This is a genomic window from Paenibacillus sp. FSL H7-0326, assembly GCF_001955535.1.
In the GTDB taxonomy this organism is placed as follows: domain Bacteria; phylum Bacillota; class Bacilli; order Paenibacillales; family Paenibacillaceae; genus Paenibacillus; species Paenibacillus shunpengii.
In genome coordinates, this window is the sequence record NZ_MPVN01000012.1 from 1 (window position 1) to 56713 (window position 56713).

Genomic DNA, 56713 nt, shown 5'->3' on the forward strand with positions numbered 1-56713 from the left:
ACCGGGATGGACGTACCGCTGGTGTACCAGTTGTTCCGCCAGGAGCACCGCTGGGTAGCTATGTACGGACGGGATAAGCGCTGAAAGCATCTAAGCGTGAAGCCCCCCTCAAGATGAGATTTCCCAATTAGTAAGACCCCTTGAAGACGACGAGGTAGATAGGCTGGGGGTGGAAGTGCAGCAATGCATGGAGCTGACCAGTACTAATCGGTCGAGGGCTTATCCAAAAAAAACCAAGAAAGTGAAGCGAATGCTTCGAAGGTGAATCCGAATACTTTCTCGGGGACCGGAATAAAACCGGGTAAACAAAGATTCTAACATCGCTCATTGTTTCGTATCTAGTTTTCAGGGAGTAAATTCCTTGTAAAGATTTTACGCTGCATGTCCTTTTTAAGGATTGATATTTTGCTGGTGATGATTCGCCGAAGATATCACAGCGCAAAAATCCTAACGCTATTGGTTTCATACTCACGAAGCGTGATGTACCGAAACCAACGCGGATCGCATTTGTTGCACAAATGCTTGTTTGGTGGCGATAGCGGAGGGGTTCCACACGTACCCATCCCGAACACGACCGTTAAGCCCTCCAGCGCCGATGGTACTTGGACCGCAGGGTCCTGGGAGAGTAGGACGTCGCCAAGCACACAAAAGACACTATCGATGAAATTCGATAGTGTCTTTTTTTACGTGCATAACCTCTCACATAAAACTCTTGAGATTGACATTTATCAATAGATCTGACACACTCTTGCTAGACTAGATCCTTTAATTCGCTTTTTTAAATACATATACACTAGAATTATGCTAACCTACTAAATGATAAAAATAGTGAGGTGGGACCATGAAGATTCGGCAATTAAATATGGAAGAGTTTGATGTAAGTACACAGTTATCTGAATATGCTTTTAGATATAAGCTGACTGCTGAAGAGAAGGAACAGCGGCGACAGCACTTCGTTCCCGAGCAGTACTGGGGCTTGTTTGATGAAGCTGAACTGCAAGCGAAGCTGACTCTATTGCCTTTGCAAGTATATATAAATGGCAAAGTATTTGATATGGGAGGCATTGCCGGGGTCGCCACTTGGCCGGAAAATCGTAGAAAGGGACATGTTGCTCAGTTGCTCAAGCATGCGCTGCAGGAAATGAAGAATCAGGGACAGACCTTATCGTTCTTACACCCTTTCTTGGTGCCATTTTACCGTAAATATGGCTGGGAGGTCTTTGCTGAGTACAAAAGGTATTTCATTCAAGCTCACCAGCTCCCGCCAAGAGTTGATTACGAAGGGAAAATTGTCCGTGATGTAACGGATATCGCTACACTTGATGGATTATATCAATCCTTCGCTAGTCGTTATAATGGCACGTTAGTCCGTGATGAAGTATGGTGGAAGCGCTCCGTGCTGAACGGAAATGGACACACAGCAGTTTACTACTCTTCTGAAGGAGAGCCGCAAGGCTATGTGCTTTACGAGAATAAAGACAAAGAGCTTATATGCGATGAATTTGTTTATCTGAATGAGAATGCACGCCGGGCGCTGCTGACTTATTTTGCAAACCATCCTAGTGAACAGTTTAAGATGAATATGGTACCTGTAGATGACGAGCTGCCCTTCTTGTTACCTGAGCCGAGAGTGAAGCAGGAGCTTGTTCCTTATTTTATGGCACGTATTGTCGATCTTAGTGCTTTTATTGCTCTATATCCGTTTGAAGTGAATCACAGCTTGGATCTGGTCATCCAAGTAGAGGATTCTGCCGCCTCCTGGAATACGGGATATTGGCACCTGACTGTAAGCGAGGATGGACAAGGTAATATAGAACCTCTTTCTTCTGATGATAAGTTAACTGCTGATATATCTGGTGACATTCAATCCATTACAGCGTTATTTATGGGCTACAAGCGGCCACGTGAACTTTATTTAATGGAACGATTAGCAGGTAATCCGCTTCGAGCAACAGAGCTGGATCGAGTGATTCCTGCCGGACGAACACTTTTTATGGACTTCTTCTAAATTTAACTTTGATGCTTCTTAGCCGAAGTATGACACTTGAAGATCGAACTCTCCTGAACAATGCAGGGGAGTTTTTTTCGTAAGACGCATATTTTAGGTCAAAATGAGAAAAATGAAAAAGGAACCCCTCTTGAGAATTCTACATAATGTGGTATAATGAATACAAAGTCAAAGAAAGTCAAAGTCAACAGAGATCAAACAGAGTAATGTATCAGGGGTAGCAGGACTTCTCATGGAGTTTTCTAGATGAATGAGATTCGCAATCCGTCCAAGATGGGTAATTTTAAGGATGGATAGTGACCCCAGTTGGGAAGCCTTTCCCTTAGATACAGATTAGCATTGTAATTTAATGTAATGAATTTAAGTTATTTAAGGGGCTAATATAGTGGGGGATGTAGAATGCGCAATATTTCTGATATTATCGAGCAATATCTGAAAAATATTTTGCAGGATAGCTCTGAGGGCATGATTGAGATCCAAAGAAACGATCTCGCAGATAAGTTCTCTTGTGTACCGTCTCAGATTAATTACGTCATCAGCACAAGGTTTACCCTTGAGAAAGGCTATCTGGTGGAAAGTAAGCGTGGCGGAGGCGGCTATATTCGCATTCAGCGTGTGGAGCTTCCTGCACAGTTTGCTCTAAATGGGCATTTTCATCAGCATATTGGAGATGAGATTAATCAGACGTCAGCAGAAGGGCTTATCTATCAGCTGGAAGAGGCCGGATTCCTCAACCGTAGAGAGGCCGCTTTGGTCAAAGCGGCTATATCGCGAGAAGTACTGCTTATTAAACTTCCCTATCGTGATCAGATTCGCGCTCGAATGCTCAAAGCAATGCTGATCTCGGTCTTGGGCAAATGAATAGGATTGTTCATATGATCAAGAATGTAAGGCAAAGGAGGTAAGCGGTCATGATGTGTCAACAATGTAATGAACGCCCGGCTACGCTCCATTTTACGAAGATTGTAAACGGAGAGAAGACGGAATTCCATATCTGTGAGAACTGTGCTAAGGAAAAAGGGGACCATATCTCAGGCATCTCTAATGGCTTTTCTATTCACGGGCTCTTGTCAGGACTTATGGATTTTGAGTCAGGTAAATATAAAACAGCGGGAGCACCCTCACCGGAGACGCTTCGCTGTGAGCAATGCGGAATGACATTTAGTCAGTTCAGTAAGCTGAACCGATTTGGTTGCAGTTCCTGCTATAATCATTTCTCAAACCGCTTGGATCCGCTGCTGAAGCGGGTGCATGGCAACACTACACATATCGGGAAAGTTCCGGTTCGCGCAGGTGAGAAAATTCATTTGAAACGCAGAGTGGATGAATTGAAGCGTGAAATGCAGGAGAAGATCAATCTGCAGGAATTCGAAGAGGCCGCTAAATTGCGTGACCAGATTCGTGAGCTTGAAAAAGAGATAGCACAGGAGTAAAGTTTGGTAATAGAGTAAGGAGGTGTGCACCATGTCGGATATCCGGTTTACCGAAAAACCACTTAGTGATTGGATGCGGAATACCGCTGCTGACTCAGAGATTGTCATCAGTAGCCGGGTAAGAGTCGCTCGTAATATACAGAGCTTTCCGTTTCCAATGCTGGCAACAGAAGAGCAGTCGAGAGAAGTACGTCGTAACATTATTGATGTTCTTGGATTTGAGGAGGTTCATAGGTTTGGTGAATTCCATGTACTGAATCTGAATGAACTGGATCAATTCGATAAAGAAGTTCTGGTGGAAAAACATTTGATCAGCCCTGATCTTGCGAACGAATCGAGAAACGGAGCTGTCATACTCAGTGAAGATGAATCCATCAGCATTATGGTGAATGAAGAGGATCACCTGCGTATTCAATGTTTATTCCCGGGTTTCCAGGTGCAGGAAGCATGGAAGAGAGCATCAGCAATTGATGATGTGTTCGAAGCCCATATTGATTACTCATTTGATGACCGAAGGGGCTATCTAACAAGCTGTCCTACCAATGTGGGTACAGGTCTCCGAGCTTCCGTAATGATGCATTTACCTGCTCTTGTCATGACGAAGCAAATTAGCCGAGTGCTTACTGCTGTATCTCAAGTAGGTCTCGCGGTTCGCGGAATTTACGGAGAAGGCAGTGAGGCGACAGGAAATCTGTTTCAAATATCGAATCAAATTACATTAGGACAGTCTGAAGCCGAAATTATTGAGAACTTATATAGTGTCGTGCTTCAAATTATTGGCCATGAGCGCAATGCACGCGAGAGACTGATGCGTGATTCGAAGCAGCGGATTATGGACCGGGTCATGCGCTCTTACGGGATTCTATCCCATGCGGTGATTATGGATTCCAAGGAAGCAGCGCAGCGCTTGTCAGATGTTCGTCTAGGCATTGATCTTGGCTTGATTGAAGAGCCTTCTATTGTGCAAATGAATGAACTGAATGTCATGACTCAGCCTGGATTTTTACAGAAAAAATTCGGTGAAGAAGTCTTGGATCCCAATGCGAGAGACATCTACCGTGCACAAATGATACGAGATGTTCTGAAGCATTAGCAACCTGCAAAAGTAATTCGATTCACCGTCATAGCCATACGTTATTTTATTGGATATTATAACAGTAATAACCTGACTGATTGCTGTTCTTGTATAAGTTAACAGGAGGATCGCAATCGGCTTGGGATGATACCGACGATTGTCGGCCAGAGCTGTCCTTGAGGCAATCTGGATAGAGATATAGGCAATTAAACTTGTGGAGGTGCAAGAACTATGATGTTTGGAAGATTTACAGAACGAGCGCAAAAAGTGCTGGCTTTAGCTCAAGAAGAAGCGGTTCGTTTAGGTCATAATAACATCGGTACCGAACATATTTTGCTCGGCCTGATTCGTGAAGGGGAAGGCATTGCTGCCAAAGCTCTGATCGGTCTGGGTCTAGGACTTGAGAAAATTCAAGATGAAGTAGAAACGCTTATTGGCCGCGGCCAAGAGCAGCCTACGAACATTGCATATACACCACGTGCCAAAAAAGTCATTGAACTTTCGATGGATGAAGCACGTAAACTGGGCCATACCTACGTTGGAACCGAACATATTCTGCTCGGCCTTATCCGTGAAGGTGAAGGGGTAGCAGCACGAGTGCTGAACAACCTGGGCATCAGCCTGAACAAAGCTCGTCAGCAAGTGCTCCAATTGCTTGGAAGCAGCGAAGCGGTGTCCAGTCACAATGGAGCCCAGGCTAACGTTAGCACACCAACACTGGACAGCCTTGCGCGTGACCTTACTTCCATTGCGAAGGAAGGCAACCTTGATCCGGTGATCGGCCGGAGTAAAGAGATCGAACGTGTTATTCAGGTGCTCAGCCGTCGTACGAAGAACAACCCGGTATTAATCGGTGAGCCAGGGGTAGGTAAAACAGCGATCGCTGAAGGCCTAGCTCAGAAGATTATCGCGAATGAAATTCCTGAAACGCTGCGTGACAAACGCGTAATGACTCTGGATATGGGCTCAGTCGTTGCAGGAACGAAATACCGTGGTGAATTTGAAGACAGACTGAAGAAGATTATGGATGAGATCCGCCAGGCAGGAAATATTATTCTCTTCATTGATGAGCTGCATACGCTTATTGGAGCAGGGGGAGCAGAAGGAGCTATTGACGCCTCTAACATTCTGAAGCCGGCTTTGGCTCGTGGAGAACTGCAATGTATTGGTGCGACTACGCTGGATGAGTATCGTAAATATATTGAAAAAGATGCTGCGCTTGAGCGTCGTTTCCAGCCGATTAATGTGGATCAGCCCTCCGTGGATGAAGCAATTCAAATCCTGCACGGCTTGAGAGATCGTTATGAAGCTCATCACCGTGTGAAAATTACGGATGAAGCGATTGAACAGGCAGTTAAATTGTCTGATCGTTACATCACAGACCGGTTCCTGCCGGACAAAGCGATCGACCTGATTGACGAAGCGGGCTCCAAAGTAAGGCTCAACTCTTATACAGTACCGCCTAATCTTAAGCAGCTTGAGAACAGACTTGATGATATCCGTAAAGAGAAGGATTCAGCTGTTCAGAGCCAGGAATTCGAGAAGGCTGCTGCCCTGCGAGATACAGAGCAGAAGATTCGCGAAGAGCTTGATGTAACGAAGAATCAGTGGAAGGAAAAACAAGGCCGCACGGACTCCGAGGTTACTCCTGAGGATATCGCACAGGTCGTAGCCAGCTGGACGGGTGTGCCTGTCAACAAGCTGAAGCAGGAAGAAACGGATCGACTGATGAATATGGAAGGAATTCTGCATGAGCGTGTTATCGGGCAGGATGAGGCCGTCAAAGCAGTCAGCCGTGCAATCCGCCGGGCACGTGCCGGTCTGAAAGACCCGAAACGTCCAATGGGCTCCTTTATCTTCCTGGGACCAACTGGGGTAGGTAAGACTGAGCTGGCTCGCGCACTTGCTGAATCAATGTTTGGCGATGAGAATGCCGTTATCCGGATTGATATGTCGGAATACATGGAGAAGCACTCCACATCCAGACTGGTTGGGGCGCCTCCGGGATATGTAGGCTATGAAGAAGGCGGACAGCTGACTGAAAAAGTACGCCGCAAGCCGTACTCTGTCGTTCTCCTGGATGAGATTGAAAAAGCCCATCCGGAAGTATTCAATATCCTGCTTCAAGTGCTGGAAGACGGACGACTGACGGATTCGAAGGGTCGTGTAGTCGACTTCCGCAACACGCTCATTATATTGACGTCGAACGTGGGTGCAGATGCGATTAAACGTAATTCTACACTGGGCTTTACAGCGGTTGTAGATGCTGGAGCGAATTACGACAACATGAAGGGTAAAGTGATGGATGAACTGAAGAAGAGCTTCCGTCCTGAATTCCTTAACCGGATTGATGAGATCATCGTGTTCCATTCCCTTGAGGAGAAACATATCGGTGAGATTGTTACCTTGATGGCGGAGGAGCTGCGTAAACGTCTGCGTGAGTATGATGTCGACTTCGAGCTGACCGATCAAGCGAAGGCATTCCTTGCCAAAGAAGGCTTTGATCCTGCTTACGGGGCAAGACCGCTTCGTAGAGCAATTCAGAAGCACATTGAAGACCGACTCTCTGAAGAGCTGCTCACGGGTAACGTGACGAAGGGTGATTCTCTTCTAATCGATGTGAATGATGGAGCTCTGGTTGTTACCAAAAAAGATAATGTATCAACAACAAGCTCATCTTAATTGTTGTAGATAAGCCTAACTGAATATACTGGAAAGGGTTCTTGTCGCGTGAGCGATAAGAACCCTTTTTTTAAGAAAAATGCATAATAGATACACATCAATTTCAGAGTGATGACTTGGAAAAAATACATCCTGTGTAAAGTTTGGCAATTAAGCTTTACGTCAAAATGCATTCAATGTTAAACTTTTATTAAATCCTTTTTTAGTAAATTCGGCATTTGCACTTAAAGACGATTTTAGTCGAATAGTGTAAAAATAAGGAGAAGTGAAGTGGCTAAAGTTAAAACGAAGTTTTACTGTACCGAATGCGGCTATGAAGCCCCTAAATGGTATGGTAAATGTCCAGGATGTCAGTCCTGGAACTCCATGGTGGAGGAAACCGAAAGTATTGTTAAGACACAAGGGAGAGGATCTTCCCTTTTTGATAGTAAAGAAAAGCCTCAGCCCATCATAAACATAGAGAGTGACCAGGAGCCCCGCATCCTGACGGGTATTAAAGAGCTGAATCGAGTGCTCGGCGGTGGAGTCGTTCCGGGCTCACTTGTTCTAGTCGGTGGAGATCCGGGCATCGGTAAATCCACATTGCTGCTGCAAACCTCTCATGCCATGACCACAGCAGGATTGCGAGTACTGTATATTTCCGGTGAGGAATCGGTAAGACAGACGAAGCTGCGTGCAGATCGGCTGGAAGCCTTGTCTCCTGAGCTGTATGTGCTCAGCGAAACCAACATGGAACGGATTGAGGAAGCCGTCAAACAGGTGGAGCCGCATTTTCTAGTTATTGACTCCATTCAAACGGTATATTTACCGGAAATTACGAGTGCGCCGGGCAGTGTGGCACAAGTTAGAGAATGTACTTCAAGATTTATGCGAATCGCTAAAGGACAGGGCATTGCGACCGTGCTTGTAGGGCATGTTACTAAGGAAGGTGCTATTGCAGGACCGCGAATGCTTGAGCATATGGTGGATTGCGTGCTTTATTTTGAAGGCGAGAGACATCATACGTACCGGCTGCTTCGTGCGGTGAAGAACCGTTTTGGCTCAACCAATGAAATGGGGATTTTTGAGATGGGTGAAATCGGGTTAACCGAGGTTGCCAATCCATCCGAGATGTTCTTGTCTGAACGACCGCTTCGGGTAGCAGGCTCCACTGTTGCTGCCAGCATGGAAGGGACCCGTCCAATGCTTGTTGAGCTTCAGGCGCTGGTATCCGCAACCCAGTTCCCTTCTCCAAGACGCATGGCTACCGGTGTAGATTACAATCGTATGGCCCTCATCATCGCCGTATTGGAAAAGCGCCAGGGTATGTTCTTACAGAACCAGGATGCTTATATAAACGTCGCCGGAGGGGTGAAGCTGGATGAGCCCGCTATTGATTTGGCGGTTGCTGTCAGTGTTGCATCCAGCTTCCGGGATATGCCGACCAAACCATATGATGTTGTATTTGGAGAGGTAGGCCTTACGGGTGAGGTTCGGGCTGTGTCTCGTGCGGAGCAGAGAGCCAAAGAAGCGCAGAAGCTTGGATTCAAACGGGTGATTATGCCAGAGAAGAGCCTAAAAGGCTGGAAGCACCCGAAGGGAATAGAACTTATCGGTGTAAACACCGTCGGAGATGCACTAGCGGTTGCTTTAGATTAGGGGGCATTGAAAGATGAAAGAATCGAGCCAATTGGATAAAATGAATAATCTCTTAAGATTGGTTTCGCCCGGAACGCCATTTAGAGAGGGACTCGAGAACGTGTTGCGTGCAAAAACGGGCGCGCTGATCGTCGTAGGCTACAGTCCCGAGGTAATGGAGGTTGTGGATGGCGGTTTTTCAATCAATTGTGATTTTTCTCCAAACTATCTATATGAGCTGGCAAAGATGGATGGAGCCATTATCTTAAGTGAGGATTTAAAACGGATTTTGTATGCAAATACGCAGTTGATTCCTGATTCCTCTATTTCGTCTTCAGAAACAGGAATTCGCCACAGAACTGCCGAAAGAGTTGCGAAGCAGACAGGCAAGCTCGTTGTATCGATATCGCAAAGACGTAATATAATTACGCTCTACCAAGGTACACTGCGGTATGCATTGAAGGAAATCGGCGTAATTCTGACCAAAGCAAATCAGGCGATCCAAACGCTTGAGAAATACAGGGCCGTGCTCAACCAATCTTTGACCAATCTCAGCGCGTCTGAATTTGAAGAGCTCGTGACCATACCTGAGGTTGTGAATGTCATTCAGCGTGTGGAAATGGTGCTTCGGATTAAGATGGAGATCAAGCGCTACATTAATGAGCTGGGTAATGAAGGACGGCTTATCTCCATGCAAATGGAGGAGCTTGTCAGTAATACGGAAGAAGAAGCGATGCTTCTGTATAAGGATTATGCCAAGGATGACAGCGATGAGAAGATCAAAGAGATCGTGAATGGGCTCAAACGTTCAACAGATGATGAACTGCTGGACACCCACCATATTGCTCGTTTGCTCGGATATCCCGCATCCGCTGCGACTTCTGAAGAATCAGTGGCTCCAAGAGGGTACCGTGTTCTCAGTAAGATCCCACGTCTGCCGAATGTAATCATTCATAATTTGGTGGAGCAGTTTGAACATTTGCCGCACGTCATTATGGCAACCATTGAAGAATTGGACGAAGTTGACGGTATCGGAGAAGTACGTGCGCGTACGATTAAGGATGGATTGAAGCGCCTGCAGGAGCAAATGTTCATTGACAGACAGATCTAAATAACTCAGAATGACATATGATTATTTTTATTGCCGCACATACGAGGTGACGTGATGATAACGAAATCAATTCCGAATTTATTTACCTTGGGTAATTTATCACTCGGAATGATTGCCATTTTGCTGGCCTCAGAAGATCAGTATACGCTAGCCGCTTTTATGGTGGTTATTGCTATGCTTCTGGATGGCTTGGATGGCCGGATTGCAAGGGCGCTGAATGCTCAGAGCGAATTTGGTAAAGAACTGGATTCACTATCTGACATTGTATCATTTGGTGCCGCCCCGGCTTATCTGATGTACACCGTTTCGTTTCAGGAAGCGCCAGTAAGTATTGCCTGGATCGTAACCAGCATATTTCCGATATGCGGTGCACTGAGGTTAGCCCGATTTAATGTTAAACCCGGGATTCCCGGTTATTTCACAGGACTGCCGATACCGGCGGCAGGTGGTGTACTTGCACTGCTGTCCTTATTTAACAAAGATATTTCTGCACCCTTTATGATGGTGGCTACACTGCTGTTATCCTATCTCATGATCAGTTCGCTGAAATATCCGAATTTCAAAAAAGTAGGCATTCCCAAAAAAGCAGTATGGATCGCTCCATTAGTCGTTTTGTTTTCGATTGCACTTGCATTTTTGTTCTCTGAGCAATTATCCATGTTTGTATTTATTCCTTTGGTGTTGTATGCCGTATACGGCATGTACCATAGTGTACAACGCTACATTCATCGCAGACGCAATCGGAACAAGAGCCAGGAAGACGAAACATCACATCGTTATTAGGGAAATATCGAGCCGAGATGCTCATTCAAATAAAAAAAGCATTTATTCTTTCGTATAACACGACGAGAATAAATGCTTTTTTTTGTGTACTGTTTCATTCATAGCAGCGAGGATCAATAGGGTGTAGAAGGCTGTGTATATTGGCAGAACTTATTAAGTATTTACTTACATTTGAATTTCGTTACGATAGGTTGAATATGCCTAGTGTGGAACACTTGTTGGCTTCATTCTCAAGGACGTCCTCGAGCTGAATATTGAGCAGATTGCAAAGCGCCGACATATAGAACAGATTGCGTCCAAGCTCTGAGCTGACAATCTCTTTACAATGATCGCACAGATCTCCATGTACATGCGTCTCTACAGAAGATCTAGCGTCCTCCAAGTTCCCGTTAGGTGTGTATGACTGCTTGGAAGCATGAAGTTCAATACATCCGCATTCCGTAATGGCTTTGGAAACTGCACGATTAACAGAAGCATCGGCTTGTCCTAACTTTGACAACACATCAATCAGACTACGGTGACGGAGCAACAATTCGGATACTTGGTCTTGAAAGGTTTGCAGGCTGGAAGTGCTCATTCCTTATATTCACCTCGGTGTGTTTTCAGTTGAATTTATTATATGCCACCCTACAAACCATTTTCAACCATGATTTACAGTTAGATACTTATCCCGGGACGTAGCATCAAATGTGCTTTAATCACCTTCATGTGAATGGAGAGGAGATTGTTGAGATATTTTTCCTTAAATATCCTGCCCTACAGGATTAGGACCTTCTGAATTGGTTCATACTGGATAAGGAAAAGGTCAAAGGAGGTGAAGGGACATGTGGAAAAAAGTCATTTTAACATTGACCGGACTCATGGGAGCATGGTCTGGTTATGCGTTATATCATTCAGTAGGAGTAACGGTCCCTTGGTTAAGTGAACTGGCAGACAGGCTGGGGACGACAACAGCACTTGCGTTATGGATGCTGACAGGGGTTGCCGTATTTACTTTACTATTCAGTTCACTTGGTTCTGTGGTGAATTTAAGGGTAGAAGAAGGAGTAACGAAGCTCGCTCGTGTTCCTATGAGTGAATTGGCAGCGGGGGCTTTGGGGCTGGGAATTGGATTATTGTTCGCTATACTTCTTTATCCGTCATTCAATTGGCTTGGTAAGCCAGGAGAGCTGCTTCAAGTGGCTATGATGCTTGTCTTCAGTTACATGGGACTTCGGGTGGGTCTTGCGAAGAAAGAGGACCTAGGAACGTTCTGGACTTCAGGACGTTGGAATAACGGTGCGATAAGTGAAGACAGACGGATTGAAGAGCATAAGATACTAGATACGAGCGTCATTATTGATGGCCGGATTGCGGACATCTGCAAGACAGGGTTCATCGAAGGGACCATCGTCATCCCTGAATTCGTACTGGAGGAGCTCCAGCATATTGCAGATTCCTCAGATCTGCTCAAGCGAAACCGCGGACGCCGCGGGCTTGACATCCTTAACAAGATTCAAAAGGAATTGGAGATTAAAGTACTGATCTATGAAGGCGATTTTGAAGAAATATCTGAGGTGGACAGCAAGCTGGTTAAGCTCGCCAAGGTACTTCAGGGCAAGGTCGTAACCAATGACTTTAATCTGAACAAAGTATGTGAGCTTCAAGGCGTATCGGTACTGAACATTAATGATTTAGCTAATGCAGTCAAGCCGGTTGTATTGCCAGGTGAGGAAATTATGGTCCAGATCATCAAGGACGGCAAGGAGCATGGTCAGGGCGTAGCCTACCTGGATGACGGCACCATGATTGTAGTCGAGGGCGGAAGAGAATATATCGGTACGATGATGGAGGTGCTTGTGACAAGCGTTCTCCAAACCTCTGCAGGACGAATGATTTTTGCCAAGCCGAAACTGTTGGAAAAAGCTCAATAAAGCGGTATGATGGAGATTGAGTGTTCCAATCGCTGAATGCGCTGAATGCTTAAGCAGATGAACAAGGCAGGGGTTTAAGAGCATGAACAATTCATGGGGAGCCGTCATTGTGGCAGCAGGCAAGGGTACGCGTATGGGTTACGCGGAGAGCAAGCAGTTTCTGCTGCTGCAGGACAAGCCCATCTTTATACATACGCTTGAGGTGTTCAGCCGTGTGTCACGAATCAAAGAGATGATTGTCGTTACCGGTGCTGCAGACGTTAAACGCTGTGAAGAGTGGATTCGTAGATATGGCCTTGAAGCTCAGGTTCGGGTAACTGCAGGAGGCTCTGAAAGGCAGGATTCTGTGTATGCAGGCTTGAAGCAGCTTACTTCTGATTATGTGCTTGTACATGATGGAGTCAGGCCTTTTGTGACGCCGGAGCTTATCGAGAACTGTATGGAAGCTGCGATGGAGCATGGGGCCGCTGTGCTTGCAGTACCTGTAAAGGACACGATCAAACAAGTAAATGAAGAGGGCATTATCATGTCCACGCCGGATCGGCGAAGTCTGTGGAGTATCCAAACACCACAGGCTTTTCGTCTGTCTGCACTGCTTGAGGCACATGAGCGGGCGAAGCAGGAGGCGTTTCTCGGCACAGATGACGCGATGCTGATTGAACGGCTTGGGAAGCAGGTAAAGGTCATAGAAGGCCGGTATACGAATATTAAAATCACGACGCCGGATGATCTGGATTATGCTGTATTTATGCAAAAAAGGGGAGAGTAGACTTATGATCCGTGTAGGACAAGGATTTGACGTTCATCAATTAGTGGAGGGCAGACCCTGTATCATTGGGGGAGTCACGATTCCCTATGAAAAAGGACTGCTGGGGCACTCCGATGCGGACGTGCTTCTGCATGCGATAAGTGATGCCATACTTGGTGCGCTGGGTCTTGGGGATATCGGCAAGCACTTTCCGGATACGGATCCGGTATTTAAAGACGCGGATAGTCTTAAGCTGCTGGAGCGAGTATGGGAGCTTGCTGTAGAGCGGGGCTATCAGCTGGGCAACGTGGATTCGACGATTATTGCTCAAAAGCCAAAGATGGCTCCCTATATTCCGCAAATGGCAGAGATCATTGCTAAGGCGCTTGGTGCAGAGCTCTCTCAAGTTAATGTAAAAGCGACGACTACAGAGCAGCTTGGCTTTGCGGGACGGGGTGAGGGCATTGCTGCGCAATCGGTTGTATGCCTGATCCAACCTGTGCTATCATCTTGAAATAATGAATCGGAGGGGATATTATGAGCACGGAGGTTCGCGTGCGTTATGCGCCGAGTCCGACAGGACATTTGCATATCGGAAATGCAAGAACGGCATTATTCAACTATTTATATGCGAGAAATCAAGGCGGGAAATTTATTATCCGCATTGAAGATACGGATACGAAGCGGAACATTGAAGGCGGAGAAGAGAGCCAGCTGACGTATTTGAAATGGCTCGGCATGGAATGGGATGAGAGTATTGATGTTGGGGGTGAATATGGCCCTTATCGTCAAACAGAGCGTCTCGATATCTATAAGAAATACTGGCAGGATTTGATTGACCGCGGCCTCGCTTATTTCTGTTACTGTACAGAGGAAGAGCTTGAAGCGGAGCGAGAGGAGCAGATGTCGCGCGGGGAAACACCTCGTTATTCCGGCAAGCACCGTGACCTGACGGAAGAGGAACGCAAGGCGTATGAAGCCGAAGGCCGCGTGCCAAGTGTCCGTTTCCGTGTGCCGGAAGAGAAAGTGTACACCTTTAATGATATGGTTAAAGGAACCATTTCCTTTAATTCCAAAGAAACCGGGGATTTCGTTATCGTCAAAAAAGACGGCATTCCAACGTACAATTTTGCTGTTGCCCTTGATGATCATTTGATGAAAATCACCCATGTTCTGCGTGGGGAGGATCATATCTCCAATACACCTCGCCAGCTGATGATTTATGAAGCTTTTGACTGGGAACCGCCGGTATTCGGTCATATGACCCTCATTGTTAATGAGAATCATAAGAAGCTCAGCAAGCGCGATGAATCGATTATTCAATTTATTGAGCAATACGACAAGCTCGGTTATTTGCCGGAAGCATTGTTTAACTATATTTCACTGCTCGGCTGGTCTCCGGAAGGGGAAGAGGAAATTTTCAGCAAGGACGAGCTGATCAAGATTTTTGATCCGTCAAGGCTGTCCAAGTCTCCTGCGGTATTTGATACGAATAAGCTGGCTCACCTTAATAACGCTTATATCAAGAATGCGGAGCCGAAGCGAATCGCGGATCTTGCGATTCCGCACTTGCAGCAAGCGGGACTGCTTCCAGATGAGCTTGATGCAGACAAGCAGGCATGGGCAGAAGAGCTGGTGGCGCTGTATCAGGAGCAGATGGTTGCAGCATCCGATATTGTGGAGCTCGCTTCCTTGTTCTTCAAGGATGAAGTGCAATTTGAAGGTGAAGCTGAATCGGTGCTGAAGGAAGAGCAGGTTCCAACGGTCCTCAAGGCTTTCGCTGAGAAAGTAGAGGCTTCCGCTGACTTTACGGCTTCCCATATGCAGGCTTTGATCAAAGAAGTGCAGAAAGAAACAGGCTTTAAGGGCAAACAGCTGTTCATGCCGATTCGTGTGGCACTGACAGGCCAAACCCATGGCCGGGACTTGAATGCAACCATTTATCTATTGGGCCGCGATAAGGTGTTAAGCCGATTGAAAGCCCAATTTTAAATTTGTACTGAGGCTGGTAAGGATAATCCTTGTCAGCCGAAGTTCTTTTCGCTAAGATATATAAAAAGCACTACATCAAGATAAGCAGGCTCTGTTTGTCCTAATGTGATTAAGCGTACCCGTATGGGGAAGAATGAATATACTGAACAGCTGTGAACAGGAGAAGTACACAGTCATGAACGTGGACCAGAGAAGATAACCGGGTAAGACTCTAACAAGTCTTCAAGGCTGGAAGTTATCTCACGCTCTGCTGATCGAAATGCGCCTGGGAGCTGCGCCTCCGAACCTGGACCTTTCCGCTTTTGCTGGAAAGCTACTTCGGGTAGGTAGCGACGTCTCGTCCTCGTTACGGACGTCCGAGATAGGATGCGTGCGTTATGCGAATCCTAAGCAGAGTGGAACCGCGATTTTTTTAGACGCCTCTGCAGCCGAATCTGGCTGCAGAGGCGTTTTTTGATTCCATAAGCTACTAAGCAGAATCAAGCTTAAGGAAGACGAACGGGCAAATGATGCGAAGAGGGGAACAGATATGTTTAAGAAATTGAAATCTGATATTCAGGCCGTCTTTGATAACGACCCGGCTGCTAGAAGTCGGTTTGAAGTGATCTTTACTTACTCCGGCTTACATGCCATCTGGGCCCATCGCTTGGCGCATCATTTTTACCGATGGGGATGGTACACTGTGGCCAGAATTATCTCTCAATTCAGCCGGTTTATGACGGGGATAGAGATTCACCCGGGGGCAACCATCGGGAATCGGCTCTTTATTGATCATGGTATGGGGGTCGTCATTGGGGAAACATGCGAAATTGGTGATGATGTGGTGATTTATCAAGGTGTGACCCTAGGCGGAACGGGTAAAGAGAAAGGAAAGAGACATCCTACCATTGGTAATAATGTGGTGATATCCTCAGGCTCCAAAGTGTTGGGATCCTTCAAAGTAGGGGATTACAGCAATATTGGAGCAAATTCCGTGGTACTAAGAGAGGTTCCGCCAAATAGTACGGTCGTTGGTATTCCAGGCCGGGTCGTTAAGCAGGATGGCCGGAGAGTGGATCGACTAAGCCAGCAGCTGCCCGATCCGGTTGTTGATTCCATGCGTGAGCTGCAGCAAGAGTTGATCACTTTGCGAGCGGAGCTGGATCAGCTTAGATCCGCTGCGAATGAAGAGGGCCGTAAAGAAGCGGTCATACGTGGTAACAAATCGTAAACGTGGTACAATATAATGATTGAAATGTATTGAAAGGAACGTGAATTATGGCGCTTCATATTTATAATACGCTCACAAGGAGCAAGGATGTATTTACTCCACAGGAGCCGGGAAAAGTGAAAATGTACGTGTGCGGACCGACAGTATACGACTATATCCATATCGGAAATGCACGGCCGATGATATTTTTCGACGTAGTTCGCAGCTACTTAGAGACGGTGGGTAATGATGTGAATTATGTCGTTAACTTCACGGATGTAGACGATAAATTGATAAGAAAAGCAGAGCAGACAGGACTCACAGTGCCGCAGGTTGCCGATCGTTTTATTAAAGCGTACTACGAAGACCTAGATGGACTGGGCATTCCAAGAGCAACCCATAATCCGAGAGTTACCGAGAATATGGATTTGATCATTGATTTTATTGATCAGCTGTTCAAGGAAGGAATTGCTTATGAGAATGGCGGGGATGTGTATTATCGCACACACAAATTCCCAGAGTATGGCAAGCTCTCTAAGCAAAATCTCGATGAGCTTCAGTTCGGCATCCGAATCGGTGTTGATGAACGCAAAGAAAATCCGCAGGATTTTGTTCTATGGAAAGCAGCAAAGCCCGGTGAAATTTATTGGGAAAGCCCTTGGGGTCCGGGACGTCCCGGCTGGCATATCGAGTGCTCGGCCATGGCGCGCAAGCTGCTCGGTGACACTCTGGATATTCATGGAGGCGGCCAAGATCTGCAGTTCCCGCATCATGAGTGTGAAGTGGCCCAATCTGAAGCACTAACAGGCAAGCCGCTGGCCAATTATTGGATGCATAACGGCTTCATTCGAATCGATAACGAGAAAATGTCGAAATCGTTGGGTAACGGTATTTTGGTAAAAGATCTGCGTAATCTCTATCGCCGTGAAGCCATTCGATACTTTATGCTGTCGACACATTATCGGAATCCACTCAATTTCAGTGAAGATATTATGCAGCAGGCCGAGAACAGTGTGGATCGGATTGCGATTGCGGTAAATAATGTGAAGCACCGTCTTGGAACGGTCACTCTGGACCAGCCTGTATCCGAGGAGCTGAAATCGAAGCTTTCCGAAATTCTGGCCAGCTTCCATGAGAAAATGCAGGATGATTTTAATACACCAGATGCTATTACGGCTGTGTTTGAATGGGTAAATGAGGTCAACAGCCTTCTTCAGGCTGAAGTGGCTAACCGTTCTGAGCTTGAGGCGGTACTGACAGCATTTGATGAGATGAACGGAGTGCTCCGTATATATACATCGGATGAAGATGGTCTGCATGAGGATGTAGAGAAACTGATTGCAGAGCGTAACGAGGCACGTAAAACGAAGAATTGGGCGCGCGCAGATGAAATTCGTGATGAATTGACGGCTATGGGCATTGTTATCGAAGATACAGCTCAAGGCATAAGATGGCGGCGCAAATGAGTGAACTAGATACTCATCTTAATGAACAAGGAGAGCGGGATTGGTTATTTCCTTACTCTCCTTCACGCAAGCCGGAGCTGATTCCGCCCATTGCGCTGGCCTATATCGGAGATGCGGTATACGAGGTAGCGGTAAGGCAATATTTGCTGTCGAAGCCCAACCTGCGTCCGCATCACCTTCATCAAAAGGCGACCAGTTTCGTGTCAGCTAAAGGACAAAGTCGAATATTGTCCCTAATCGAGTCGATGCTGGATGACAAGGAACAGGACGTTGTTAGACAAGGACGTAATGCCAAGTCGAGCGTGCCGAAAAATGCGGATGTACAGCAATACCGCCATGCGACAGCATTTGAATGTCTTGTCGGATATTTGTACTTAAGCAAAAAGGAAGCGCGGCTGCGCGAACTGATAGATCTGGGAATTACACAAATGCAGCAGGAGAACAACAACTAATCGAATTGAAGGCGTCAGCCAGGAGGATAAAGGAAATATGGAAGAAGAATGGATTGCCGGCAAGCACTCGGTTATCGAGGCGCTGCGTTCCGGAAGAACGTTAAACAAAGTGTGGATTGCCGACCAAGCCCAGAAGCACTTGACGATGCCAATTATTGCAGAAGCCAAAAAAGCGGGCGTCATCATACAGCAAGTGGATAAGCGTAAACTGGATCAGATGGTTCCCGGCATCCAGCATCAAGGAGTGGTCGCTCAGGCTGCACCTTACCAATACGCTGAAGTTGAGGATATCCTTGCTTCTGCACAGGAGAAGGGAGAACCTCCGTTTCTAGTACTGCTGGATGAGATTGAAGATCCCCACAACCTCGGCTCTATTTTGCGGACAGCGGATTGCACAGGTGCGCATGGTGTCATCGTGCCAAAGAGAAGGTCGGCGCAAGTGACAGCAACAGTATCCAAGACCTCTGCTGGAGCTGCTGAATATGTACCTGTGGCAAGAGTAAGCAATTTGGCGCAAACGATTGAGGAGCTGAAGGAAGCGGGAGTCTGGGTTGTAGGCACTGATGTAAGAGCTACGGAATCTGTCTTCGGCAATGGAGTGTTTACAGGGCCTGTTGCGATAGTGATTGGAAACGAAGGCAAGGGCATGGGCCGCCTGGTTCGAGAAAAATGCGACATTCTTCTCAAGCTTCCAATGGCAGGACAGATCAATTCATTGAACGCCTCGGTTGCAGCCGGTGTCGTCATGTACGAAGTGCTCCGATCCCGAAAGGCCTAGGGCTGGCGGGTCATGAAGGATCTCCGTGATGTGCTTCTCGTGGACGGCTACAACATGATCGGAGGGTGGAAGGAGCTATATACGCTAGCTCAGACGGACCTGGATGGAGCTCGGGACAAGCTTCTGGCGAAGCTTGCTGAATACCAGGGCTTCTCAGGCCGAAGAGTCATCGTCGTATTTGATGCGTACCGAGTTCCCGGCCTGGGCAAATCCTTTACGGAGAACAAAGTTCAGGTCTATTTCACAAAAGAAAAAGAAACGGCAGACGAGTGCATCGAGCGTCTTGTTGGCGAGCTCAGCTCCCGCAGACGTCAGATCTATGTGGCAACGAGCGATATGGTGGAGCAGCATGTCATTTTTGGACAAGGTGCACTCCGCCTGTCTGCACGCGAACTTCTGATTGAGCTGGAACAGAATGAGAAGGAAGTGGGTAAACGTATCAAAGAAGATTTTCAAAAAAAATCGACAAAAAATACAATAGATTCAAAGCTCACACCGGAAATGCGAAAATTGTTCGAGCAGTGGAGAAGAGATTGACAAATACCCTCAGAGTGTAAATAATTGGTATTATGTATCTCTTGACATTTATATCATTCTTTTCTTTTTTAGGCGGTGTGTGGTTGACGATGGAAGGTTCGATCATTTATACTGATGCTATTATTTTGATAGGTGACGGGGTTCCTTGCGTTGCAGCCGGAGGGATTGTTAGTGAGTGTTGACCTCAAAGATATCATGTTGTCCGAGTTTGATTACCTAAGCGATGAGGATATTGTCCAAGCGGTTCATAACAACGATAGTGATGCGCTGGAATACTTGATCAACAAGTATCGCAATTTTGTACGCGCCAAAGCAAGATCTTACTTTTTAATCGGTGCCGATAGGGAAGATATCATTCAAGAAGGAATGATCGGGCTTTACAAGGCGATACGTGATTTCAGAGGGGACAAGCTGGCTTCATTCAAGGCATTTGCAGAGTTATGTATAACCAGGCAGATTATTACAGCCATCAAGACTGCAACTCGTCAGAAGCATATTCCGCTGAATTCGTATGTTTCTTTGGACAAGCCGATCTATGATGAAGAGTCAGACCGTACGCTGCTGGATGTCATTTGTGGATCCCAGGTGAGTGACCCTGAAGAGCTTATAATTAATCAGGAAGAGTTTGTCGGCTTGGAAGACAAGATGTCCGAGATTTTAAGTGATCTGGAACGCAAAGTATTGATGCTATATTTAGACGGCAGATCCTATCAAGAAATAGCGGTTGATCTGGATCGTCATGTGAAGTCCATCGACAATGCACTGCAGAGAGTTAAGCGCAAACTTGAGAAATATCTTGAAGTACGAGATAATTAGAATAATACAACTTGAAGAAAGACTCGAATAAGAGTCTTTTTTTGCTTGCAGCAAAGACAGGACGTTTAAAAACAAAGGAATGTTTAATACTGTTTAATATTGGCGTTTCTATCATTCGTGTTCGTCCAATTTATCGGTTGCATAGGAGAGAGACGCTTTCTGAGAACAAAATGAGACCTGAAAGTTCGCCGACTACAGGTTATTTTAGCCAGTGAATAAGGCTTATTCTTGCATTGACATGAATATACCCTTGTGATAAAGTGTTTTAGGTAGGCCTAAATTCGCGCTTTTTTTTAGGATCAATTTAGAGACTTCTGATAATGCTTCGGATGTCTTCGGGAGGTGCACATCATGCGGGTAATTATTACTTTGGCTTGTACGAATTGCAAACAAAGAAATTACACAACGACAAAAAACAAGCGTAATCACCCTGACCGCATGGAGATGAAGAAATTTTGCAAGTTTTGTAACGAGCAGACTTCTCATCGCGAAACCAGATAGTTAATTTGGAGGTGTAGTCGGCGTGAAACGTAGTTTCAAGTCTCTGTTTTCCTTTTTCTCAGAAAGCTGGGCAGAGCTTAAAAAAGTTCGCTGGCCTAATCGTAAAGAGTTAACTAACTACACCCTGATTGTTCTGGGGACGGTTATAGTTATCACGCTTTATTTTTGGGTTCTTGACATCGGAATTTCCTATGTGATCGATGCGATAATTTAAGAAGGGTCCCAGGTGGCTTGATATGGAAAAAAGATGGTATGTCGTTCATACCTATTCAGGGTATGAGAACAAAGTCAAAGCCAATTTGGAAAAGCGCGTAGAGTCCATGGGCATGGAGGACAAGATATTCCGTGTTCTTGTTCCAATGGAAGAAGAAGTGGTGAATAAGGACGGTAAGAAAAAGACTGTCATGCGTAAGATTTACCCCGGATATGTCCTGGTCGAAATGATTCAAACGGATGATTCCTGGTATGTTGTTCGCAACACGCCTGGAGTAACTGGGTTTGTAGGATCGACAGGGTCAGGTTCAAAGCCGACACCATTGCTGCCAGATGAAGTTGAACAGATTCTGAAGCATATGGGTGTGGTAGAACCGAAACCGAAGATTGAATTCGACATTAAGGAATCTGTACGAATTAAGGTTGGTCCTTTTGCGAATTTTGTGGGCTCCGTGGAAGAAATATTGGCTGAGAAAAGTAAACTGAAAGTTCACGTCAACATGTTTGGACGGGAAACCCCGCTTGAGCTGGATTATACTCAAGTGGAGAAATTATAGAAGCTTTATCGAAGCTGAAATTGGTTTCTTGTGGGAGGGCTTATGAAGCTCGTCGACCACTATTGATGCAAGGAGGTGTCTTACATGGCCAAGAAGGTAATCAAAATGGTAAAACTGCAGATCCCTGCAGGGAAAGCGAATCCTGCGCCTCCGGTAGGTCCGGCATTGGGTCAAGCGGGTGTCAACATCATGGCATTCTGTAAAGAATTCAACGCTCGTACAGCCGATCAAGCAGGTTTGATCATTCCAGTTGAAATCACGGTGTTTGAAGATCGTTCTTTTACTTTCATCACCAAAACTCCACCGGCTGCAGTTCTGCTTAAAGTAGCTGCTAAACTTGAAAAAGGATCCGGTGAGCCGAACAAGAAAAAAGTCGCAACTGTTAAACGCGATACTGTTCGTCAAATCGCTGAGCAAAAAATGCCTGACCTGAACGCTGCGAACGTTGAGTCTGCAATGCGTATGGTAGAAGGTACTGCTCGCAGCATGGGTATCACCATCGAAGACTAATTGAAGTGTTCGTAACGCGGGCCTTATAAGCGCCCGCCATGTGGGAGGTATATCCGTTAAAACCACAAAGGAGGAATAGAAACATGGCTAAACATGGTAAGAAATATGTTGAAGCTGCTAAGCTGATTGACAGCGAAGCAAGCTACGAGCCTTTGGAAGCTGTAGAGCTTGTCAAAAAGGCAGCGACTGCTAAATTCGACGAAACGGTTGAAGCTGCAGTTCGTTTGGGCGTAGACCCACGTAAACAAGACCAAGCTGTGCGTGGTGTTGTTGTCTTGCCTCACGGTACAGGTAAAACACAACGCGTATTGGTATTTGCAAAAGGTGAAAAAGCGAAAGAGGCGGAAGCAGCTGGAGCAGACTTTGTTGGGGATCAAGATATGATCAACAAAATCCAACAAGGTTGGTTCGAGTTCGATGTCTGCGTAGCTACACCTGATATGATGAGTGAAGTAGGTAAATTGGGCCGTCTGCTCGGCGGTAAAGGCCTGATGCCTAACCCTAAAGCCGGAACGGTTACTTTCGATGTTTCCAAGGCTGTTCAAGAAATTAAAGCCGGTAAAATCGAGTATCGTCTGGATCGTGCAGGTCAAATTCACGCGCCAATCGGTAAAGTATCTTTCTCTGCTGAGCAGTTGAATGATAACCTTAAAGCACTGATTGATGCACTTAACCGTGCTAAACCAGCTGCTGCAAAAGGTGTTTACCTGAAAAACATCAGCCTGTCCTCAACAATGGGACCTGGTGCTCGTGTGAATACAGCTTCTTACAGATAATAAATACCAGTTGACTTTGGTCTGCTGAATCTGTTACTCTGTAAAAGTTGTTAAGTCATAAGTGACTGACCCTTAAATTCGAATATGCTTACCGTAGACAGTAGGTGCTTGTTATAAGCTTAATTTCCTACCGAGGTGTGATGATAGAACGTATCAATTGAGTTTCTATGCTCAATCTGACTTTATCAAGCCTTCGTGATTCTACGGAGGCTTTTCTTATTGGATAAATGAAGCTGATACATCGGATCAAGCCTCACCTATCTTACGGGAAACTTCCGCTTCTAGCGGTTAACGAAGATGCGAAGTGCCATGCGGTACTGAGCAAGGAATCTATCAGGAGGTGTACAATTTGGCAAACGCAAAAGTGATTCAAGCTAAACAAGAAGCGGTTGACGTGGTAACTGCGAAATTGCGTGAGAGCGCAACTACAGTAGTAGCTGACTACCGTGGTCTGAACGTTGCCCAAGTAACTGAGCTGCGTAAACAGCTTCGTGAAGCGGGTATCGAATTCCAAGTCCTGAAGAACACATTGCTTCGCCGTGCAACTGCAGCTGCAGAGCTGACTGAACTTGATGAAGTTCTGACAGGTCCTACTGCGATTGCATTCAGCGGTGAAGATGCTGTTGCTCCAGCTAAAATTTTGAACGACTTCGCTAAGAAGAACGATGCACTGAAATTGAAAGGTGCAGTAGTTGAAGGACGTGTTGTTGGTGTTGAAGAAGTTAAAGCACTGGCAGAACTTCCATCCCGCGAAGGACTTCTTTCCATGCTCCTCAGCGTGCTTCAAGCACCTGTACGCAACTTCGCCCTTGCGGTTAAAGCAGTCGGCGAACAAAAAGAAGAGCAAGGCGCTTAATTTTTTGAAATACCAGGCTATATAAAATACTAATTTAAATAATGGAGGTTCTACCATGAGTAAAGAGCAAATCTTGGAAGCAATTAAAGGTATGACTGTTTTGGAACTGAACGATCTTGTTAAAGCAATCGAAGAAGAATTCGGCGTAACTGCTGCAGCTCCTGTAGCTGTTATGGGCGGCGCTGTTGGCGGTGCTGAAGCTGCTGAGCAAACTGAGTTCGACGTAATCTTGGCATCTGCTGGTGCTTCCAAAATCAACGTAATCAAAGCGGTTCGCGAAATCACTGGTCTTGGCTTGAAAGAAGCTAAAGAACTCGTTGACAACGCTCCAAAACCACTGAAAGAAAAAGTAAGCAAAGAAGAAGCAGAAACAGTTAAAGCTAAACTTGAAGAAGTTGGCGCTTCTGTTGAAGTAAAATAATTGATTTCACTTAACTAGTGAATTGGAAACAAAACATACAAACCCCTTGATAGAGTCAAGGGGTTTGTTGTTATGAATGGCTGCAACTTTTGTAAGTGAAGGTGAATTGGAGGTATCCCATGTCAGATCATTATTATTCTAATAAGCCTGAAGCCGCTCACGATAGACAAACTCTTGAAACAGAGCTGAGAGGTTACAAGCTTAAACTAACCAGTGATGCAGGAGTATTTTCAAAGAACGGTGTGGATTATGGCAGCAGGGGTCTTATTGGAGCGATGGATCTTCAGGGAGCCAAGTCAGTTCTGGATGTAGGGTGCGGCTACGGTCCAATCGGGATTGTGGCAGCTAAGCTCCTGCCGGATGCAGTGGTTACGATGATTGATATCAATGAGCGTGCCGTAGAACTGGCAAGGCATAATGCAATTCAAAACCAGGTAAGTGCAAATACCGTTATTAAACAGAGTGACCGGCTGGAAGCAGTGAGAGAAGATAGGTTCGATGTCATCCTAACCAATCCTCCGATCCGGGCTGGTAAGGACGTTGTACATGCAATTTTTGAAGAAGCCTATGAGCAGCTGAACGAAGGTGGAACACTGTGGATTGTTATACAGAAGAAACAAGGGGCACCTTCTGCCAAAGCGAAGTTGGAATCGATGTTTAGTGTGGTTGAAGAAGTAACGAAGGACAAAGGGTATCGGATATTCAGGGCAAAGAAATAATGCGGGTATATTAGTATATACAAACTAAAAAAAATCGCAATAGGACTATTGACTTGGTATCGCCATTGTGGTATTCTTAATAAATGTCAGTATTAAGATGCCCTACTTAGCTTTAGTTTGTTAAAATGTCAATCTTTTTTTCGCTTGGATCGCATATTTGTGTGTGGATCCGCGTATAATATGTACATTTTGGGCAGACTATGAGGTGAGTGGGTTTTTCTGGGATGAAGGAGAAATTCACTAATAAGTTGCTCTTTTTTCGAAAAAACATTCGAGTAAGGGCTTTTCTTTATTTGTGGATGCTCTCTCTCTGGTTGATTCATCTTATATGAGTTCCATTATAAGGTTACAAACAGAGGTTCGCAACGAAATTTTTAAAAGTGAGTAGACATTGAGGGGTGAGTTTAAGTTGGCAGGACATCTTGTTCAGTATGGTCGACGCACTCGGCGCAGTTATGCACGAATTAACGAGATACTCGAAATTCCGAACCTGATAGAAATCCAACAAAAATCTTACGAATGGTTTTTGGAGGAAGGATTGCGCGAAATGTTCCAGGATATCTCGCCAATTCAGGATTTTACAGGTAATCTCGTATTGGAATTTATCGACTACAGTCTCGGTGAACCGAAATATACGGTAGACGACGCGAAAGAACGCGACGTTACTTATGCCGCACCGCTTCGGGTAAAAGTCCGGCTCATTAATAAGGAAACGGGCGAAGTCAAAGAGCAGGAAGTGTTCATGGGTGATTTCCCGCTGATGACCGAAACAGGCACCTTTATTATCAACGGTGCGGAACGGGTTATTGTCAGCCAGTTGGTTCGCTCTCCTAGCGTCTATTTCAGCACTAAATTAGATAAGAACGCAAAGAAATCTTATACCGCAACAGTGATTCCGAATCGCGGAGCGTGGCTGGAGCTTGAGATGGACGCGAAGGACATTATCTATGTTCGTATCGACCGTACTCGTAAGATTCCAGTGACTGTACTGCTGAGAGCGCTTGGGTTTGGTACAGATGCTGAGATTTTGGATTTGCTGGGTAATGATGAATATATCCGGAATACGCTGGATAAAGACAACACAGATTCGACAGAGAAAGCACTGATCGAAATTTACGAACGTCTTCGTCCGGGTGAACCACCGACTTTGGATAATGCGAAGAGCTTGCTTGTAGCACGTTTCTTTGATCCAAAACGTTATGATCTTGCGAACGTAGGTCGTTACAAAATCAATAAAAAGCTTCATATCAAGAACCGTCTGTTCAATCAACGTCTTGCAGAATCTTTGATTGATATCTCTACTGGAGAAATCATTGCAGAGGCTGGACAAATTGTTGACCGCAGATTGCTTGATGAAATTATGCCTGCACTTGAGAGTGAAGAGGCGGTTGGACAACGTACTTATCATGTGGCGAACGGTGTTCTTGATGCTAATGATATTCCGGTCCAAACTATTGATGTATTCTCTCCAATAGAAGACGGTAAAGTCGTTAAATTGATTGCGAACAGCAACATTGATAAATCTGTTAAGCATATTACGCCAGCAGATATCATTTCTTCCATCAGTTACTTCTTGAACCTGCTTCATGGTATTGGTGATACAGACGATATCGACCACTTGGGTAACCGTCGTCTTCGTTCTGTTGGTGAGCTCTTGCAGAACCAGTTCCGTATTGGTCTATCCCGTATGGAGCGCGTTGTTCGTGAGAGAATGTCTATTCAGGATGCGAACGTCATTACACCTCAGGCGTTGATCAACATTCGTCCGGTTATTGCATCCATTAAAGAGTTCTTCGGAAGCTCGCAGTTGTCTCAGTTTATGGACCAAACGAATCCGCTGGGCGAACTTACGCATAAACGTCGTCTGTCTGCTCTAGGACCTGGTGGTTTGACTCGTGAGCGCGCAGGCTTTGAAGTCCGTGACGTACATCCATCCCACTATGGGCGTATGTGTCCGATCGAGACTCCAGAGGGACCGAACATCGGTTTGATCAACTCCTTGTCTACATTTGCACGCGTCAACGAATATGGCTTCATCGAAGCTCCATATCGCTGGGTAGATCCGAAGACAGGCCAAGTTACAGATCAAGTTCGTTATGTAACTGCAGACGAAGAGGATAACTATGTTATTGCTCAGGCGAATGCGAAATTGAATGAAGACGGTACTTTTGCTGAGGATATGGTCGTTGTTCGTTACAACAAGCAGTCTGACAACATCACAACGATGCCGAATGACCGCGTTGACTACATGGACGTATCTCCTAAGCAGGTTGTATCCGTTGCAACGGCGCTCATTCCGTTCCTTGAGAACGATGACTCCAACCGTGCACTCATGGGATCTAACATGCAGCGGCAGGCGGTTCCACTTCTTATTCCTAAAGCTCCGCTTGTAGGTACGGGTATGGAACACAAAGCTGCGAAAGACTCCGGTGTATGTATTGTATCCAAACATGACGGTATTATTGAGAGATCTTCTGCCAATGAAATTTGGGTTCGCAGAATTGAACTTGTTGACGGCAAGGAAGTTAAGGGCGATATCGTTAAACATAAATTACACAAATTTATGCGTTCGAACCAAGGAACATGCATTAACCAACGTCCAATCGTAAAAATTGGCGATCACATTAAAAAAGGCGACATTTTGGCAGATGGACCATCTACTGAAATGGGTGAATTGGCACTGGGCCGCAACGTAGTCGTTGCCTTCATGACTTGGGAAGGTTACAACTATGAGGATGCGATTCTTCTTAGCGAAAAACTTGTTAAAGAAGACGTGTACACTTCCATTCACATTGAAGAATATGAGTCTGAAGCTCGTGATACGAAGCTCGGACCTGAAGAAATTACTCGCGATATTCCTAACGTGGGTGAAGAAGCACTTCGTAACCTTGATGAGCGCGGAATTATCCGCATCGGTGCTGAAATTGCAGCCGGCGACATTCTTGTTGGTAAAGTTACACCTAAAGGGGTAACCGAGCTTACAGCGGAAGAGCGTCTCCTTCATGCGATCTTCGGTGAGAAGGCTCGTGAAGTTCGCGATACTTCACTTCGCGTACCACACGGTACAGACGGAATTGTGGTAGACGTTAAAGTCTTCACACGTGAGAACGGTGATGAACTGCCTCCGGGTGTTAACCAGCTCGTACGTGTCTATATCGCTCAAAAACGGAAAATTTCCGAGGGTGACAAAATGGCCGGACGTCACGGTAACAAAGGGGTCGTGGCCCGTATTCTTCCAGAAGAAGATATGCCATTCCTTCCGGATGGTACACCGGTTCAAGTCGTGCTTAACCCACTAGGGGTACCATCCCGTATGAACATCGGACAGGTGCTTGAGGTTCACTTGGGTATGGCTGCTATGCAGCTTGGTATTCATGTAGCTACACCGGTATTTGACGGTGCTACAGAGCATGATGTGTTTGACACGATGGAAGAAGCAGGCATGCAGCGTAATGGTAAGACTGTGCTGTTTGATGGACGTACGGGCGAGCGCTTCGAGCGTGAAGTTACCGTCGGTGTCATGCACATGATCAAGCTGGCGCACATGGTTGACGATAAGATCCACGCCCGCTCCACAGGACCATACTCACTTGTTACGCAACAGCCGCTGGGTGGTAAAGCTCAGTTTGGTGGTCAGCGTTTCGGTGAGATGGAGGTTTGGGCGCTTGAAGCCTATGGTGCAGCATATACCCTGCAAGAGATTCTTACAGTTAAGTCTGATGACGTTGTTGGACGTGTTAAGACTTATGAATCCATTGTCAAGGGTGAGAATGTTCCAGAACCAGGTATCCCTGAGTCCTTCAAGGTACTGATCAAAGAGCTGCAGAGCTTGGGTATGGACGTTAAAATGCTTACCAAAGACGAAGAAGAGATCGATCTGAAAGAATCGGATGACGATGATGACGCTGCAGGCGATAAGCTGAGCCTCAACCTTGAAGGCACAGAAGTCGGTGTAGAATAACATAGTCGACTGTAACAATACCGGAATTTTCATCAGGCTCTAATCCCCTCTGAAGCATCTCGCTTCAGAGGGGGGAGAACCTAAAATTTAGGACTTGGTTAAGGAGGGTTGCTCCTTGTTGGACGTAAACAATTTCGAATATATGAAAATCGGGCTTGCATCCCCGGAAAAAATTCGCTCTTGGTCCCGCGGAGAAGTGAAAAAACCGGAGACGATTAACTATCGTACGCTAAAACCGGAAAAAGAGGGTCTGTTCTGCGAGAAGATCTTCGGTCCTACTAAGGACTGGGAATGTCACTGTGGTAAATACAAGCGCGTTCGTTATAAAGGCGTCGTTTGTGACCGTTGCGGCGTTGAAGTGACTCGTGCCAAAGTACGCCGTGAGCGTATGGGGCATATTGAACTGGCTGCTCCGGTATCACATATCTGGTATTTCAAAGGCATTCCAAGCCGTATGGGTCTGGCTCTGGATATGTCTCCAAGATCTCTTGAAGAGATCATTTATTTTGCATCTTATGTTGTTACCGATCCAGGTGAGACTCCACTGGAGAAAAAACAACTGCTGTCTGAAAAAGAATACCGCAGCTACCGTGAGAAATACGGCTACGGGTTCCAAGCAGGCATGGGTGCAGAAGCGGTTAAAAAGCTGCTTCAAGACCTCGACGTTGATAAAGAGCTTGAATTCTTGAAAGAAGAGCTCCGCACAGCTCAAGGTCAGCGCCGTAATCGTGCGATTAAGCGCCTTGAAGTTATCGAAGCTTTCCGTAATTCCGGCAACAGACCGGATTGGATGATCATGGATGTACTTCCTGTCATTCCACCGGAGCTTCGGCCGATGGTTCAGCTTGACGGCGGCCGCTTTGCGACTTCTGACTTGAATGATCTGTATCGTCGTGTAATTAACCGTAATAACCGTCTGAAACGCCTTCTTGATCTTGGTGCACCAGACATCATCGTTCAGAATGAGAAGCGTATGCTTCAAGAAGCAGTTGACGCTCTGATCGATAACGGCCGTCGTGGCCGTCCTGTTACAGGTCCTGGTAACCGTCCGCTCAAATCTCTCAGCCACATGCTGAAAGGTAAACAAGGTCGCTTCCGTCAGAACTTGCTCGGTAAACGTGTTGACTATTCTGGTCGTTCCGTTATCGTCGTAGGTCCTTACCTTAAGATGTACCAATGCGGCTTGCCTAAGGATATGGCGCTTGAGTTGTTCAAGCCTTTCGTTATGAAAGAGCTTGTGAACAAAGGTCTGGCGCATAATATTAAGAGTGCAAAACGTAAAGTTGAACGTGTGAGTCCTGAAGTATGGGACGTTCTTGAAGAAGTAATTAAGGAACATCCAGTACTTCTTAACCGTGCCCCTACGCTTCACCGTTTGGGTATTCAAGCATTTGAACCGATTCTGGTGGAAGGTAAAGCGATCCGTTTGCATCCGCTCGTATGTACGGCTTACAACGCCGACTTTGACGGTGACCAAATGGCCGTTCACGTACCTTTGTCCGCTGAAGCTCAAGCCGAAGCTCGTCTTCTTATGCTTGCGTCAGGTAATATCTTGAACCCTAAAGATGGTAAGCCGGTTGTTACTCCATCTCAGGATATGGTTCTTGGATCCTTCTATCTGACAATGGATAACAAAGAAGAAAAAGGCTCAGGTATGATCCTTCGTACAGTGAATGAAGCTGTATCTGCTTACCAACGCGGAACTGCGGGTCTTCATGCACGTGTTGCAATTCCGGTCAAAGCTCTTAACAAAACAAGCTTTACGGATGAGCAGCAAAATGCGATGCTGATCACAACGGTCGGTAAGATTATCTTTAACGAAATCTTCCCAAGCAGCTTCCCATACATTAATGATGCAACTCGCGCTAACCTCTTCCAAGGTACGCCGGAGCATTCCTTTGTGTATGAGAAAGGCGCTGACCTGAGAGAAGCAATTATGAATGCACCTCAAGCGGGTGGAGTCGGCAAAGACTATCTTGGTCATATCATTGCACGCTGCTTCGAGGTATACCATACAACACAAACATCTATGATCTTGGATAAGGTCAAACAGCTTGGATTCACGTATTCTACTCGTGCTGGGGTTACCGTTGGTGTATCCGACGTTATTGTCCCTGATGAGAAGAATGAGATTCTGCGTGTGTCAGATGAGAAGGTTGCTGTCGTTACGAATCAGTACCGTCGTGGTTTGATCACGAACGAAGAGCGTTATGACCGCGTCATTGATATCTGGTCCAAAGCAAAAGATGATATCACGGAAGTCCTTATGAAATCGATGGATCGCTTCAACTCCATCATGCTCATGGTTGACTCTAAAGCCCGTGGTAACAAATCTCAGATTACACAGCTGGGCGGTATGCGGGGTCTGATGGCCAACCCATCAGGACGTATTATCGAGCTCCCAATCAAATCGAACTTCCGTGAAGGTCTGACGGTACTCGAGTACTTCCTGTCCACGCACGGTGCACGTAAAGGTCTTGCCGATACAGCCCTGCGTACAGCTGACTCAGGTTACCTGACTCGTCGTCTCGTTGACGTAGCGCAAGATGTGATTGTTCGGGAAGATGATTGCGGAACAGATAAAGGCTTCACTGTAAGCCGTATTCAAGATGGTAAAGAGGTTATCGAGGATCTATATGATCGTATCGAAGGCCGCTATTGCTTCCAAACGGTTCGTCATCCTGAGACAGGTGAAATCATTGCACATCGTAATGAGCTCATCGATTCTGACAAAGCTGAGGCTATTGTTAAAGCAGGAGTAGACAAACTGCAAATACGTTCTGTGCTTAGCTGCCGTGCTCGTCATGGTGTCTGCAAGAAGTGTTATGGACGCAACCTGGCAACAGGTAAACACGTCGAGATCGGGGAAGCAGTTGGTATCATCGCTGCACAATCCATCGGTGAGCCAGGAACACAGCTTACAATGCGTACGTTCCATACCGGTGGTGTCGCTGGAGACGATATTACTCAGGGTCTTCCGCGTATCCAGGAGCTTTTCGAAGCGCGTAATCCGAAAGGTCAAGCAACCATCAGTGAAATTGATGGTGTTATCAAAGAGATCCGTGAAGCTAAAGATCGCCGTGAAATTGAAGTTCAAGGTGAAGCTGAGACGAAAGTCTATGCAGTTACCTATGGCTCCCGTCTGCGCGTAAGCGAGGGAATGGAGATTGAAGCGGGGGATGAGCTTACGGATGGTTCAATTGACCCGAAAGAAATGCTGCGTATCAAAGGTGTACGTGGCGTTCAAAACTACATTCTGCAAGAAGTACAGCGCGTATATCGTAACCAAGGTGTAGAAATCAACGACAAGCACGTAGAAGTAATGATTCGTCAAATGCTGCGCAAGATTCGTATCGTGGATGCAGGAGATACTACGCTTCTTCCAGGTTCGTTTGTTGATACTCATGAATATGAAACAGCAAACAAGACGGCAATTCTTAGTGACAAGGAGCCTGCAGTGGCTAAGCCAGTCCTTCTGGGTATCACCAAGGCGTCTCTTGAAACAGATTCCTTCTTGTCCGCAGCTTCCTTCCAGGAAACGACTCGTGTCCTGACGGATGCAGCAATCAAAGGTAAGGTCGATCAGCTTCTTGGATTGAAGGAAAATGTAATTATCGGTAAACTGATCCCTGCAGGTACAGGTATGAACCGTTACCGCAGTGTGAAGTTTGCTAATCCGGAAGATGGCGAATCTCAATTAGAAGAGCTTGAACCGGTATCTGTAGACTGATGAATAGCTCGAATCCGCCTGTTTAAGGTGAATTTGATCGGTAAACACGTACCCGATTGTATATCAGGAGAGAAGGCTCATACTTCCTCCTGATACTACAATTTTAATGTTTAGAGTTTGATTGAATCTCTTGACAACGAATGTGTTGTAATGCTAATATAGCAAAGGTGCGTGAGTAGCCGCATGTTATCATGTCTTCTCGGAGGTATTGATAAATGTCGAATGACAACTTTTTGCAGGATGCTCATGTCAAGATCGGTACCAAGCAAACCATGAAGATGGTTGAATCAGGACTGGCTGTTGAAGTTTATGTAGCTCAGGACGCTGATATGCGAATCACTTCTAAGATCAAGTCGCTATGTGAGAAGCATCAAGTGAAGCTGAACATAGTCGATACGATGGAGCAGCTCGGCAAGGCTTGCGGAATTGAAGTGGGAGCGGCTATGGTAGCTGTATTGAAACAATAGGTATAAGAAGATGTTTTTGTCTGGAATGCAAGAGCTTCCTAAACGGCAAAAACTTTTCATTTGTTCTTTTATGAACCGCCTGGGTCTGTGGACTTAAGAATTGAGGTTTATAAATAGAATGACGAATCTAGGAAGGGGGTGGCAACATGCCAACAATTAATCAGCTCGTTCGTAAAGGACGTCAAGCAAAGATCTACAAATCCAAATCTCCTGCGTTGCAAAAAGGCTTCAATGCCCTGAAACGTGAGTCTACTGATATCAGTGCTCCGCAAAAACGTGGTGTTTGTACTCGTGTAGGTACGATGACTCCGAAGAAACCGAACTCCGCGCTTCGTAAATATGCCCGTGTACGTTTGACTAACCGTATCGAGGTTACTGCTTACATCCCAGGTATCGGACACAACTTGCAAGAGCACAGTGTCGTTCTGATCCGTGGTGGTCGGGTTAAAGACCTTCCGGGTGTACGTTACCATATCGTTCGTGGTGCGCTTGATACTGCAGGTGTTAACAACCGTATGCAAGCTCGCTCCAAGTATGGTGCGAAACGCCCTAAAGCTAAAAAAGCGTAAGATCAACACATTGATTTTACAGTCAGTAAGCCGTTTGCGAATTAGCGCTTCGGTTACAGAACAACAACAACAACAAATTAAGAATAATAAACATGCAAGAAAGGGGGATATCCATGCCACGCAAAGGTCCAGTTACCAAAAGAGACGTGTTGCCTGATCCGGTGTACAACAGCAAACTTGTTACTCGTCTGATCAACCGCATCATGCTTGATGGAAAACGTGGTGTTGCTCAAAGCATTCTTTACAATGCGTTCAACTTGATTCAAGAACGTACAGGTAAAGATCCTATGGAAGTTTTTGAAGCAGCTATCAAAAATATTATGCCGGTTCTGGAAGTTAAAGCTCGTCGTGTCGGCGGTGCTAACTACCAAGTACCTATCGAGGTTAAACCGGAAAGACGTACTTCCCTTGGTCTACGTTGGCTCGTAAACTACTCCCGCAGCCGCGGTGAGAAAACAATGGAAGAGCGTTTGGCAGCTGAGATTATCGATGCTTCCAACAACACTGGTGCTTCCGTTAAGAAACGTGAAGACACACACAAAATGGCTGAAGCGAACAAAGCGTTTGCTCACTACCGTTGGTAGGATTTATCAGTCTTTAAAATATAACTTCATTTTGAAGGGAGACCCATGTCATGGCAAGAGAGTTCTCCTTGAAAAATACACGTAACATCGGGATCATGGCGCATATTGACGCCGGTAAAACTACTACCACTGAGCGGATCTTGTTCTACACAGGCCGTACGCACAAAATCGGGGAAGTTCACGAGGGTGCTGCGACTATGGACTGGATGGAGCAGGAACAGGAGCGCGGGATCACGATTACTTCCGCTGCTACGACCGCTCAATGGAAAGGTCACCGCGTTAATATCATCGATACCCCGGGACACGTTGACTTCACAGTTGAAGTTGAACGTTCCCTTCGTGTATTGGACGGAGCAGTAGGTGTTTTCAGTGCGAAAGAAGGCGTTGAGCCTCAGTCTGAAACTGTATGGAGACAGGCTGACCGTTACGGCGTTCCTCGTATCGCATATGTAAACAAAATGGATATCATCGGTGCAGACTACCTTAACGTTGTTAAGGATATGCGCGAGCGTCTTCAAGCAAATGCTGTTGCTATCCAGCTTCCTATCGGTGCTGAGAATGATTTCATTGGTATCATTGATATCGTTGAGCAAAAAGCATATATGTACAAAGACGATCTTGGTAAAGACATCGAAGAAACTACAATTCCTGCAGAATATGCAGATCAAGTTGAAGAACTTCGTATGGAACTGATCGAGAAAGTAGCAGAGCTTGATGAAGATCTGACTATGAAATACCTAGAAGGCGAAGAAATCACTGTTGATGAGATCAAATCCGCTCTTCGTAAAGGTGTAGTAGAAGTTAAAATCTTCCCAGTTATCTGTGGATCTTCTTACCGTAACAAAGGTGTTCAGCTGATGCTGGATGCGGTTCTGGACTATCTGCCAGCTCCTATTGATGTTCCTGACATCAAAGGTACTTTGGAAGATGGAACTGAAGCGATTCGTAAATCTTCTGACGAAGAGCCATTCTCGGCACTTGCGTTCAAGATCATGACGGATCCTTATGTGGGTAAATTGACATTCTTCCGCGTATACTCTGGTGTTCTTACATCTGGATCTTACGTATTGAATGCAACTAAAGGAAAACGTGAACGTATCGGTCGTATCCTTCAAATGCACGCGAACAGCCGTCAAGAAATCACTGAAGTATATGCTGGTGATATCGCATCTGCTGTAGGTTTGAAAGATACAGGTACAGGTGATACACTATGTGATGAGAAGAATCCGGTCATTCTGGAGTCTATGAACTTCCCTGATCCGGTTATTCAAATCGCGGTTGAACCAAAAACCAAAGCCGACCAAGACAAAATGTCTGTTGCTCTCGGTAAGTTGACTGAGGAGGATCCAACTCTTCGTGCTCATACTGATGAAGAAACAGGTCAAACAATTTTGGCTGGTATGGGTGAGCTTCACCTTGATATCATCATCGACCGTATGCGTCGTGAGTTCAAAGTGGACACAAACATTGGTCAACCACAGGTTGCTTACCGTGAAACATTCCGTCAAGCAGCGCGCGTTGAAGGTAAATTCGTACGTCAGTCCGGTGGCCGCGGTCAATATGGACACGTATGGGTTGAATTCGAACCGCTTGAAGCGGGTAGCGGTAACCAATTCGACAGCAAAATTGTGGGTGGATCTGTACCACGTGAATACGTTGGTCCTGCTCAACAAGGTATTGAAGAAGCTATGAAAAATGGTGTCCTTGCAGGATTCCCACTTGTAGACGTTAAAGCTACAATCGTAGACGGTTCATACCATGATGTCGATTCCAACGAGATGGCGTTTAAAATTGCCGGATCGATGGCACTTAAAGCAGCTAAAGACAAGTGTAAAGCTGTCCTGCTTGAGCCAATCATGAAAGTGGAAGTAACTGTTCCAGAAGAGTACATGGGTGACGTAATGGGTATGCTGAACTCCCGTCGCGGTAGAATCGAAGGTATGGATTCCCGTGGTGGTACGCAAATCATTCGTGCTAAAGTGCCTCTCTCTGAAATGTTCGGATATTCCACAACTCTCCGTTCTGGTACACAAGGACGCGGGGTGTTCTCTATGGAACTTTCTCACTATGAAGAAGTACCAAGAACAATCTCCGAAGAAATCGTGTCCAAAGTTAAGGGAGAATAAGTTTTACTCACTGATGTACACAGCGTCATAAGGTTTAATGACTCTTATGGTGCTGTACACAGTGCCAACATATAATATAAACCACTTTTAAGGAGGCCACGTTCAAATGGCAAAGGCTAAATTCGAACGTAATAAACCACACGTTAACATTGGTACTATTGGTCACGTTGACCATGGTAAAACTACTTTGACTGCAGCAATCACTACTGTATTGTCCAAAACTTACGGCGGTGCAGCAGTTGCATTCGATCAAATCGACAAAGCTCCAGAAGAGCGCGAACGCGGTATCACTATCTCTACTGCACACGTAGAGTACGAAACTGATGCACGTCACTATGCACACGTTGACTGCCCAGGTCACGCCGACTATGTTAAAAACATGATCACTGGTGCTGCACAAATGGATGGAGCGATCCTGGTTGTATCCGCAGCTGATGGTCCAATGCCACAAACTCGTGAGCACATCCTTCTGTCCCGCCAAGTAGGCGTACCTTACATCGTAGTATTCTTGAACAAATGCGATATGGTAGAAGACGAAGAACTTCTTGAGCTGGTTGAAATGGAAGTTCGCGACCTTCTTAGCGAATATGACTTCCCAGGTGATGACACGCCAATCACTCGTGGATCTGCTCGTGAAGCTCTTCAAAACCCAGAAGGCGAATGGGCTCAAAAAATCGTTGAGATGTTCAAAGAAATCGATACTTACATCCCAACTCCAGAGCGCGACACTGACAAGCCTTTCTTGATGCCTGTCGAGGACGTATTCTCCATCACTGGTCGTGGTACAGTTGCTACAGGCCGTGTAGAGCGTGGTACTGTTAAAGTCGGCGATGAAATCGAAATCGTTGGTATCGCTGAAGAGTCCAAAAAATCCGTAGTAACGGGCGTTGAAATGTTCCGTAAACTTCTGGATTCCGCTCAAGCAGGTGACAACATCGGAGCATTGCTTCGTGGTGTAGACCGTACTCAAATCGAGCGTGGACAAGTTCTTTCCAAACCAGGTTCAGTTAAACCTCATACTGAGTTTACTGCTCAAGTATACGTATTGACTAAAGAAGAAGGTGGCCGTCATAAGCCTTTCTTCACTGGATACCGTCCTCAGTTCTACTTCCGTACAACTGACGTAACTGGTATCATCAACCTGCCAGAAGGTACTGAAATGGTTATGCCTGGCGACAACATCGAAGTAACAGTATCTCTGATCGCTCCAATCGCTATCGAAGAAGGAACTAAGTTCTCTATTCGTGAAGGTGGACGTACAGTAGGCGCTGGTGCGGTAGCAACAATCATTAAATAATTTGGCTGCATGCCGAATCATATAAAGCAACAATGTACTGGAACGAGCAACAGTGTATCGGAACGAACAAAAGGATCTCGGCGTTAATCGCCGAGATCCTTTTTATATTTAAACTTTTTTTCATAAATTACCTTTGGCTTTTTAGAGCTTCATCATATATAATAGTACGAGTTGCGATTCGGGAAGTGCATTCGAAAAAATAGAGAGCTGAAGTCTATTCAGAATTTTATCTATCTTTTTTATATAAAAGCTTGCATTACGCCTAGGTTTTCTATATAATAATGAATGTTGTTCTGTGACGTTGCGATGATGTGAGAGGTTACTGACACACCCGGCCCCTTTGCCATGGGAGAGTGGGTCAGAAAATTTTCACGGAGTATGTCCGATATTAAATTGGGCGATAGAAGGAGGGACTAAAATGGCAAAGCAAAAAATTCGTATTCGTTTGAAAGCTTACGACCACAGAATTCTTGATCAATCCGCTGAGAAGATTGTTGAAACGGCAAAACGTTCGGGTGCAGGTGTATCCGGTCCGATTCCGCTTCCAACTGAGAAACAAGTTATTACTATTCTCCGTGCGGTACACAAGTACAAGGATTCCCGGGAACAATTCGAAATGCGCACACATAAGCGTTTGATCGATATTGTTAACCCAACTCCACAAACTGTGGATGCCTTGATGCGCTTGGATCTGCCGTCCGGTGTAGATATCGAAATTAAATTGTAATTTAGTATTGTATTAATGGAAGGAAAAGAGGTGTCAACATGAAAGGTATCTTAGGTAAAAAACTAGGCATGACGCAAGTGTTTACTCCAGAAGGTAACGTAATCCCTGTTACAGTTATTGAAGCAGGTCCATCTGTTGTCTTGCAAAAGAAAGACCTTGAGAACGACGGCTATGAAGCGGTTCAACTAGGTTATGCCGATAAGAAAGAAAAAAATGCTAACAAACCTGAAACAGGACATGCGAAAAAAGCTAATACAGCTCCTAAGCGCTACGTTCGCGAACTCCGCGGTGTTGATCTTGCGGGATTCGAGGTTGGCCAAGAAATTAAAGCAGACATCTTCGCTGAAGGCGAATTTGTTGACGTAACAGGAATCTCCAAAGGTAAAGGTTTTGCCGGCGTTATCAAACGTTGGGGACAAAGCACTGGACCTATGTCTCACGGTTCCCGTTATCATAGAGGCCCTGGTTCCATGGGTTCCATCCAAGCGAACCGCGTTCCTAAAGGTAAACACCTTCCAGGACATATGGGTCATGAAACAATCACAATTCAACGTCTTGAAGTTATTAAAGTAGACGCTGAACGTAACGTATTGCTTGTTAAAGGCTCTATTCCTGGACCGAAAAACAGCTTCGTTAAAATTAAAGAATCGGTGAAGAAATAATCACCTAAAGAAAGGAGGAACACAAAATGCCAAAAGTAGCACTTTTTAATGTCAGTGGTAGCCAAGTAGGAGAAGTTGAACTGAACGATGCAGTATTCGGAATTGAGCCGAACACTCATGTACTTCACGATGCTGTTGTTATGCAACGCGCTTCCCTGCGTCAAGGTACACACAAAGTAAAAGGACGTTCTGAAGTACGCGGCGGCGGACGTAAGCCTTGGAAACAAAAAGGTACTGGACGCGCTCGTCAAGGTTCGATCCGTGCACCACAATGGGTAGGCGGCGGTACTGTATTTGGTCCAACACCACGCAGCTACGCGTTCAAACTGCCTAAGAAAGTTCGTCGTCTGGCGATTAAATCCGCTTTGTCTTCCAAAGTGATTGATAACGAAATTATCGTTCTGGATGCTCTTGCTCTGAATGCACCGAAAACTAAAGAATTTGCAGCTATTTTGAATAACCTCAAAGTAGATCGCAAAGCTTTGATCGTTGCTCCAGGCTATGATGATAATGTTGCTCTTTCCGCAAGAAATATTCCTGGTGTGAAATTTGTAGCGGCTGACGGCATTAATGTTCTTGACGTACTTACGTACGACAAACTGATCATTACGAAAGAAGCAGTTCAGAAGGTAGAGGAGGTGCTCGCGTAATGAAGAATCCTCGTGACATTATTAAACGTCCGGTGATTACTGAACGTACAGCTGATATGATGGCCGACTTGAAATATGTATTTGAAGTCGATATTCGTTCGAACAAAACCGAAATCAAAGCTGCTATTGAAGAAATCTTCAACGTTAAAGTAAAAGACGTGAACACTCTTCGCGTACCTGGTAAGTTAAAACGCTACGGACGCTACTCTGGATATACTCCTGAGTGGAAAAAAGCATTCGTAACTTTGACTCCAGACAGCAAAGCTCTTGAGTTCTTTGAATCGGTATAATAAGAAACTGTAAAGTAAGGAGGGAAAATCAGTGCCAATCAAAAAGTACAAACCGACGTCTCCGGCTAGACGTAACATGTCTGTGTCTACTTTTGAAGAGATCACAACAAACCAGCCAGAGAAATCGCTGCTTGCTCCACTGAGCAAAACAGCTGGCCGTAACAACCAAGGTAAAATTACGGTTCGTCACCATGGCGGCGGACACAAGCGTAAATACCGTATTATTGACTTTAAACGTACTAAAGATGGAATACCGGGCCGCGTTGCTACAATCGAGTATGACCCGAACCGTACTTCCAACATCGCTCTGATCCATTATGCAGATGGTGAGAAACGTTATATCATCGCTCCTAAAGGCCTTAAAGTAGGGGATCAAATCGAGTCCGGACCTAGCTCTGACATCAAAACAGGTAACGCACTGCCGCTTGAAAACATTCCAGTAGGTACCGTTATCCACAACATCGAACTTCAACCAGGTAAAGGTGGACAATTGGTTCGCGCAGCTGGTACTGAAGCTCAACTTCTTGGTAAAGAAGAAAAATACGTAACAGTTCGTCTTTCTTCCGGTGAAGTACGCCGCATCCTTAAAACTTGCCGTGCTACAATCGGATCTGTTGGTAACGAAGACCACGAACTCGTTAAAATCGGTAAAGCAGGCCGTAGCCGCTGGCTCGGACAACGTCCTGAAGTTCGCGGGGTAGTAATGAACCCTAACGATCACCCTCACGGTGGTGGTGAAGGACGCGCTCCAATCGGACGTAAATCGCCAATGTCTCCATGGGGTAAACCAACTCTTGGTTACAAAACGCGTAAGAAAAACAAAGCTTCTGACAAATACATCGTTCGCCGCCGCACGAAGTAATACACAGTCTATCTGTGCATAACTTCGCGCGAGCGATCGTGAATGAACGAGAACATTGGATGAAGGGAGGATTTACACATGAGTCGCAGTCTTAAAAAAGGGCCATTCGTTGATGGCTACCTGTTGAAAAAAGTAGAAGACATGAACGAGTCTGGCAAAAAGCTGGTGATCAAAACTTGGTCCCGTCGTTCTACAATTTTCCCACAATTCATTGGACATACGTTTGGTGTGTATGACGGCCGTAAACACGTTCCTGTTTATGTAACGGAAGATATGGTTGGACACAAGCTGGGTGAGTTCGCTCCTACGCGTACTTATAAAGGCCATGCAGCAGACGATAAGAAGACTAGAAGATAAATGATCATCAAGCGCTAATGTTTGAGAGGAGGTTAAACAATGGAAGCAAAAGCACATGCCAAGTTTATTCGGATTGCTCCTCGTAAAGTTCAACTCGTTGTTGACTTGATTCGCGGCAAGCAAGTGGGCGAGGCGATCGCGATTCTGCGCCACACTCCAAAATCCGCTTCTCCAGTTGTTGAGAAATTGCTGAACTCTGCTATCGCAAACGCAGAGCACAACTACTCCCTGGATGTTAACAAACTGGTTATCTCGCAAGCTTACGTAAACCAAGGTCCGACAATGAAACGTTTCCGCCCTCGTGCAATGGGACGTGCAAGCCGGATCAACAAACGCACTAGCCACATCACTTTGGTGGTATCTGAAAAATAAGGAGGGAAAACGTGTGGGACAAAAGGTAAATCCCGTCGGACTCCGTATCGGCGTAATCCGTGATTGGGAATCCAAATGGTACGCAGGCAAAGATTTCGGTGATCTTTTGCTAGAAGACGTAAAAATTCGTGAATACCTGAAAAATAAATTGAAAGACTCCGCAGTATCTCGTATCGAAATCGAGAGAGCGGCTAACCGTGTCAACGTAACGATCCACACTGCTAAACCAGGAATGGTTATCGGTAAAGGTGGTTCTGAAGTTGAAATTCTCCGTGGTCAAATCACGAAGATTGCTGGCGGTAAGAAAGTTCATATCAACATTTCTGAAATCAAACAACCAGACCTTGACGCAATTCTCGTTGCTGAAAGCATTGCACAACAATTGGAACGCCGTGTTTCTTTCCGTCGTGCTCTGAAACAAGCAATTCAAAGAACTATGCGTGCAGGTGCTAAAGGTATCAAAACACAAGTAGGCGGACGTCTTGGCGGCGCTGAGATCGCACGTTCTGAAGGCTACAGTGAAGGAACTGTTCCACTGCACACGCTTCGTGCCGACATCGACTATGGTACAGCAGAAGCTCATACAACTTACGGCCGTCTTGGCGTAAAAGTATGGATCTATCGTGGAGAGGTTCTTCCTACGGCTAAGAAACAAGCTGCTAAGGAAGGAGGCAACTAATCATGTTGGTGCCAAAACGCGTAAAACACCGCAAGCAACAACGCGGTCACATGAAAGGTCAAGCTAAAGGCGGAACTACACTGAACTTTGGTGAGTACGGTCTTCAAGCAACTGAACCATCTTGGATTACGAACCGTCAGATCGAGGCTGCTCGTATCGCGATGACTCGTTACATCAAACGTGGTGGTAAAGTTTGGATCAAAATCTTCCCAGACAAACCTATTACTCAAAAGCCTCTCGAAGTACGTATGGGTAGTGGTAAAGGTAACGTCGAGAAATGGGTTGCTGTTGTAAAACCAGGAAAGATCATGTTCGAGCTTTCTGGTGTATCTGAAGAAGTTGCTCGCGAAGCAATGCGTCTGGCTGCTCACAAGCTGCCAATCAAGACGAAGTTCGTGAAACGTGAAGAATTGGGTGGTGAAGTAAATGAAGGCTAGTGAATTCCGCAACCTAACCACTGCTGAAATTGAGCAAAAGATTGCCGGATTTAAAGAAGAACTCTTTAACCTCCGCTTTCAACTCGCTACCGGTCAGCTTGATAACCCGACACGTATTCGTGACGTACGTAAAGAAATTGCACGTGCTAAAACGATCATCCGTGAAAGAGAACTTGGGATTAGCTAATAAATAGTACCGGATGGAACATCCGTCTGTAATTGAGGAAGGAGGCCAACAATGAGCGAAGAACGTAACGCACGTCGAGTGCAAATCGGTAAAGTGGTTAGCGACAAAATGGACAAAACAATCGTGGTTGCTGTAGAAACTTACAAAAAGCATGACTTGTACCATAAACGCATCAAATACACGAAAAAGTTCAAAGCACATGATGAAAATAACACTGCTAAAATCGGTGATACTGTTAAAATCATGGAAACTCGTCCTTTGTCGAAAGACAAGAACTGGAGACTTGTTGAAGTCGTAGAAAAAGCGGTTATCATTTAATGATATTCAGCTTTGCTGAAAGGAGGAAAACAAGATGATTCAACCATTTACACGTTTGGCTGTAGCTGACAACTCTGGTGCGAAGGAACTGATGTGTATCCGAGTACTGGGTGGTACGGGACGTAGTCGTACAGCACAAATCGGAGACCTGATCGTTTGTTCTGTCAAACAAGCAACACCAGGCGGCGTTGTCAAAAAAGGTGATGTAGTAAGAGCGGTAGTTGTTCGTACAAAACGTTCTGTTCGTCGTAAAGACGGATCTTACATCGCATTTGATGAGAATGCAGCAGTTGTTGTTAAAGAAGACAGAAGCCCACGCGGAACTCGTATTTTCGGACCAGTTGCTCGCGAACTTCGCGAGAAAGACTACATGAAGATCGTTTCCTTGGCTCCAGAAGTTATCTAATGAACGTATATTGATCCTTGTATAAAGGATTCGATTCATACTTGTTCACGCAAGTCATAGGAGGTGTACGAAATGGCAAAAGTGAAAAAAGTTCTGGAATCTCATAACAACAAGTTGCACGTCAAAAAAGACGACACTGTTATGGTGATCAGCGGTAAAGACAAAGGCAAAAAAGGCCGTGTCATCGCAGCTTACCCTCGTGAGAATCGCGTTCTTGTTGAAGGTGTTAACCTCGTGAAAAAACACCAAAAGCCTAACCAGCTGAATCCACAAGGCGGCATCATCGAGAAAGAAGCTCCAATCCATGTATCGAACGTGATGCACATTGATCCGAAGAGCGGAAACGTAACTCGTATTGGTTACAAAGTTTTAGACAACGGCAAAAAAGTACGCGTTGCTAAACGTTCCGGAGAATCGATCGACTAATGTAATCGAATGAGAAAGGAGGTCCATAATTCATGGCAAGAATGAAAGAACGTTTTCTGAATGAAGTAACTCCTGCTTTGATGCAGAAGTTTGAATACAGCACAGTAATGCAAGTTCCTAAAATCGAGAAAGTGGTAATCAACATGGGTGTGGGCGACGCTGTCCAAAACTCCAAAGTGCTTGATTCCGCTGTGAACGATATGCAGCTGATCTCTGGTCAAAAACCAGTAATCACTAAAGCTAAAAAATCAATCGCCGGTTTTAAACTTCGTGAGAACATGCCAATCGGGGTTAAAGTAACACTGCGCGGAGAGCGTATGTATCACTTCCTTGATAAATTGTTCAACATCACTCTACCTCGTGTACGTGACTTCCAAGGCGTATCGAACAGAGCGTTCGATGGTCGCGGTAACTACACACTTGGACTTAAAGAACAACTCATCTTCCCAGAGATCGAGTATGATAAAGTCGACAAAGTACGCGGTATGGATATCGTAATCGTAACTACGGCTAAAACGGACGAAGAGTCCCGCGAATTGCTTACTCAACTTGGAATGCCATTCGCAAAGTAATAAATAACAGTATCCGGGAATCCAGCTAGGGTCCCGAATTCTCCGAAATTATTTAGGAGGTGTCAGGCTAAGTGGCAAAAACTTCAATGAAAGTTAAACAACAACGCACACCGAAGTACAAAGTTCGTGCTTATACTCGTTGTGAACGTTGCGGTCGTCCACATTCTGTATTGCAGAAGTTTAAAATTTGCAGAATTTGTTTCCGTGAATTAGCTTATAAAGGCCAGATCCCTGGCGTGAAAAAAGCAAGCTGGTAAAAAGTCCTGAACGGGAAGGAGGTTTACACACAATGACTATGTCTGATCCAATTGCAGATATGCTTACTCGCATTCGTAATGCGAACACAGTTCGTCACGAAACGGTAGAAATGCCTGCTTCGACGATGAAAAAACAAATCGCTGAAATCCTGAAGCGTGAAGGTTTCATCCGTGATGCAGAATATGTGGATGATAACAAACAAGGCATCATCCGTATCTTCTTGAAATACGGTCAAAACAACGAGCGCGTTATTACTGGTCTGAAAAGAATCAGTAAACCAGGCCTTCGTGTTTACACGAAAAGCAATGAAGTACCTCGCGTACTTGGTGGTCTCGGAATCGCGATCATCTCTACTTCCAAAGGTGTAATGACAGATAAAGAAGCTCGTCAAGCTAAATCTGGCGGCGAAGTTGTCTGCTACGTTTGGTAATATAAAGTCACAGAACAAGGAGGTGCAACAACATGTCCCGTATTGGTCGTAAACCAATTACAGTACCAAGTGGCGTAGAAGTCACTCTGGACAACACCGCAATTACGGTTAAAGGTCCTAAAGGTACACTTACACGTGAACTTCATAAAGAAATGAAGGTTTCCGTTGAAAATAATGAAATTACAGTAACACGTCCTTCTGATCACAAAACACATCGTTCTTTGCACGGTACTACTCGTTCCGTAGTAAATAACATGGTACTTGGCGTAACTGAAGGATTCTCCAAATCTCTGGAACTGGTTGGGGTCGGATATCGTGCAAGCAAATCCGGAGATAAAATCGTTCTGAACGTAGGTTACTCCCATCCGGTAGAAATCACGCCGGAACCGGGGATTGAGTTCGAAGTTCCTTCGAACACTAAAATCATCGTTCGTGGAATCAACAAAGAGCGCGTAGGTGCTTATGCAGCTGAAATCCGCTCTGTTCGCGAACCTGAGCCTTACAAAGGTAAAGGGATTAAATATGAAGGCGAACGCATCATCCGTAAGGAAGGTAAAGCCGGTAAGAAGAAATAAGATTTCTTACCGACTTTGTGCCGTCCCCTGGCTTTTCAGGAGATGCTCGTGTTTCTAATATACCCTGTGCGTCTTAATGTGAAGCTATTCAAGGCTAACTGAAGGGAGGAAACGTGAAATGATTACTAAACAAGATAAGAACAAAGTGCGTCTGAAAAGACATATCCGTGTTCGTGGTAAAATTTCTGGTACGGCTGAGCGTCCACGTTTGAACGTATTCCGTTCCGATAAACATATCTATGCTCAACTGATCGATGATGTAGCAGGTGTAACACTTGTATCTGCATCGACGGTCGACAAAGAAATCAGCGGCGAAATCACAAACGGTGGTAACGTTGAGGCAGCTAAGAAAGTTGGCGCTCTCGTTGCTAAACGTGCGAAAGAAAAAGGATACACTAACATCGTTTTCGATCGTGGTGGCTACCTGTATCATGGACGTATTCAAGCTTTGGCTGATGCTGCTCGTGAAGCAGGGCTTGAATTCTAAGATATTTTTTAAAAGGAGGTTAACGACTTGCGTGTAGATCCTAACACTTTAGAACTCACTGAAAGAGTTGTAAATATTAATCGCGTTGCTAAAGTAGTAAAAGGCGGACGTCGTTTCAGCTTCAGCGCTCTGGTAGTTGTCGGTGACGGCAACGGCTGGGTTGGAGCTGGTATCGGTAAAGCAGGCGAAGTACCTGATGCGATCCGCAAAGGTATTGAAGATGCTAAGAAAAATCTAATCCACGTACCACTCGTAGGAACAACAATTCCTCACTTGATCACTGGTAAATTCGGAGCTGGCCGTGTTCTTTTGAAACCAGCTGCTGAAGGTACTGGGGTTATCGCTGGTGGTCCAGTTCGTGCCGTTCTGGAACTTGCTGGTGTGGGTGACATTTTGACAAAATCACTGGGTTCTTCGAATTCCATGAACATGGTCAATGCGACCTTGGAAGGTTTGTCCCGCTTGAAACGCGCTGAAGATGTAGCGAAATTGCGTGGAAAAACTGTCGAAGAGCTTCGGGGCTAAGGAGGGAATCTCATGTCTAAACTGGAAATTACCCTCGTTCGCAGTTTGATCGGACGTCCTGAGACACAAAGAACGACTGTTAACACACTCGGTCTTCGCAAACTCAACCAAACTGTGGTTCATAACGATAATGCTGCGATCCGCGGTATGGTGAATAAAGTAAGTCACTTGGTTTCTGTTAAAGAAATCGAGGCGTAAGGAATAGCATCATAGGGCTTGTTCCCATAAATCATTAAGGAGGTGCAACGATGAAGTTACATGAGCTTTCTCCAGCTCCTGGATCCCGCAAAGAGCGTAAACGCAAAGGTCGTGGTCCAAGTAGCGGAATGGGTAAAACTTCAGGTCGCGGTCACAAAGGTCAAAACGCTCGTTCTGGCGGTGGTGTTCGTCCAGGCTTCGAGGGTGGTCAAAACCCACTGTATCGTCGTCTGCCGAAACGCGGTTTCGTAAACCCAACTCGCAAAGAGTATGCGGTTGTGAACATCGAAGATCTGAATAGTTTTGAAGCAGGTACAGAAGTAACTCCAGAAGTTTTGGTTGAAACAGGTATTGTGAAAAACACAAAATCTGGCATCAAAATTCTTGGCAATGGCGAAGTTACTGTAAAACTTACAGTAAAAGCGAATAAGTTCTCTCAATCTGCGGTAGAGAAAATCGAAGCTGCCGGCGGTAAAACCGAGGTGATCTAATGCTCACATCCCTAAAGAATATATGGCGAGTCGAAGATCTTCGTAAACGAATATTGTTCACTCTCTTTGTTCTAATTATTTACCGCATCGGCTCCTTTGTTCCTGTTCCAGGAGTTAACAAGGAAGTATTCGACGCGGTAGATTCGCAAGGCAGGGAATTGTTCGGTCTTCTGAACACATTCTCAGGCGGAGCGTTGTTCCAGTTCTCGATCTTTGCGCTAGGGATTATGCCATATATTACAGCATCCATCATTACACAATTGTTATCGATGGATGTTATTCCGAAGCTTGCGGAATGGGCCAAACAAGGTGAGCATGGTAAGAAAAAATTAGCCCAGCTCACTCGGTATGGTACAGTGGTGTTGGGATTAATCCAAGCATTTGGTACATCGATCGGATTTAACCGGTTGTATGGACAGGAAATGGTGCCTAATGCTACTTTCGTTGACTATATTGTCATCGCGATTGTATTGACGGCAGGTACTTCATTCCTCATGTGGCTTGGTGAGCAGATTACGGAAAGAGGTATTGGTAACGGGATTTCAATCATTATCTTTGCCGGTATCGTTGCTACCATTCCGAATGTTATCCGTACAACAATAGAATCAGAATTTATTCAGGCAGATCAGCTGTTCATGAACATCCTTAAGGTGGTTATTGTGGCACTGGTTCTTCTCCTGACCATTGTAGGGGTTATCTACATCCAGCAGGCGATCCGGAAGATCCCGGTTCAATATGCAAAACGTGTTGTAGGTAACAAAATGTATGGTGGACAAAACACCCATATTCCGCTGAAAATCAATGCGGCGGGCGTTATCCCTGTCATTTTCGCTGTATCACTTCTTCAGTTTCCGATCATTATCGCATCCTTCTGGGCCGGTTATGGCTGGGCTAACTGGGTTACAACGCATTTGTCTTATGACAAACCGTTAGGTATGGTGCTCTATGTTATCATGATTATTGGTTTCACGTTCTTCTACACTTTCGTGCAGATGAACCCGCAGCAAATGGCTGATAACATGAAGAAGAACGGCGGTTATATCCCAGGCATTCGTCCGGGTAAAGCAACTGAGAAATACTTGTCCCGTGTCTTGACTCGTTTGACGATGACCGGAGCTTTGTTCTTGGCTGTCATTTCCGTTCTACCTGTATTCTTGGGCTCACTTTCCGGTTTGCCTCAAGTTGCACAGCTTGCTGGTACTTCCATGCTGATCGTTATTGGTGTAGCATTGGATACGACCAAGCAGATTGAAAGTCAATTGATCAAACGCCATTACAAAGGTTTCATCAATAAATAGCCATAGGTTCCGGTAAAGAATGCAATAGTTCGCCCTTGCTGGTGAGTTGCTAAGACCGGCACCTATTGTGCTGTTTCTTGTTGAAGGGATAGTCTTGGAGGGAGTGACATAACGTGAACATCTTATTCATGGGCCCTCCTGGGGCAGGAAAAGGGACACAAGCAGAAGCGATTGTTAATGAATTCGGCATTCCTCACATTTCGACAGGCGATGCATTTCGTTTGGCGATTAAGCAAGGAACTCCTATTGGGATTAAAGCTAAAGAATACATGGATCAGGGTAAGCTTGTACCAGACGATGTTACCATAGGTATTGTTGAAGAACGTCTTCAGCAGCCTGATTGTGAGAAGGGCTTCCTATTGGATGGATTTCCACGGACCATTTCACAAGCAGAAGCACTGGACGGTATTCTGGAACGTTTAAATACTGGTTTGGATCATGTCATCAACTTGAAGGTTGACCGTAACAAATTGCTGGCTCGATTAACAGGTCGCCGTTTGTGCAAAAATTGCGGTTCTACGTATCATGTTGTTTTTAACCCGCCTAAACAGGAAGGTATTTGTGATAAATGCGGCGGCGAGTTGTATCAGCGTTCTGACGACAACGAAGAGAGCGTAGGTACTCGTCTTGACGAATATATCAACAAAACAGCACCACTCCTCACGTTTTATGAGAACAAAGGTCTTCTGCGTCAAATCGACGGGGAACAGGAAATTCATGCGGTATCGCAAGAGATCGTATCCTTACTGCGGGGTTAATGGTAATGATCATTTGTAAGTCCGATGCAGAACTGGGTTGGAAGAGTGAGTCACGGTTATCCAGTACGCAAGTACAGGAAGATCAGATGGTTCACGATTTATCCCGGGTTTTGACCGGAGAACTTCACCAAATGACTGATCAATATCATCGCAGTCAAGGGGCTGTGTCGTCTTTCACAGGTTATCACGGTTTTCCTGCCAGTATTTGTACTTCAGTCGATGAACCGAAAGTGCATGGGTTGCCCAGCTATATTCGATTGTTTGCAATGTCGTATGACGGTCGATCTGTACTCCATTTTTGCGAAGGCGAGATGCGTAGGTGATGAGAAGATGAATGAAGAAATCCCACAAATCGGTCAAATCGTAAAAATCCTTCGAGGCAGGGATGCTGGCCAGTTTGCAGTAGTCATCGCTGTTGAGGACAACAGATATGTATATATTGCTGACGGGGACAAACGCAAGTTTGATGGAGCTAAGAAGAAGAACCTTCTTCATCTGGATCCCCAGCCGATGATCAGCAGCGAGGTTGTAAACAGTATTAACGAAATTGGACGGGTTACGAACGGAAAACTGCGTTATGCAGTACAGCAGTTCATAAATGCAAGCGAAGTTCAAAGCTGAAGAAGAAAGGAGACTATCTGTGGCCAAAGAAGATGTCATTGAAGTGGAAGGAACGGTTATAGAGCCGCTTCCTAACGCAACGTTCAAAGTAGAGCTTGAGAATGGTCATCAAATTCTAGCTCACGTATCCGGCAAACTGCGGATGCATTTTATCCGCATTCTGACAGGAGATAAAGTGGTTGTTCAGTTATCGCCTTATGATCTAACCAAAGGGCGTATAACTTATCGTAAATAGTAAGGTGCATTTTCTGAAATAACGAATGAGAGTTACAACAGTTTTGCATGTGAATGCAATCTTGGTGTACCCTATGTACATGAGACTGCTTCCATAGAAGCTGTGAAATGCTTTCGAAGTCAGTTTTACTCATCGTAAAACTTTGAGGAGGTAATCAACATGAAGGTAAGACCTTCTGTAAAACCTATCTGCGAGAAATGCAAAGTCATTCGCCGCAAAGGTAATGTAATGGTCATCTGCGAAAATCCGAAACACAAACAAAAACAAGGTTAATAGAAGGGGGTGTAGCGTAAAATGGCTCGTATAGCTGGTGTGGATTTGCCACGTGACAAACGCGTTGAGATCGCCTTGACTTACATTTTCGGAATCGGTAAAACGACTTCCCAGAAAATTCTGAGCGAAACAGGCATTAGTCCAAATACTCGTGTCCGTGATCTGACGGAAGATGAAGTGAGCAAATTACGTGATGGTATCGACAAAACGGTTAAGGTAGAAGGTGACCTTCGTCGAGAAATTTCTTTAAATATTAAACGTTTGACTGAGATCGGATGTTACCGCGGTGTTCGTCACCGTCGTGGCCTTCCTGTTCGTGGACAACGTACTAAAACAAATGCTCGTACGCGTAAAGGTCCTCGTCGTACAGTAGCAAACAAAAAGAAATAAGAAGGGAGGATAATCTACAATGGCTAAACCGAAAAAAGTCGTACGTACTAAACGTCGTGACCGTAAAAATATTGAGTCTGGCGTGGCACACATCCGTTCCACGTTCAACAACACAATTGTTACCATTACGGATCCACACGGTAACGCTATTTCCTGGGCAAGCTCCGGCGGTCTTGGATTTAGAGGTTCCCGTAAGTCGACTCCATTCGCAGCTCAAATGGCAGCAGAAACTGCAGCTAAAGCAGCAATGGAACACGGCATGAAAACAGTTGAAGTTATGGTTAAAGGACCAGGTGCTGGCCGCGAAGCAGCTATCCGCTCTTTGCAAGCTGCAGGTCTGGAAGTTAACCTGATCAAAGACGTAACTCCTGTGCCACATAACGGATGCCGTCCTCCAAAACGTCGTCGTGTCTAATGAGATTTGCCCCCTTAGTGTGGTATAATCCGGCACAATCTGTTAATAATGGTTGTTTAGGCATACTACATGGCTACACTAGATAAGGTAAATGTTTCATATAGGACAGGACGTTTTGAAGGAGGGGTATTGCAGTGATAGAAATCGAAAAGCCGAAAATTGAGACGGTAGACGTCAATGATGATGGCACTTATGGCAAATTTGTGGTGGAACCGTTGGAACGTGGATATGGTACGACGCTGGGCAACTCGCTTCGCCGTATCTTGCTTTCTTCGCTTCCAGGTGCAGCAGTAACATCGGTACAAATCGATGGCGTGTTGCACGAATTTGCTACAGTTCCTGGCGTAATGGAAGACGTAACGGAAATCATTTTGAACCTGAAAGCTTTGTCTTTGAAAATTCATTCGGATGAAGAGAAAGTTCTTGAGATTGATGCTGAAGGTGAAGGGGCTGTAACAGCCGGAGATATTCGTGCGGATAGTGATGTGGAAATCCTTAACCCGGATCTTCATATCGCAACTCTTGGTCCAGGTTCGAGACTACACATGCGTATTTTTGCCAATCGCGGTCGTGGCTACGTCCAAGCGGATCGGAATAAACGCGATGACCAACCGATCGGCGTCATCCCTGTGGATTCCATCTATACCCCGATTGCACGTGTCAACTATGGTGTTGAGAATACGCGTGTTGGTCAAGTAACGAACTACGACAAGCTGACGCTTGAAATTTGGACTGATGGAAGCATTCGTCCAGAAGAAGCGGTTAGCCTTGGCGCCAAAATTTTAACCGAGCACCTGTTCTTGTTCGTTGGTTTGACTGACGAAGCTAAAGATGCAGAGATCATGGTTGAAAAAGAAGAAGACAAAAAAGAAAAAGTACTCGAAATGACGATCGAAGAGCTCGATCTATCTGTTCGATCCTATAACTGCTTGAAGCGTGCGGGTATTAACACGGTTCAGGAATTGACCACGAAAACTGAAGAAGACATGATGAAGGTACGTAACCTTGGTCGCAAATCTTTGGAAGAAGTGCAAGAGAAGCTCGAAGAGCTAGGTTTGGGTCTTCGTACAGAAGAATAGCAAGCGATTGTTTGAAGTGAAGGAGGGGAAAACATGGCATACCAAAAGTTGGGTCGTAACTCCAGTGCTCGTAAAGCATTGTTCCGTGACCTCGTAACGGATCTGTTCTTGTACGAGCGTATTCAAACGACTGAAGCAAAAGCGAAAGAAGTTCGTTCTATCGCTGAAAAGCTGATCACCAAAGCGAAGCAAGGGGATCTTCATGCACGTCGTCAAGTGGCTGCTTATGTACGTCGTGAGACGATTGATGGTGAACAGGATGCAATTCAAAAACTGTTTGGCGAAATCGCACCACGTTACGCTGAGCGTCCAGGTGGATACACTCGTATCATGAAACTAGGACCTCGTCGCGGTGACGCTGCGCCTATGGTTTACTTGGAACTGGTAGACCGTGCGTAAATAGTGGCATAAAGTGAGGGAAGGGTGACAGGATTTACATTCTGAACATGCCCTTTTTTTCCTTGCCTCATTGAAGCAACGGTTTGGGGAGGAGCTCCGATAGGAGCTCTTTTTCATTGTGATGAGGATTGGAAGCTGCATGTTAGGACTTAGAAGGCTGTGTGCTTAGTATGGGATAAAGGTGTGAATTCGATGCGGAACATATGTATGAAAGTGAATTATGATGGTACGGATTATTTCGGTTTCCAAACCCAGCCGATCGGCAACACCATTCAGGATCGAATTGAAGAAGCGATTAAATCACTGACAGGTGAAGTGGTCAAAATACATGCATCAGGTCGTACTGACGCTGGAGTGCATGCTATTGGACAGGTTTTTCATTTTCATACTGAATCCATGATTCCGATTGATCGCTGGTGTATGGCGCTGAATGGCAGACTGCCTGAGGACATCATACTCACCGATGCTTACGAAGTTCCGCTTGAGTTCCATTCCAGACGTTCTGCCAAGAGAAAAACCTATCGTTACACCATTAATGCCAATCAGTTTCTCGATCTATTTAATAGACGGACGCAGCTGCATCATCCAGGTAAGCTGGATATCCAAGCGATGCGGGAGAGTCTCCCATACTTGCTTGGGACTCATGACTTTACCTCTTTCGCCTCTCGGCACTCCACCAAGCAATCTCATATCAGGACACTGTATGAGGCAGAGCTGAAGGTCGATACTTCCATGAGCCGGAAAGGTCACCCGAGAGATCAAGGTGTTATACATCTGTTTATTACGGGAAACGGCTTCTTGCAGCATATGGTTCGTATTATTGTCGGCACGTTGCTGGAGGTCGGAGAAGGGAAGCGTAAGCCACAAGATATGAAAATGATCTTGGAGGCAGAGGATCGGTCTGCAGCAGGTCCTACAGCAGTTAGCAAAGGGCTGATGCTGTGGAATGTGGAGTATGAGGATTTCTAAAAAAAACCTCGGATAAATGCCTTGCGAACTGGGCTGCAATCGTGTAATATATAAGTTGTGTTTTCTTAATGGCTTTCCCACAGCCCCAATTAAGTGAACAACCAAATGTAACACCAATCCATCATAAACAAACAGTTAAATTTAACGAATATAAAAGACTAACATTTATGCGTATTATGAACGCGAACATTTGAAGGAGGATCTTTTCATGCGTACCACTTATATGGCGAAGCCTAATGAAGTTGAGCGTAATTGGCACATCATCGATGCTGAAGGCAAAACGCTCGGCCGTTTGGCAAGCGAAGCTGCGGCTTTGATTCGCGGTAAACACAAGCCACAATTCACTCCACATGTTGACACTGGCGATTTCGTTGTTGTTATCAATGCAGAGAAAATTGTTCTTACTGGTAAGAAAATGGAGAACAAAAACTACTACCGTCACTCTATGCACCCAGGTGGACTGAAAGTCACTCCTGCTAAAGAGATGGTTAAGAACAAGCCTGAACGTATGATCGAACTCGCTGTACACGGCATGCTTCCTAAGACTCGTATGGGTAACCAAATGAAACTTAGATTGAAAGCATACGCTGGCGCTGAACATCCACATGCAGCACAAAAACCTGAAGTTTACGAACTTCGCGGATAATTAAAAGGAGGACAGTTTCATGGCACAAGTACAATACTATGGGACAGGTCGTCGTAAACATTCGGTAGCACGTGTTCGCCTTGTACCGGGTGAAGGACGCATTGTCATTAACAAACGCGACATCAACGATTATTTCGGCGGTTTGGAAACACTCAAACTGATCGTTAAACAACCACTTGAACTGACTGAAACTTTGGGTAACTACGATGTTCTCGTAATCGCTCATGGTGGTGGTATCACTGGTCAAGCAGGCGCAATCCGTCACGGTATCTCCCGTGCACTTCTGAAAGCTGACCCAGAATACCGTCCAGGTCTGAAAAAAGCAGGCTTCCTGACTCGTGACCCACGTATGAAAGAACGTAAAAAATACGGTCTCAAAGCCGCTCGTCGTGCACCACAGTTCTCGAAACGTTAATATTATCTTGGACTTTCAAGATTACACCCTCTGGCCATCAGGTCAGAGGTTTTTTATTTTACTTTGCCTATCCTTCTCTAAAGTGTCCGCGCTTATATTCTTTAGTAGCGCATTAGAACAACTTCCTCAATCCCATCCTATGCCATTGCTGCAACCTTCTGAAGGACGTCATCGTTTAGAGTACAAGAAGGAATCCTCTTCTTATAACAACTTAATTTAATTAGAAGGCAGGTTATAACGATGCGACGATTGAATAAAAATGTGATTGGGTTCATGGCGGTTTCTTTAGCTATTACATTAGGTAGTGGCTTAACGTATGCAAATGTCGGCTTCACGGATATTCAAGGTACATATGGGGAAGCGGAGATCCGTTCCTTACAGGAAAGAAGTATCGTCAGAGGGATAGGGAACGGGGAATTTAAGCCTGAGTCCTCCTTATCGACTGCTGAGGCTGTACAATTGATTGCAGGAGGTCTTAAGTCGATTTCTAGCGACAAGAAGGAAGAGCTTAAGTTGGAAGGCGAGACAGTTGAAATGTATAGTGAGGTATGGCTTGAAGGCTGGTATGCAGATGCATTCATAGACTTTAATGACAATGGCCTTTCGGTTCCTGCGGAGCTGACACCATCATCCTCAATAACCAAGGAGCAATATACGGCATTACTCATAGATATGATCGAGAAATACGCCGGTTTGCCGCTGATCAATATCAAGCCTGAGGAAATCTCAGATGCAGATGACATCACACCTGCTTACCAAGGCGCCATTCAGCGCTCATTAGTTTGGGATATTACAGAGCTGGATGATAAGCTTAACTTTTCTCCGAGAGCGGAGATTACACGGGCAGAGGCTTCGGTTATGCTCTTCCATGCACTGGAGTTTTTGAGCAAGCATCCTTATAGGCACTAAATGTACAGTGAAACACGAATCTTCATCGTTTTACCTTAGAAATTGTAAAAGGCTTGTTCTTCTTTAAAGTTAAACTAAACAGATAATGCATTGGGTATTCTTCGGAGCTGCCCGTGTCTACTTCTGAATGGTCACTTTACTAACGAAGAACAGGCTTTTTTTGCATACTTTTTATCAAAAACAAATAAAGTTTCAAAAAAACCTTAAATTCTTAGTAAAAAAGTTGGATTTAGCATTGACTTTCTCCTGGTAAGATTTATACTTAATTGTAATTCATATCTAAATTGTAGGCTTTAATGTAAGGTAGTACACATATGGGAGGCAAGTACAAATGAATTTGTTAGAAAAAGAAGAATTGGCTAGAGTTAAAGCGATCGAGCTCGAGGATGCAACGCCGGAGGATATTATTCGTTTTGCTGTTGAGACATTTCCGAACATCACATTTGCTTGCAGTTTTGGTGCCGAAGATGTTGTCTTGGTTGATATGCTTCAAAAAATCAGTCCTAAATC

At 45.3% G+C, this 56713-nt stretch carries 70 protein-coding genes, 2 rRNA genes and 1 other annotated feature (1 of these 73 cut by a window edge); of the genes, 71 read left to right on the forward strand and 1 reads right to left on the reverse strand.

Translation table 11 applies throughout. From position 1 onward, the window contains the following. The 10 genes from BK126_RS27610 to pssA form a co-directional block, all read left to right on the forward strand. Positions 1-227 (forward strand): 23S ribosomal RNA (locus tag BK126_RS27610); the annotation flags it as partial. Positions 228-525: 298 nt separating this feature from the next. Beyond that, positions 526-642 (forward strand): 5S ribosomal RNA (gene rrf / locus BK126_RS27615). Positions 643-841: 199 nt separating this feature from the next. After that, positions 842-2008 carry a GNAT family N-acetyltransferase gene (locus tag BK126_RS27620; protein ID WP_076315674.1) on the forward strand — a complete coding sequence of 389 codons (1167 nt, stop codon included), beginning with the start codon at positions 842-844 and terminating at the stop codon, positions 2006-2008. Between the two features lie 399 nt (positions 2009-2407). Next, on the forward strand, positions 2408-2869 hold the full coding sequence (locus BK126_RS27625) for a CtsR family transcriptional regulator (protein WP_076315675.1): 462 nt from the start codon (positions 2408-2410) through the stop codon (positions 2867-2869). A gap of 50 nt (positions 2870-2919) precedes the next feature. Next, complete coding sequence (gene mcsA / locus BK126_RS27630) at positions 2920-3441, forward strand: protein-arginine kinase activator protein McsA (protein ID WP_076315676.1); 522 nt, start codon at positions 2920-2922, stop codon at positions 3439-3441. Positions 3442-3472: 31 nt separating this feature from the next. Beyond that, entirely contained in the window at positions 3473-4534 is a 1062-nt protein-coding gene (gene mcsB / locus BK126_RS27635; protein WP_076315677.1) for a protein-arginine kinase McsB, read from the forward strand. Positions 4535-4747: 213 nt separating this feature from the next. Further along, positions 4748-7198: an ATP-dependent protease ATP-binding subunit ClpC gene (gene clpC, locus BK126_RS27640; RefSeq protein ID WP_076315678.1), complete on the forward strand. Its 2451-nt coding sequence runs from the start codon at positions 4748-4750 to the stop codon at positions 7196-7198. Between the two features lie 270 nt (positions 7199-7468). After that, positions 7469-8836 (forward strand): DNA repair protein RadA, encoded by a 1368-nt coding sequence (radA, locus tag BK126_RS27645; RefSeq protein WP_076315679.1) that lies wholly within the window; start codon positions 7469-7471, stop codon positions 8834-8836. Positions 8837-8849: 13 nt separating this feature from the next. Continuing rightward, a complete protein-coding gene (gene disA, locus BK126_RS27650; RefSeq protein WP_076315680.1) occupies positions 8850-9926 on the forward strand; it encodes a DNA integrity scanning diadenylate cyclase DisA in 1077 nt (358 codons plus the stop codon). A 54-nt stretch (positions 9927-9980) separates the two neighbouring features. Then, positions 9981-10709 carry a CDP-diacylglycerol--serine O-phosphatidyltransferase gene (gene pssA, locus BK126_RS27655; RefSeq protein WP_076315681.1) on the forward strand — a complete coding sequence of 243 codons (729 nt, stop codon included), beginning with the start codon at positions 9981-9983 and terminating at the stop codon, positions 10707-10709. A 181-nt stretch (positions 10710-10890) separates the two neighbouring features. Here the strand turns inward: pssA and BK126_RS27660 are convergent, their stop codons facing one another. After that, positions 10891-11286, reverse strand: coding sequence for a nucleoside triphosphate pyrophosphohydrolase family protein (locus BK126_RS27660; protein WP_076315682.1), 396 nt, complete (start codon positions 11284-11286; stop codon positions 10891-10893). Between the two features lie 247 nt (positions 11287-11533). Here BK126_RS27660 and BK126_RS27665 point away from each other — a divergent pair, with 247 nt between their 5' ends. The 61 genes from BK126_RS27665 to BK126_RS27960 form a co-directional block, all read left to right on the forward strand. Then, entirely contained in the window at positions 11534-12622 is a 1089-nt protein-coding gene (locus BK126_RS27665; RefSeq protein ID WP_076315683.1) for a PIN/TRAM domain-containing protein, read from the forward strand. 82 nt (positions 12623-12704) lie between these two features. After that, a complete protein-coding gene (gene ispD, locus BK126_RS27670; RefSeq protein ID WP_076315684.1) occupies positions 12705-13391 on the forward strand; it encodes a 2-C-methyl-D-erythritol 4-phosphate cytidylyltransferase in 687 nt (228 codons plus the stop codon). Positions 13392-13395: 4 nt separating this feature from the next. Beyond that, entirely contained in the window at positions 13396-13884 is a 489-nt protein-coding gene (gene ispF, locus BK126_RS27675; protein WP_047914111.1) for a 2-C-methyl-D-erythritol 2,4-cyclodiphosphate synthase, read from the forward strand. Between the two features lie 23 nt (positions 13885-13907). Continuing rightward, the gene (gene gltX, locus BK126_RS27680) at positions 13908-15362 is read left to right on the forward strand and encodes a glutamate--tRNA ligase (RefSeq protein ID WP_076315685.1); all 1455 of its coding nucleotides are present in this window, start codon (positions 13908-13910) and stop codon (positions 15360-15362) included. A 529-nt stretch (positions 15363-15891) separates the two neighbouring features. Next, positions 15892-16572, forward strand: coding sequence for a serine O-acetyltransferase (gene cysE / locus BK126_RS27685; protein ID WP_076315686.1), 681 nt, complete (start codon positions 15892-15894; stop codon positions 16570-16572). 47 nt (positions 16573-16619) lie between these two features. Next, a complete protein-coding gene (cysS, locus tag BK126_RS27690; protein ID WP_076315687.1) occupies positions 16620-18017 on the forward strand; it encodes a cysteine--tRNA ligase in 1398 nt (465 codons plus the stop codon). Further along, positions 18014-18469, forward strand: coding sequence for a Mini-ribonuclease 3 (locus BK126_RS27695; RefSeq protein WP_076315688.1), 456 nt, complete (start codon positions 18014-18016; stop codon positions 18467-18469). Before cysS ends, BK126_RS27695 begins: the two co-directional genes overlap by 4 nt. A gap of 37 nt (positions 18470-18506) precedes the next feature. Then, positions 18507-19247, forward strand: coding sequence for a 23S rRNA (guanosine(2251)-2'-O)-methyltransferase RlmB (gene rlmB, locus BK126_RS27700; RefSeq protein ID WP_076315689.1), 741 nt, complete (start codon positions 18507-18509; stop codon positions 19245-19247). A 12-nt stretch (positions 19248-19259) separates the two neighbouring features. Then, a complete protein-coding gene (locus tag BK126_RS27705; protein ID WP_076315690.1) occupies positions 19260-19784 on the forward strand; it encodes an NYN domain-containing protein in 525 nt (174 codons plus the stop codon). A gap of 171 nt (positions 19785-19955) precedes the next feature. Further along, positions 19956-20600, forward strand: a complete 645-nt coding sequence (sigH, locus tag BK126_RS27710; RefSeq protein WP_076315691.1) for an RNA polymerase sporulation sigma factor SigH — start codon at positions 19956-19958, stop codon at positions 20598-20600. Positions 20601-20951: 351 nt separating this feature from the next. Continuing rightward, positions 20952-21101 carry a 50S ribosomal protein L33 gene (gene rpmG, locus BK126_RS27715; RefSeq protein ID WP_072735843.1) on the forward strand — a complete coding sequence of 50 codons (150 nt, stop codon included), beginning with the start codon at positions 20952-20954 and terminating at the stop codon, positions 21099-21101. A 22-nt stretch (positions 21102-21123) separates the two neighbouring features. Beyond that, complete coding sequence (gene secE / locus BK126_RS27720; protein WP_047914104.1) at positions 21124-21315, forward strand: preprotein translocase subunit SecE; 192 nt, start codon at positions 21124-21126, stop codon at positions 21313-21315. Positions 21316-21337: 22 nt separating this feature from the next. After that, complete coding sequence (gene nusG / locus BK126_RS27725; protein WP_047914103.1) at positions 21338-21871, forward strand: transcription termination/antitermination protein NusG; 534 nt, start codon at positions 21338-21340, stop codon at positions 21869-21871. An 84-nt stretch (positions 21872-21955) separates the two neighbouring features. Beyond that, positions 21956-22381, forward strand: a complete 426-nt coding sequence (gene rplK, locus BK126_RS27730; RefSeq protein ID WP_047914102.1) for a 50S ribosomal protein L11 — start codon at positions 21956-21958, stop codon at positions 22379-22381. Positions 22382-22464: 83 nt separating this feature from the next. Beyond that, positions 22465-23157, forward strand: a complete 693-nt coding sequence (gene rplA / locus BK126_RS27735) for a 50S ribosomal protein L1 (RefSeq protein ID WP_076315692.1) — start codon at positions 22465-22467, stop codon at positions 23155-23157. A 73-nt stretch (positions 23158-23230) separates the two neighbouring features. After that, positions 23231-23383, forward strand: a sequence feature (ribosomal protein L10 leader region). Between the two features lie 123 nt (positions 23384-23506). After that, positions 23507-24013: a 50S ribosomal protein L10 gene (gene rplJ / locus BK126_RS27740; protein ID WP_076315693.1), complete on the forward strand. Its 507-nt coding sequence runs from the start codon at positions 23507-23509 to the stop codon at positions 24011-24013. 55 nt (positions 24014-24068) lie between these two features. Then, positions 24069-24434, forward strand: coding sequence for a 50S ribosomal protein L7/L12 (gene rplL, locus BK126_RS27745; RefSeq protein WP_076315694.1), 366 nt, complete (start codon positions 24069-24071; stop codon positions 24432-24434). Positions 24435-24553: 119 nt separating this feature from the next. Then, positions 24554-25153, forward strand: a complete 600-nt coding sequence (locus BK126_RS27750; protein WP_076315695.1) for a class I SAM-dependent methyltransferase — start codon at positions 24554-24556, stop codon at positions 25151-25153. Positions 25154-25562: 409 nt separating this feature from the next. Next, positions 25563-29114, forward strand: a complete 3552-nt coding sequence (rpoB, locus tag BK126_RS27755) for a DNA-directed RNA polymerase subunit beta (RefSeq protein ID WP_076315696.1) — start codon at positions 25563-25565, stop codon at positions 29112-29114. 115 nt (positions 29115-29229) lie between these two features. Beyond that, complete coding sequence (gene rpoC / locus BK126_RS27760; protein WP_076315697.1) at positions 29230-32844, forward strand: DNA-directed RNA polymerase subunit beta'; 3615 nt, start codon at positions 29230-29232, stop codon at positions 32842-32844. A gap of 215 nt (positions 32845-33059) precedes the next feature. Next, positions 33060-33311, forward strand: coding sequence for a ribosomal L7Ae/L30e/S12e/Gadd45 family protein (locus tag BK126_RS27765; RefSeq protein ID WP_076315698.1), 252 nt, complete (start codon positions 33060-33062; stop codon positions 33309-33311). Positions 33312-33457: 146 nt separating this feature from the next. Continuing rightward, entirely contained in the window at positions 33458-33880 is a 423-nt protein-coding gene (gene rpsL / locus BK126_RS27770; RefSeq protein ID WP_047914094.1) for a 30S ribosomal protein S12, read from the forward strand. A 113-nt stretch (positions 33881-33993) separates the two neighbouring features. Next, the gene (rpsG, locus tag BK126_RS27775) at positions 33994-34464 is read left to right on the forward strand and encodes a 30S ribosomal protein S7 (RefSeq protein WP_047914093.1); all 471 of its coding nucleotides are present in this window, start codon (positions 33994-33996) and stop codon (positions 34462-34464) included. 50 nt (positions 34465-34514) lie between these two features. Then, positions 34515-36590, forward strand: coding sequence for an elongation factor G (fusA, locus tag BK126_RS27780; protein ID WP_076315699.1), 2076 nt, complete (start codon positions 34515-34517; stop codon positions 36588-36590). A 106-nt stretch (positions 36591-36696) separates the two neighbouring features. Further along, positions 36697-37887 (forward strand): elongation factor Tu, encoded by a 1191-nt coding sequence (tuf, locus tag BK126_RS27785; protein WP_076315700.1) that lies wholly within the window; start codon positions 36697-36699, stop codon positions 37885-37887. A 418-nt stretch (positions 37888-38305) separates the two neighbouring features. After that, on the forward strand, positions 38306-38614 hold the full coding sequence (gene rpsJ, locus BK126_RS27790) for a 30S ribosomal protein S10 (RefSeq protein ID WP_006676490.1): 309 nt from the start codon (positions 38306-38308) through the stop codon (positions 38612-38614). A gap of 38 nt (positions 38615-38652) precedes the next feature. Next, complete coding sequence (gene rplC, locus BK126_RS27795; protein ID WP_047914090.1) at positions 38653-39276, forward strand: 50S ribosomal protein L3; 624 nt, start codon at positions 38653-38655, stop codon at positions 39274-39276. A gap of 26 nt (positions 39277-39302) precedes the next feature. After that, positions 39303-39926, forward strand: a complete 624-nt coding sequence (gene rplD, locus BK126_RS27800; protein WP_047914089.1) for a 50S ribosomal protein L4 — start codon at positions 39303-39305, stop codon at positions 39924-39926. Continuing rightward, a complete protein-coding gene (gene rplW, locus BK126_RS27805) occupies positions 39926-40216 on the forward strand; it encodes a 50S ribosomal protein L23 (RefSeq protein ID WP_076315701.1) in 291 nt (96 codons plus the stop codon). Before rplD ends, rplW begins: the two co-directional genes overlap by 1 nt. Before the next feature lie 31 nt (positions 40217-40247). Next, positions 40248-41078, forward strand: a complete 831-nt coding sequence (rplB, locus tag BK126_RS27810; protein WP_047914087.1) for a 50S ribosomal protein L2 — start codon at positions 40248-40250, stop codon at positions 41076-41078. 78 nt (positions 41079-41156) lie between these two features. After that, positions 41157-41435, forward strand: coding sequence for a 30S ribosomal protein S19 (rpsS, locus tag BK126_RS27815; protein ID WP_076315702.1), 279 nt, complete (start codon positions 41157-41159; stop codon positions 41433-41435). 39 nt (positions 41436-41474) lie between these two features. Then, positions 41475-41807, forward strand: coding sequence for a 50S ribosomal protein L22 (gene rplV, locus BK126_RS27820; protein WP_047914085.1), 333 nt, complete (start codon positions 41475-41477; stop codon positions 41805-41807). Positions 41808-41820: 13 nt separating this feature from the next. Then, positions 41821-42486 carry a 30S ribosomal protein S3 gene (gene rpsC, locus BK126_RS27825; protein ID WP_076315703.1) on the forward strand — a complete coding sequence of 222 codons (666 nt, stop codon included), beginning with the start codon at positions 41821-41823 and terminating at the stop codon, positions 42484-42486. 2 nt (positions 42487-42488) lie between these two features. Further along, positions 42489-42923 (forward strand): 50S ribosomal protein L16, encoded by a 435-nt coding sequence (rplP, locus tag BK126_RS27830; RefSeq protein ID WP_047914083.1) that lies wholly within the window; start codon positions 42489-42491, stop codon positions 42921-42923. Then, entirely contained in the window at positions 42913-43110 is a 198-nt protein-coding gene (rpmC, locus tag BK126_RS27835; RefSeq protein ID WP_047914082.1) for a 50S ribosomal protein L29, read from the forward strand. The genes rplP and rpmC overlap by 11 nt, the downstream gene beginning before the upstream one ends. A gap of 51 nt (positions 43111-43161) precedes the next feature. Next, positions 43162-43428 (forward strand): 30S ribosomal protein S17, encoded by a 267-nt coding sequence (gene rpsQ / locus BK126_RS27840; RefSeq protein ID WP_076315704.1) that lies wholly within the window; start codon positions 43162-43164, stop codon positions 43426-43428. A 34-nt stretch (positions 43429-43462) separates the two neighbouring features. Next, positions 43463-43834: a 50S ribosomal protein L14 gene (gene rplN, locus BK126_RS27845; protein ID WP_076315705.1), complete on the forward strand. Its 372-nt coding sequence runs from the start codon at positions 43463-43465 to the stop codon at positions 43832-43834. 72 nt (positions 43835-43906) lie between these two features. After that, positions 43907-44260 carry a 50S ribosomal protein L24 gene (gene rplX, locus BK126_RS27850; RefSeq protein ID WP_076315706.1) on the forward strand — a complete coding sequence of 118 codons (354 nt, stop codon included), beginning with the start codon at positions 43907-43909 and terminating at the stop codon, positions 44258-44260. Positions 44261-44292: 32 nt separating this feature from the next. Next, positions 44293-44832, forward strand: coding sequence for a 50S ribosomal protein L5 (gene rplE / locus BK126_RS27855; protein WP_076315707.1), 540 nt, complete (start codon positions 44293-44295; stop codon positions 44830-44832). Positions 44833-44903: 71 nt separating this feature from the next. Next, complete coding sequence (locus BK126_RS27860) at positions 44904-45089, forward strand: type Z 30S ribosomal protein S14 (protein WP_074961883.1); 186 nt, start codon at positions 44904-44906, stop codon at positions 45087-45089. Between the two features lie 32 nt (positions 45090-45121). After that, positions 45122-45520 (forward strand): 30S ribosomal protein S8, encoded by a 399-nt coding sequence (gene rpsH, locus BK126_RS27865; protein WP_076315708.1) that lies wholly within the window; start codon positions 45122-45124, stop codon positions 45518-45520. A gap of 32 nt (positions 45521-45552) precedes the next feature. Continuing rightward, complete coding sequence (rplF, locus tag BK126_RS27870) at positions 45553-46095, forward strand: 50S ribosomal protein L6 (RefSeq protein WP_047914077.1); 543 nt, start codon at positions 45553-45555, stop codon at positions 46093-46095. A 118-nt stretch (positions 46096-46213) separates the two neighbouring features. Further along, positions 46214-46582: a 50S ribosomal protein L18 gene (gene rplR / locus BK126_RS27875; protein WP_047914076.1), complete on the forward strand. Its 369-nt coding sequence runs from the start codon at positions 46214-46216 to the stop codon at positions 46580-46582. 27 nt (positions 46583-46609) lie between these two features. Next, the gene (gene rpsE, locus BK126_RS27880; protein WP_047914075.1) at positions 46610-47107 is read left to right on the forward strand and encodes a 30S ribosomal protein S5; all 498 of its coding nucleotides are present in this window, start codon (positions 46610-46612) and stop codon (positions 47105-47107) included. 12 nt (positions 47108-47119) lie between these two features. Continuing rightward, a complete protein-coding gene (rpmD, locus tag BK126_RS27885) occupies positions 47120-47305 on the forward strand; it encodes a 50S ribosomal protein L30 (RefSeq protein WP_047914074.1) in 186 nt (61 codons plus the stop codon). A gap of 50 nt (positions 47306-47355) precedes the next feature. Further along, positions 47356-47796: a 50S ribosomal protein L15 gene (gene rplO / locus BK126_RS27890; protein ID WP_076315709.1), complete on the forward strand. Its 441-nt coding sequence runs from the start codon at positions 47356-47358 to the stop codon at positions 47794-47796. Further along, a complete protein-coding gene (gene secY, locus BK126_RS27895) occupies positions 47796-49094 on the forward strand; it encodes a preprotein translocase subunit SecY (RefSeq protein ID WP_047914072.1) in 1299 nt (432 codons plus the stop codon). Before rplO ends, secY begins: the two co-directional genes overlap by 1 nt. A gap of 113 nt (positions 49095-49207) precedes the next feature. Continuing rightward, positions 49208-49852, forward strand: a complete 645-nt coding sequence (locus tag BK126_RS27900; RefSeq protein WP_047914071.1) for an adenylate kinase — start codon at positions 49208-49210, stop codon at positions 49850-49852. Positions 49853-49857: 5 nt separating this feature from the next. Further along, positions 49858-50175 carry a hypothetical protein gene (locus BK126_RS29225; protein WP_143042165.1) on the forward strand — a complete coding sequence of 106 codons (318 nt, stop codon included), beginning with the start codon at positions 49858-49860 and terminating at the stop codon, positions 50173-50175. Positions 50176-50182: 7 nt separating this feature from the next. Beyond that, a complete protein-coding gene (locus BK126_RS27905) occupies positions 50183-50473 on the forward strand; it encodes a KOW domain-containing RNA-binding protein (RefSeq protein ID WP_047914070.1) in 291 nt (96 codons plus the stop codon). A 19-nt stretch (positions 50474-50492) separates the two neighbouring features. Next, a complete protein-coding gene (gene infA / locus BK126_RS27910; protein WP_006212898.1) occupies positions 50493-50708 on the forward strand; it encodes a translation initiation factor IF-1 in 216 nt (71 codons plus the stop codon). 159 nt (positions 50709-50867) lie between these two features. Continuing rightward, entirely contained in the window at positions 50868-50981 is a 114-nt protein-coding gene (rpmJ, locus tag BK126_RS27915) for a 50S ribosomal protein L36 (RefSeq protein ID WP_003333770.1), read from the forward strand. 21 nt (positions 50982-51002) lie between these two features. Further along, positions 51003-51371, forward strand: a complete 369-nt coding sequence (gene rpsM, locus BK126_RS27920; RefSeq protein ID WP_076315710.1) for a 30S ribosomal protein S13 — start codon at positions 51003-51005, stop codon at positions 51369-51371. A gap of 19 nt (positions 51372-51390) precedes the next feature. Next, a complete protein-coding gene (gene rpsK, locus BK126_RS27925) occupies positions 51391-51786 on the forward strand; it encodes a 30S ribosomal protein S11 (protein ID WP_076315711.1) in 396 nt (131 codons plus the stop codon). Positions 51787-51920: 134 nt separating this feature from the next. Continuing rightward, positions 51921-52865 (forward strand): DNA-directed RNA polymerase subunit alpha, encoded by a 945-nt coding sequence (locus BK126_RS27930; RefSeq protein ID WP_076315712.1) that lies wholly within the window; start codon positions 51921-51923, stop codon positions 52863-52865. 33 nt (positions 52866-52898) lie between these two features. Next, positions 52899-53264 (forward strand): 50S ribosomal protein L17, encoded by a 366-nt coding sequence (gene rplQ / locus BK126_RS27935; RefSeq protein WP_047914067.1) that lies wholly within the window; start codon positions 52899-52901, stop codon positions 53262-53264. Positions 53265-53456: 192 nt separating this feature from the next. Continuing rightward, positions 53457-54233, forward strand: coding sequence for a tRNA pseudouridine(38-40) synthase TruA (gene truA, locus BK126_RS27940; RefSeq protein WP_076315713.1), 777 nt, complete (start codon positions 53457-53459; stop codon positions 54231-54233). Positions 54234-54441: 208 nt separating this feature from the next. Next, the gene (rplM, locus tag BK126_RS27945; protein WP_076315714.1) at positions 54442-54879 is read left to right on the forward strand and encodes a 50S ribosomal protein L13; all 438 of its coding nucleotides are present in this window, start codon (positions 54442-54444) and stop codon (positions 54877-54879) included. Between the two features lie 19 nt (positions 54880-54898). Next, positions 54899-55294, forward strand: a complete 396-nt coding sequence (rpsI, locus tag BK126_RS27950; RefSeq protein WP_047914064.1) for a 30S ribosomal protein S9 — start codon at positions 54899-54901, stop codon at positions 55292-55294. 240 nt (positions 55295-55534) lie between these two features. Beyond that, positions 55535-56203 (forward strand): S-layer homology domain-containing protein, encoded by a 669-nt coding sequence (locus tag BK126_RS27955; RefSeq protein ID WP_047914063.1) that lies wholly within the window; start codon positions 55535-55537, stop codon positions 56201-56203. A 331-nt stretch (positions 56204-56534) separates the two neighbouring features. After that, positions 56535-56713 carry the start of a phosphoadenylyl-sulfate reductase gene (locus tag BK126_RS27960; protein WP_047914062.1) on the forward strand. Its footprint extends 514 nt past the window's final position, so the window shows 179 of its 693 coding nt (coding positions 1-179); its start codon is at positions 56535-56537; its stop codon lies off the right edge, out of view.

Bases quoted from the DNA above. Each gene is read 5' to 3' on its own strand.
- BK126_RS27620 (WP_076315674.1), top strand. From the start codon at position 842: ATGAAGATTCGGCAATTAAATATGGAAGAGTTTGATGTAAGTACACAG.
- BK126_RS27625 (WP_076315675.1), top strand. From the start codon at position 2,408: ATGCGCAATATTTCTGATATTATCGAGCAATATCTGAAAAATATTTTG.
- mcsA (WP_076315676.1), top strand. From the start codon at position 2,920: ATGATGTGTCAACAATGTAATGAACGCCCGGCTACGCTCCATTTTACG.
- mcsB (WP_076315677.1), top strand. From the start codon at position 3,473: ATGTCGGATATCCGGTTTACCGAAAAACCACTTAGTGATTGGATGCGG.
- clpC (WP_076315678.1), top strand. From the start codon at position 4,748: ATGATGTTTGGAAGATTTACAGAACGAGCGCAAAAAGTGCTGGCTTTA.
- disA (WP_076315680.1), top strand. From the start codon at position 8,850: ATGAAAGAATCGAGCCAATTGGATAAAATGAATAATCTCTTAAGATTG.
- pssA (WP_076315681.1), top strand. From the start codon at position 9,981: ATGATAACGAAATCAATTCCGAATTTATTTACCTTGGGTAATTTATCA.
- BK126_RS27660 (WP_076315682.1), bottom strand. From the start codon at position 11,286: ATGAGCACTTCCAGCCTGCAAACCTTTCAAGACCAAGTATCCGAATTG.
- BK126_RS27665 (WP_076315683.1), top strand. From the start codon at position 11,534: ATGTGGAAAAAAGTCATTTTAACATTGACCGGACTCATGGGAGCATGG.
- ispD (WP_076315684.1), top strand. From the start codon at position 12,705: ATGAACAATTCATGGGGAGCCGTCATTGTGGCAGCAGGCAAGGGTACG.
- ispF (WP_047914111.1), top strand. From the start codon at position 13,396: ATGATCCGTGTAGGACAAGGATTTGACGTTCATCAATTAGTGGAGGGC.
- gltX (WP_076315685.1), top strand. From the start codon at position 13,908: ATGAGCACGGAGGTTCGCGTGCGTTATGCGCCGAGTCCGACAGGACAT.
- cysE (WP_076315686.1), top strand. From the start codon at position 15,892: ATGTTTAAGAAATTGAAATCTGATATTCAGGCCGTCTTTGATAACGAC.
- cysS (WP_076315687.1), top strand. From the start codon at position 16,620: ATGGCGCTTCATATTTATAATACGCTCACAAGGAGCAAGGATGTATTT.
- BK126_RS27695 (WP_076315688.1), top strand. From the start codon at position 18,014: ATGAGTGAACTAGATACTCATCTTAATGAACAAGGAGAGCGGGATTGG.
- rlmB (WP_076315689.1), top strand. From the start codon at position 18,507: ATGGAAGAAGAATGGATTGCCGGCAAGCACTCGGTTATCGAGGCGCTG.
- BK126_RS27705 (WP_076315690.1), top strand. From the start codon at position 19,260: ATGAAGGATCTCCGTGATGTGCTTCTCGTGGACGGCTACAACATGATC.
- rpmG (WP_072735843.1), top strand. From the start codon at position 20,952: ATGCGGGTAATTATTACTTTGGCTTGTACGAATTGCAAACAAAGAAAT.
- nusG (WP_047914103.1), top strand. From the start codon at position 21,338: ATGGAAAAAAGATGGTATGTCGTTCATACCTATTCAGGGTATGAGAAC.
- rplK (WP_047914102.1), top strand. From the start codon at position 21,956: ATGGCCAAGAAGGTAATCAAAATGGTAAAACTGCAGATCCCTGCAGGG.
- rplA (WP_076315692.1), top strand. From the start codon at position 22,465: ATGGCTAAACATGGTAAGAAATATGTTGAAGCTGCTAAGCTGATTGAC.
- rplL (WP_076315694.1), top strand. From the start codon at position 24,069: ATGAGTAAAGAGCAAATCTTGGAAGCAATTAAAGGTATGACTGTTTTG.
- BK126_RS27750 (WP_076315695.1), top strand. From the start codon at position 24,554: ATGTCAGATCATTATTATTCTAATAAGCCTGAAGCCGCTCACGATAGA.
- BK126_RS27765 (WP_076315698.1), top strand. From the start codon at position 33,060: ATGTCGAATGACAACTTTTTGCAGGATGCTCATGTCAAGATCGGTACC.
- rpsL (WP_047914094.1), top strand. From the start codon at position 33,458: ATGCCAACAATTAATCAGCTCGTTCGTAAAGGACGTCAAGCAAAGATC.
- rpsG (WP_047914093.1), top strand. From the start codon at position 33,994: ATGCCACGCAAAGGTCCAGTTACCAAAAGAGACGTGTTGCCTGATCCG.
- fusA (WP_076315699.1), top strand. From the start codon at position 34,515: ATGGCAAGAGAGTTCTCCTTGAAAAATACACGTAACATCGGGATCATG.
- tuf (WP_076315700.1), top strand. From the start codon at position 36,697: ATGGCAAAGGCTAAATTCGAACGTAATAAACCACACGTTAACATTGGT.
- rpsJ (WP_006676490.1), top strand. From the start codon at position 38,306: ATGGCAAAGCAAAAAATTCGTATTCGTTTGAAAGCTTACGACCACAGA.
- rplC (WP_047914090.1), top strand. From the start codon at position 38,653: ATGAAAGGTATCTTAGGTAAAAAACTAGGCATGACGCAAGTGTTTACT.
- rplD (WP_047914089.1), top strand. From the start codon at position 39,303: ATGCCAAAAGTAGCACTTTTTAATGTCAGTGGTAGCCAAGTAGGAGAA.
- rplW (WP_076315701.1), top strand. From the start codon at position 39,926: ATGAAGAATCCTCGTGACATTATTAAACGTCCGGTGATTACTGAACGT.
- rpsS (WP_076315702.1), top strand. From the start codon at position 41,157: ATGAGTCGCAGTCTTAAAAAAGGGCCATTCGTTGATGGCTACCTGTTG.
- rplV (WP_047914085.1), top strand. From the start codon at position 41,475: ATGGAAGCAAAAGCACATGCCAAGTTTATTCGGATTGCTCCTCGTAAA.
- rplP (WP_047914083.1), top strand. From the start codon at position 42,489: ATGTTGGTGCCAAAACGCGTAAAACACCGCAAGCAACAACGCGGTCAC.
- rpmC (WP_047914082.1), top strand. From the start codon at position 42,913: ATGAAGGCTAGTGAATTCCGCAACCTAACCACTGCTGAAATTGAGCAA.
- rpsQ (WP_076315704.1), top strand. From the start codon at position 43,162: ATGAGCGAAGAACGTAACGCACGTCGAGTGCAAATCGGTAAAGTGGTT.
- rplN (WP_076315705.1), top strand. From the start codon at position 43,463: ATGATTCAACCATTTACACGTTTGGCTGTAGCTGACAACTCTGGTGCG.
- rplX (WP_076315706.1), top strand. From the start codon at position 43,907: ATGGCAAAAGTGAAAAAAGTTCTGGAATCTCATAACAACAAGTTGCAC.
- rplE (WP_076315707.1), top strand. From the start codon at position 44,293: ATGGCAAGAATGAAAGAACGTTTTCTGAATGAAGTAACTCCTGCTTTG.
- rpsH (WP_076315708.1), top strand. From the start codon at position 45,122: ATGACTATGTCTGATCCAATTGCAGATATGCTTACTCGCATTCGTAAT.
- rplF (WP_047914077.1), top strand. From the start codon at position 45,553: ATGTCCCGTATTGGTCGTAAACCAATTACAGTACCAAGTGGCGTAGAA.
- rplR (WP_047914076.1), top strand. From the start codon at position 46,214: ATGATTACTAAACAAGATAAGAACAAAGTGCGTCTGAAAAGACATATC.
- rpmD (WP_047914074.1), top strand. From the start codon at position 47,120: ATGTCTAAACTGGAAATTACCCTCGTTCGCAGTTTGATCGGACGTCCT.
- rplO (WP_076315709.1), top strand. From the start codon at position 47,356: ATGAAGTTACATGAGCTTTCTCCAGCTCCTGGATCCCGCAAAGAGCGT.
- secY (WP_047914072.1), top strand. From the start codon at position 47,796: ATGCTCACATCCCTAAAGAATATATGGCGAGTCGAAGATCTTCGTAAA.
- BK126_RS29225 (WP_143042165.1), top strand. From the start codon at position 49,858: ATGATCATTTGTAAGTCCGATGCAGAACTGGGTTGGAAGAGTGAGTCA.
- BK126_RS27905 (WP_047914070.1), top strand. From the start codon at position 50,183: ATGAATGAAGAAATCCCACAAATCGGTCAAATCGTAAAAATCCTTCGA.
- rpmJ (WP_003333770.1), top strand. From the start codon at position 50,868: ATGAAGGTAAGACCTTCTGTAAAACCTATCTGCGAGAAATGCAAAGTC.
- rpsM (WP_076315710.1), top strand. From the start codon at position 51,003: ATGGCTCGTATAGCTGGTGTGGATTTGCCACGTGACAAACGCGTTGAG.
- rpsK (WP_076315711.1), top strand. From the start codon at position 51,391: ATGGCTAAACCGAAAAAAGTCGTACGTACTAAACGTCGTGACCGTAAA.
- rplQ (WP_047914067.1), top strand. From the start codon at position 52,899: ATGGCATACCAAAAGTTGGGTCGTAACTCCAGTGCTCGTAAAGCATTG.
- truA (WP_076315713.1), top strand. From the start codon at position 53,457: ATGCGGAACATATGTATGAAAGTGAATTATGATGGTACGGATTATTTC.
- rplM (WP_076315714.1), top strand. From the start codon at position 54,442: ATGCGTACCACTTATATGGCGAAGCCTAATGAAGTTGAGCGTAATTGG.
- rpsI (WP_047914064.1), top strand. From the start codon at position 54,899: ATGGCACAAGTACAATACTATGGGACAGGTCGTCGTAAACATTCGGTA.
- BK126_RS27955 (WP_047914063.1), top strand. From the start codon at position 55,535: ATGCGACGATTGAATAAAAATGTGATTGGGTTCATGGCGGTTTCTTTA.